The following is a 45,120-nucleotide window of genomic DNA, read 5'->3' on the forward strand; positions in this document are numbered from 1 at the left end:
ACTCTGGTTAAGCTTTTGTTACATACTGATAAATTTCCCCGCCGACTTACTTACACCGGGTTCGATCGCGTCATGCTCTCCCTAATTATGAATTTTACCCATTATGAATTGCTGCTCCTGCGGCTTGACTGTAGTAAGTAACCATTTTATTCTTAAAGTCCGAATGATAATTTTTTCAAAAAGTGATGGGTTCTTTACAGGTTGTCCCAGAAGTATAGAAGGTGCAAGGTACTCCGCCAAGTGAGCGGCGGAGCCTGAAAAGCACTTTGTCATGTTGAGCGTAGCGATAGCGAAGCGGAATATCTGAGTATACCAAATCCAAACAGAGATTCTTCGTGACGTTTTACTGCACTGGAATGACAAAATGGACTTTTGGGATGTCCTCTTAGCTCGAGGAGACAAAAAATTGAGGTAAGAATTAGGAAAAACGAGAAAAAATCGGTTAGTGTTGCAGCTAGCGAGTCGAGAAAGTCGCGATCGCCCCTTAAAACAAGCTGATATGAAAACTGTTATCAAAATATCTCTAATTGCTTTGCTATGGATAATAGCAGTCAGCCCAGGAACGATTTATGGAGATACATTAATCAGACTGGAAATGGCTCATGCTTGGCGGACGGGGAGAGAAGAAGTTACACTGACACCGGATAATAAACCCAAGTCTCGATTAGACAGCCCTGGAGTCTCAGGCGTGGGGGGCAAGCGTTATACGACCTATGATGCGGGGCAATCTTTATTAATGCTTCCTGGCGATTGGTTGGGTAGTCAACTCCATCGCCTCTTGTCTCAACAAGATGAAAACTTTTTGCGCCGCTTGGTCGTTAGTTTTCTGATTTTTATCCCGCTCAATTTGGCAGCGGTCTTGACTTGTTTTTGGCTGCTGAGACTGTTTGACTTTAATGAGAGAATCGCTGGTTTGGCAAGTCTAACCTGGCTGTTGAGCACTACCGTCTTAACCTATGTCCAAAACCCTCAACAGAACAATCAAATCTTACTATTCGTCACTATTGGTTATGCTGCTGCTCTCGCCTGCGTTCGACACGGCAAGCTTCATTTTGCTTTTCTGAGTGGCTTGGCGCTGGGTGCCGTCATTTTGATTCGCTCTAGCAGTATCATTCATGTTTTGACCGTATTTCTGTTTTTAGTCGGCTGTCTCGTCTATCAAAACCGAGAAAAACTCAAGAGTATGCAAGCGGCGGGATTGTGGATAATCGGTTTGCTTCCTTTGAGTATGCTCGGACGAGTTATCGATTACCTTCGCTTTGGCAGTTTTTGGACTACGGGACAGAATTTGTGGGCAAAGCAAGTGAAAACCGATCCAATTTTTGCGGGTTTGCCGCCACTGCCTGCTGATTATCCTTTTATTAATCCCCCCCAGTTCGGGATTTGGGGGGTATTATTCTCGCCTGCTAAAAGTATTTTTATCTACGACCCCTTATTGTTACCTTGCTTGCTGCTGGGCGCGTTCTTGTGGAAAAAACTCTCGCCTTACATGCAGTGGTATTTGCTGTGCGGAATTTTCAATCTTGCCTTACATATAGCTTTGACCAGCAAACTTGATTTTTGGCATGGAGATGCTGCTTGGGGAGCCAGGTATCACGTCACCTCGGTTCATCTGTTGCTGATTCCTTTGATAGCGCTTTTGATAGAGCGTCTTCTATCGGTCAAAGGGTTGAGCCGTTGGCTGATACAAAGTCTTTTAGTACTCGCGATTATGATGCAGATGACTTCAGTTGTTCTGCGACCCGTTGCCGAAGGAAATCAGATTTATTTTGCTAACCCTCAAAGTTTTCTGGAATTTCGCTGGGGAGAGCGCATAACCAACATAGGTTGCTTAATCGATCGCTCTTTCTCCCCAGAGTGCCCTAGCAAGCTCAACTCAAATTTGAGCAATAAACTATCGCTCCTTCCTTTTAATTTTACTAGAGGTCGAAATTTTATCTTTATCGTCTGGGGATTAATATTAATTGTGGCGATTGCAAGTACTGTGCGATTCTGTTTTCAAGGCTGATAGCTAGACATGACTCTGCCAAAACTCCACAATTTTTGAGAATAAGATCGACTGACTTCGTCTCCTTCTCCTGAAAGGCGATCGATCGCAATGCCATTGCGTCCTATTTCTTTGCCCGAACTGTGAATGTAATATCCATCTCCCAGATAAAGGGCGACGTGATCGACTTTTTGGATGCCGAAGAAAATTAAATCTCCCGCCAGAAGTTCCTCTAAGGCAATTCTTTTCGTAAAGGCTTCTTGTTGGTAGGAATCTCGTGGCAACCAAATCCCCGAAGCGGCAAAAGCTGCTTGCATCAGTCCCGAACAATCATAGTTGGGCGCTAGCGTTCCTCCCCAAAGATAATAGTTAGGCACTTCCATTGCAGCTTTGGTAAAGGCGATAATCTCTCGGAGACGGGATTCAATATAAGATCGGGAACGCGCGATCGCAACATAAACTGTCTTAGCAGGTTCCATTTCAGTCAATTTATCTACAGGCAACCAAGCCACATAACCGTCCTCGCACAAGCGGACTTTTATAGCGCCATTAGCAGAGCAATTGGATAATATCTTTAAATGTCTTCCCGCAGCCGCTTGGGTAGCTAAGCGATCGCAATTAGAAGAATCGTAAAGATCGAGATCGCTCCGACAGCAATATTCTCCGGTAGGCGATTGAAGTAATTGTTCGAGGGAAGTCATCTGATTTTGAATTGTCGATGCAGATTTTATTTTCTCATTGACCGAAAAAGTTAGGGCGATCGCAATTTAGCAATTCTCCAACTCAAGAAAATTACGGGAATAATCCCCACTAAAACGATTGCCAACGCAGGCGCAGAAGCTTCCACCAGTCTTTCGTCGGAGGCATACTGGTAAACGCGCACTGCTAAGGTATCGAAGTTAAACGGACGAATCACCAAAGTCGCGGATAATTCCTTCATCACGTCCACAAATACCAATATCGCCGCCGTTAACATTCCTCCCGACATCAAGGGAACGTGAATTTTAACTAGCGTGCTAGTGGCATCGTAACCCAGACTGCGAGCGGCATCGTCTAAAGATGGCTTAATTTTATTGAGGCTAGCCTCGACTGCGCCCAAGGCAACCGCTAAAAAACGCACCAGATAAGCATATATCAGAGCAACGATGGTTCCGCTCAACAGTAAACCCGTAGAGATCCCAAACAGAGAACGCATCCAGCTATCGAGAGCATTATCAAAGTGTCCCATAGGAATGAGTACGCCAACGGCAATCACGGAACCTGGTATGGCGTATCCCATCGAGGCAATTCGGATCGCCAAACGCATTCCCAAATTGGGTTGCAAACGCTCTCCGTAAGCCATTAACAGAGAAAACACCATTCCTATAGCAGCACTGAGAATTGCCAAAATAAAACTGTGGGTAGCAAGCTCAAAAAAACTATCGTTGAGAGTTTCCTCGGCATTGCTGACAGTCATATGTAGTAAGTAGATTCCGGGAATGAGAAAGCCTAATGCGCAGGGAAGAAAACAAGCTACCCAAGCTAAGAATCCTCGCCCTAAACCCAGTTGATACTTGGGCAATCGATGTTGATGGCTAATAGTTTGGTAATAACGGGCTTGACGGCGCGACCATTTTTCTAGCAGGATTAACGCGAGAATAAAGAGCATCAAACAAGCTGCCAACTGAGCTGCCGCTATCCGTTCTCCCATGCCAAACCAGGTGCTGTAAATGCCCGTGGTAAAGGTATTCACGCCAAAATACTGGACGGTTCCAAAGTCGTTGAGGGTTTCCATCTCTGCCAGTGCTAGCCCTGCGACAATTGCGGGTCGAGCTAAAGGCAATGCAATAGTGAAAAAACTACTCCAGGGATTGCAACCGAGAGAGCGACTGGCTTCTAAGGTACAAATCGACTGCTCCAGAAAGGCAACCCGCGCCAGTAAATAGACGTAGGGATACAATACTAGGATGAACATGGCGATCGCACCCCACAGGGTACGAATGCTAGGGAACCAATAATCCCCCGCACTACTCCAACCAAAAAGCCTTCTCAGCCATGTCTGCACGGGACCGTAAAATTCCAGCATATCGGTATAAGTATAGGCGAGCAGATAGGCTGGAGCTGCCAGAGGCAATAGTAATGCCCATTCAAACAGCCGACTTCCCCAAAAGCGGCACATAGTAACTAACCACGCCGTCCCTACGCCGATGACCACAACCCCGATGCCAACGCCAATCATCAGCCAAAGCGAGTTGAGGATGTAGTCGCCTAAAACCGTAGAGGCTAACTGCTGCCAGATTTGCCCGGAGGGATAAAAAACGCTGCCCAGCACGAAGAGAACGGGCGTAGCAATGAGAGCTGCGATCGCGATTACCAATACCGTCCAGCCATTAAAGTATAGGCGGTTGAAAAGTCGGCGGTCTTTCAATTTGGCTGAGTTAGTTTCTGTCATTTGTCTACGAGCGGGCGATGAGCAAACCTAGTACCTATTTAGTTTAGGACTTACAAACAACTCATAAAATTAGATATCTTATTTTTATTTTTTGTAATAACTTTCTATGAGAGCTTCGATCGCGCCGACTAACCGTTCGTTTATCCAATTTTGGTAAAGATAAGCCGCGATCGCGCATCCTCCCGCACCGACTCCTTCTTTAACATAGCCGCGTTCGTATGCCTGTAACTGCGGATAGGAAGAATTGGCAAAGCTCAATTGAGTCGCTAGGAGAGGAACATTAGCGATCGCAACTGCCAAACCCACTGTATCTCCCGTGGGATCTTCTGCCACCCAGCGAGTCGTCCCGACGACGATTTGTTCGAGATTAGCAGGTTTGTCTAAATGTTGGATAATTGCCTGCATTAGGGCATAAACCGCCAGCATTTGCGTTCCTCCCGCTAGCATGACTCCTACTTGACGACTAGCTGCGATCGCCATTCCTGCGATCGCAATTTGCATGGGATCGCCGATAGCAGCAACTAAAGTAAAAGGATCGATCCTACTAGAGCATCTTGCTTTCTCCAATCCTTCTCGCACAACCGACCATTTTTGAGCGTGGTTGCACTGGGGATGACTGCTATTGACTTTACCTGCTGCTTCGATTCCCAATCCCGTTAAAATCGCTAAAGCCGTTGTCGTTCCTCCTACCACGCATTCGCCGAGAATGAGATAACTGTCAGGTGCCTCTGTTGCTAGTTTCTCTCCCCATTTCATCCCTTGAGCAAACAAATGTCGGACAGTTTCCAATGGTAATGCTTTGCCGGAAGTGAGGCAGTTGGCAGGAATTCCGCCTAGATCGATAAAGGGAACGGCTGGTGGATAGGGTAAACCAGCATTAAATAAATAAACGGGAATATTCAGGGTTTCTACGACAGCACGAGAAATGAAGACAGGAGACGCGCCAACCGTTAGAGACGGTAAAGGATATTTGGGAGGAAATTGAGAACCGTTAATTAAAAATTCTGCATCTGCGATCGCAGTATATTTGCGATCGTTTGGCGTTGCTCCTGCCGCAGAAATCCCCGATATCAGTCCCGTTTCCGTAAATCCCAACACGCAAGCAAAGACTGGACGACATTTCTGATATTTCTCTACCCATTTCTGTCCGCGTTCTATTTCTGTATAAATTTGAATCATTCAACTATTTTGCTAGATCGCCTATTAGTATTTTCATACTTTGGCTAACGGCGGATTTTTGTAGCGATCTCGCTTGCCCAATATTTAGTACTTTTGTATTATATTCAAACGAGCAAAATACCCAATGCCTCCATCAAACCTACAGCGGTTTTTGCCCCTAGCCCCCAAGGAAGGGGGAACAAGCGTCAAAGTCCCCCAATATTGGGGAGGCACTCTATGTGCGGACGCAGGTTCCGCACATAGAGTGCCGTGGATTTAGGGAGCATACCCTGTAGTCTACCCAATTGAAAATTGCTGTAAGTAGCGCGATCGCGATCGCAGATAACGTACCGTACAATGACATTAGTCAAAACTAATGCGAGCGATCGCTTTCGCCTCTCAACGTCTTCTCCAACAATTTGACGCTAGCGTAGATAGCATCGATGTATGGGGTAGGCGTTTGGGTGAGTCGCCCCAGTTCGGCGACGGCTCCGACGATCGCGTCTACTTCTGTGGGACGATGTGCTTCAATATCCTGCAACATCGAGGTTTTGTGCGCTCCCACTCGTTCGGCTCCCGCGATGCGCTTTTCTAGTGAAATACCGAAGTCTACGCCCAGTTTTTCCGCGATCGCTTGCGCTTCTAACATCATATTTCGTGCCAGTTCGCGAGTGAGAGGATACTGGCAAATTTGCGCCAATGTGGCGCGAGTGAGAGCGCTGATAGGATTAAACGCCAAATTTCCCCACAATTTCACCCACAGTTCGTTGCGGATTTGGTTGCGAACGCGAGATGTTAGTCCGGCACGATTAAAAAGTTGTGAGAGTTTTTGAATGCGCTCGGTTTTAGCGCCATCTAGTTCGCCCAAGGAAAAGCGATCGCCCTCGATGTGCCGTATGATACCGGGAGCAACGATTTCTGCCGCCGGATACACGACGCAACCGATAACGCGATCGACGGGAATATTGGCTTCCACGATGCCATCGCGATCGACGGCTTGAATGCGGTAGTCGGCGTAGGGACTATCTAACTTGCGGAAGTACCACCAAGGAATGCCGTTTTGAGCCGTCACGACCATCGTTTCCTCTTTGTACAAAGCAGGTAGCGAGGGAGCCACAGAGGGAACGCTTTGGGCTTTCAGTGCCACGATGACTACATCCTGCACGCCTGCCACCTTTATGTCCTGGGTGGCAACGACATCTTGTACCCAATCTTCCCTGCCGTCTGCCAACCTCAAGCACAGACCTTTTTCCTGAATCGCTTGCAGATGTGCGCCTCTAGCGATTAACGTTACTTGAGCGCCTGCCTGAGCTAATTTTACCCCCATATAGCCGCCGATCGCACCCGCACCGACAATACAAACCTTCATTGGATGAAAGGATTTTAGATTTTGGATTGAAGTTTAACAGTTACCAAAAATCAACAACCAATAACTAATAACTAGCGATTCGCTTAGTCTATCAAGTTTAACAGTTTTGCCATGTTTAATCGCTGCAATTTACCCGTTGCGCCTCTGGGCAGTTCGTCTAGGATATGAAACTGACGCGGTACTTTAAATTCTGCCAATAGCGCCGAGCAATGCGCTCTTAATTCTTGCTCGCTTACGGATTTATCTTTTAGAACCAGGGCAGCATGGATATCTTCACCTAACATTTTATGGGGAACGGCAAACGCGATCGCTTCGGCAACGGCCCGATGGCGCAACAATACATCGTCCACCTCCAGCGGAGAAATCTTCTCGCCGCCTCGATTAATGAGTTCCTTCAATCGTCCCGTCAGGCGCAGGTAGCCATCTTCATCGAGCATCCCTTGGTCGCCAGTGCGGAACCAACCATTCGTAAATGCTTTTGCATTGGCTTGGGGGTTATTTTCATATCCATCGACTACGTTAGCACCTTTGACGACAACTTCGCCTAAGTGTCCTTTTTCGAGCAAGTTTCCAGCTTCGTCCATAATGCCAACGTCTACGCCGAAGCCGTAGCCAACCGTTCCCGGTTTCCGTACCTTGGGCGGCAGGGGATTGGTCGTCATTAAGTGGGCCGCTTCCGTCATGCTATAGGATTCCAGCACCGGAGAATTCATGGCTGCTTCCATTTGTTCGATGATGACTGGCGGCAGAGGGGCGCTACTAGAGCGAATGAAGCGGAAGGAATGGGATTCAACGATTTCTTGGTTGCGGGATGCGCGAGCCAGGATTGCTTGATGCATCGTCGGTGCAGCCGAATACCAAGTCGGTTTGTAGGCGGCTACCAGCTTCCAGAATTCTAGAGCGTTGAACCCGTTGGGACAAACTAGCGTTCCTCCCGATGCAAAGGTAGATAGCATCGCTCCTACCAGTCCGTGGATGTGGAACAGGGGCATCAAGCAGAGGGTTGTATCGACTGGCGACAATTGGTATGCCTCGATAATATTTCCAACAGAAGCCGTAAGATTGCGATGGCGAATCGGCACGCGTTTGGGACGGCTAGTCGTACCGCTCGTGTGGAGAATCATGGCAATATCGTCCGTTTCTGCAAGTTCTTGGGGACGGGGAGGGCGATCTGCTCCTCCGATTTTCTCAAACGTTAGCGTCCCATCGGCATTGGAAGTTGCCCGGAGGAGTGTCATATTGGGCGTTGCAGCTGCTAGGGCTGCTTCGATGCCTTCGTCTAGAACGATTAAAGCCGCTGCATTGGTGTCTTCAAAGTAGAATGAGAATTCTTCTTGCTTGTACTTGGGGTTGAGGGGAGCTGCTGTCGCACAGGTTACTGATGCTAAAAAGGTAATTACCATTTCGGGACTGTTAGGAATAGCGATGGAAATACGATCCGCAAAGCGCTCCCGTAGGGAATCGCCTCGTCCGATCCCAAAACCGTTCAGCTTGGCAGCGAGTTCGATAACGTTCTGTCGCAGTTGCTTGTAAGTTAAGGTCGGTTTATCGGGAGCAACAAGGGCTGGACGGTGATCTTCTCCAGCTAATAAATCTAGTACTGTACCTTTGTTCTTTGTCATTTGTCCTTTGTTTTCGGAGTTCATAAACTTGGTATCACATTAAATTTTGGATAAAAAATGAGCGCTAGGATATAGCGCTCGTGAATCTTGCTTAGAAGTATTTAGGAAGTCACAGGAGGCTCCGTCGTTGCACGGCGGAGTATCTCTGAGTTGGTTACTTAGTTTCTGAGAATTCAGCATCGATGACATCATCGCCGCCAGTCGAAGAACCCGACCCCGTACCAGCAGAGCTGCCGCTACCATCGGTGCTGTAGCCGCCGCCCGTTGCACCGCCACCAGCTTGCTGATAAACGCTAGTACCAATGCTATAGAGGGTTTGTTGCAACTCAGGCATTAGAGTCTTGATCTTATCGTCATTGTCCTGAGCGATCGCCTCTTTAAGTTCTGCGATCAGTCCTTCAGCCTTACTCTTATCGGCAGCAGCAACTTTGTCGCCGAGTTCTTTAAGTTGCTTATCGGCTTGGTAGACTAAGGAGTCGGCTTGGTTCTTGCGATCGATTCTCTCGCGACGCTCTCTGTCGGCTGCCGCATTCGCTTCGGCTTCCTTAACCATGCGATCGACTTCATCGCTAGGCAGGGTAGAAGCACCCGTAATACTGATAGACTGTTCCTTGCCCGTGCCTTTATCCTTAGCAGTAACGTTGAGGATCCCGTTAGCGTCGATATCAAAGGTCACTTCGATTTGGGGCACGCCGCGAGGAGCAGGAGGAATTCCGTCGAGGCGGAAGGTTCCCAGACTCTTGTTATCTTTTGCCATTTGGCGCTCACCCTGGAGAACGTGGATTTCTACGTTGGTTTGACCGTCAACGGCAGTTGAGAAGACCTCCGACTTCTTGGTGGGAATGGTTGTATTGCGGGGAATAATCGGAGTCATTACGCCGCCCAAAGTTTCCACGCCGAGAGACAGAGGAGTCACGTCTAACAGCAGGATATCTTTAACTTCTCCCTTGAGAACGCCACCTTGAATCGCCGCACCAACGGCAACGACTTCGTCTGGGTTAACGCCCTGGTTAGGATCTTTGCCCAGAAGTTTTTTAACCAATTCTTGAACGGCAGGGATGCGGGTAGAACCTCCTACCAGGACGACTTCGTCGATCGCATCTCTACCGATTTTGGCGTCGCGCAGCGCATTTTCTACGGGAATGCGACAGCGATCGATGAGATCGGCGCACAGTTCTTCAAATTTCGCCCTAGTTAGAGTCATATCTAAGTGCTTGGGACCTTCTTGGGTTGCTGTGATAAAGGGCAGGTTGATTTCCGTCTGAGTAACGCTAGAAAGTTCGATTTTTGCTTTTTCTGCCGCTTCGGTCAAGCGCTGTAACGCTTGCTTGTCTTGACGCAGGTCGATGCCTTCAACTTTCTTAAACTCTCCTGCTAAATAATCAACGATCTTCTTGTCGAAGTCGTCGCCACCCAAGTGGGTGTCGCCAGAAGTTGCTAGTACTTCAAAAACGCCGTCGCCCACTTCCAGAATCGAAACGTCGAACGTACCGCCGCCCAAGTCAAAAACAATGATCGTTTCGTTGCTCTTTTTGTCTAAACCGTAGGCAAGCGATGCTGCCGTTGGCTCGTTAATAATCCGCAACACTTCCAAACCGGCGATTTTTCCAGCATCTTTAGTTGCTTGACGCTGGGAGTCGTTAAAATACGCAGGTACGGTAATGACTGCCTGAGTGACGGGTTCGCCGAGATATTTGCTGGCATCTTCTACCAACTTTCGCAGCACTTGGGCAGAAATTTCTTCGGGGGCAAATTGTTTGCCTAGAGCCGGACAGTCTAGCTTAACGTTACCAGTACTATCTCTCAAGACTTTGTAAGAAACTTCTGTAGCTTCATTGGTGATCTCGTCATATTTCCGTCCGATGAAGCGCTTGACGGAGTAAAAAGTATTTTGCGGGTTCATCACCGCCTGACGCTTAGCAATTTGCCCCACCAAGCGATCGCCATTTTTGGCATAAGCAACCACAGAAGGCGTTGTCCGAAATCCTTCGGCGTTGGCGATGACGGTTGGTTTTCCCCCTTCCATTACTGCGATACAAGAGTTTGTTGTTCCTAAGTCAATTCCAACAACTTTTCCCATGAGAGTGCTGCTCCGGTATTACTACTATAAGGACTACTAGAGGCTGAACTATATGCAGACCGATTTCTATATCAATTTATGGCGCAGTCACTTTAGTTCAGTTGCTCATTATTCATTCAATTTCTATGGTGCCGGAGCCAGTATATTTACGGTAGTGTAGTTTTCCGAACCTTTTTGGACGGGTGTTGGTAAGGAAGGAGGAATAAGGACAGAGGAAAAAGGATAAAAGAAAATAAAGATAAATATTGTAAGGAGTAAAGATTATTCTGATTTGTGTCTGGTGTTTTTGACGCAAGTGACTAAAATTGCAGTAAGTTCCTGAGCTTCGCGTATAAGAGAATTCAATTTTTCTGCTGAAACCATCCTAGATTCAATCAAAAGCTCTAACCAATAGACGGTTTCTTCCAGTTCTTGTAGTCCTACTTCAATTTTGCTAATGTAATCTGCATCAGAACGATTTCGGTAGGCTTCTCGACAATGTGCTCCTACAGAAGTTCCAGAACACAGTAATTGCTTTCCAATCACTTGCGCTTCAGTTGATTGGGGCAAAGCCAAATAAAGCTTAATAATTCGTAAAGCAACTGTTTTGTCCTTTTCCTCGAATCTTGTCTCAACTTTCCTCCTCCGTCCTCCGCCCTCCGACCTCATCCCTTCTAATTACCATCTCCAACTGCCAGCGCTACCTTTAAAAGGTCCTACAATATCGCTTGTAATCCAACCGCCATAAAAATCTCCTGGTTGTGGTGTTACTTGCTCTCCATCAACGTAACAAGCATCCATGCGACTGGGATAGAAGGCAACATAGTCTTTCAGAGACGCAAAAGCGGGCGTAGGATCGGGATAATACCAAGCAACATCAACTGCCTGTTTGTCACCAACAACGATGGTGTAATACCTAGCCACTCCCTTCCACTCGCAAAAAGACTGTTGGTTAGTCGCCACCAGATATTCCATTTTGATATCTTTGGGCGGGATGTAGTAAACGGGAGGATGACTGGTTTCGAGTACTCGTTGGCTACGCTGACTATCGGCGATCGTTACACCGTTGAAGACGACTTGAATTCGTTTTGAGGAAGGTTCGAGACGTGGCGGACGAGGATAGTCCCAGACCGATTCTTGACCGGGTTTTGGTTCGATTCGTTTGGGTCGAAACATAATACTCACTTAGCAGTAAATAGTAATGAGTTATCAGTGCAGCTCATTCAAAGGGAAAAACTGCATAAGTTAAGGATTGTAGCAATTTTTTGGCGTTTTACCTTGCCAAGCTAACGATAACTAATTAAACAGATTCGATCTTAATTATTTTCCCGATCGCGATCGTGACAGAAAAATATATTAGTGAGAGGATTCGGGCAATACTTGAGATTTGCGTTCTTCCAGTATCTTCTGAACGGGAAAATCACTCTTAGCTGTAGGTTGAATTCGTTGCTGCCAATCAATCTCTCCGGCTGTAATAATTGTTTCTAAGTCAGCAATCCGTCCTTCTAACTCTTTGATTTTGTTAGAGACTTCAAGGCTATTGGCGGATTTTTTGTCAGAGGATTTCCAAACTGAAGCTGTGCCTACAGCAGCCCCAGCAACTACTGCAATGGGAATAATAGGTCCGCTATCAGTAGCGGCTGAAAGAGGAATGCAAATTGCTAACATTCCCGTGGCAAAAGCCCAAATTTTTGAGGTAACTTTCTGGCGAATATCTTTAGATTTTTCTAATGAATTCTCGTATGGCTGTGTCATGAGTTTTTCTTTTAACAGCACTTCCTACCATCTAGGTTAATTCTTTCATTTCCTAAATCAAATGCAGTGACGCAGCCATGAAATGATTTTTAACCTCCGTTCAGTAGGGGCAGTTCCCGAACTGCCCCTACTCCTGTATTCTCTATTCTTGGGTGACTTGCATCAATCTTTCTTTGTCTTGTCTGCGTTTTTTGGCATAAAGCTGAATCGAGGCTGCCATTGCTATTACTAGCGCAACTATCAGCCAGGTAGTAGCATCCAAAGGAAGGTTGTTTTTGAAGACAGCAAGTAGGACAATAATTACTAACAAAACGGTAGGGGCTTCATTGAGGGCGCGAAACTGTTGCCCCGTCCACCTGCATTCATCCTTTTCTAGCTGCTTCATAATCCGCTTGCAGTAGTGATGATAAACGAGTAGAAGCCCGACAAAAGCCAGCTTAATATGTAGCCAACCCGATTTTAAAACTTCTGGCTCTGTCCAAATAAGCCCGATCGCCATTGCTACCGTTACCAACATACCAGGCGTGGTAATAATATTGTAAAGGCGCTTCTCCATGATTTGATACTGATTTTTAAGAATGGTGCGGGCAGGTTCTGACATCTCCGATGCTTCTGCGTGATAGACGAACAAACGCACTAGATAGAATAACCCCGCAAACCAAACGACAACGCCAATCAGGTGAAACGCTTTGAACCAGTAATAACTCATAAAATTTGTTTTCTAAAGTTGCTAGCCACTTTTAGTGAGTTTAAGGGGTCGATGGGAATTGCATCTCGCCCCTAAATAAAAGTTTAAATAACCTTTGCCCTTAGTCATTGGTTTGCTAGTCACTCTTTAAGACAAATAACGAATAACAAAGTAGTAAAATAGCCTCTGCGTGAGATTAAAACAATAAATTTATAGAACTATCCAATGCATAAAATTCCCGTTACTATCATTACTGGCTTCCTTGGTTCTGGCAAAACCACTCTCATTCGCCACTTACTGCAAAACAATCAAGGACGACGCATTGCTGTATTGGTCAATGAATTTGGCGAAGTGGGAATTGATGGGGAATTATTGCGAGACTGTCAAATTTGCGACGAACAAGACAATCCCACAGATAACATCGTCGAACTGACTAACGGTTGCTTATGCTGTACGGTACAAGAAGAATTCTACCCGACGATGCAGCAATTGCTCGAACGACGCGATCGCATCGATTGTATGTTAATTGAAACCTCTGGTTTAGCGCTTCCCAAACCATTAGTACAGGCGTTTCGATGGCAAGAAATTCGTAACGGTGCCACAGTCGATGGAGTGATAACGGTAGTCGATTGTCAGGCTGTGGCTGCTGGAAGGTTAGTTGGGGATCTGAAGGCACTAGAAGCGCAACGACAAGCCGATCCTAACTTGGAACACGAAACCCCGATTGAAGAATTATTTGAAGATCAATTAGCCTGCGCGGATCTCGTCTTGCTGACGAAAACCGATTTAGTCGATGAACCAACTTTATCTAAGGTACAAGCTTGGTTGCACAAAGAATTGCGATCGGGGGTAAAAGTTGTTGCTTGTCAAGAAGGAAAAATTAAGCCAGATGTTTTGTTAGGTTTTAATGCGGCAGTTGAAGATAATTTAGCAAGTCGTCCCAGCCATCACGACTCTGAAGAAGAACACGACCATGACGATGAGATTAATTCAATTCAATTAATTAGCGATCGCGCTTTCGAGCCAATCTGGCTCATTAAAAAGTTAAAAACTATCGTCGAAACAGAAGAAATTTATCGAATTAAAGGCTTTGTCAATGTTGCCAATAAACCCATGCGAATGGTATTACAAGGAGTTGGCGATCGCTTTGATTCTTTTTACGATCGCCCTTGGAAAAGCGACGAATTCCGCCAGACTAAATTAGTATTTATCGGTCGTTCTCTCAAACAAGAGCAACTCGAAGCAGCTATTTATAGTTAATCTTCTGCGATCGTAAGATCGACTTATTTTGCCTAATAAATTTTTAATTAAATAACGCCAGTTCAATGTGAACCCGATTAGCAGCACTGGCAGAGTGCTGATATCGCTCGCTAAGGAGGTCGCTTTGAGTTTAAGATTAAATTCAAAATTTTCAATCGATTGCTCATAAGATCTATATTTATTTAGTACTGATGTTCTAGAATAGACACAGCTCGGCTAAGAAAATCTACTGAAGCTAACTGTAATTTCGGAACTTATCGGTTTGGTATTGTCTTATGGAACCTCTCACACAAGCTCAACAAGAACTTTATGACTGGCTAGTAGAATACATTACTAGCACCCAACATGCTCCTTCAATTCGACAAATGATGCGGGCGATGAATTTGCGATCGCCTGCCCCAATTCAAAGCCGTTTAGAGCGTTTGCGTACCAAAGGCTATATTGATTGGACGGAAGGAAAAGCTCGCACGATTCGCATTCTTCATCGCCCCTCTCAAGGTATACCCATACTAGGCGCGATCGCTGCTGGAGGATTAGTAGAACCTTTCACTGAAGTGCAAGAAAAATTGGATTTATCTAGCGTATTTGGGCATCCCAATTGTTTTGCTTTGCGGGTTGTTGGAGACAGTATGATTGAAGATTCAATCGTCGAAGGAGATCTGGCGATTATGCGTTCTGTTTCTCCTCATGAAACTATCAAAAATGGGGAAATTGTTGCGGCTAGAGTTGAAGGAGTTGGCACGACTTTGAAGCGTTTTTATCGACAGAAAGAAAAAATTATCCTTAAACCTTCTAATCGTAAATATTCGCCAATCCAAGTTTCAGCCGATCGAGTAGACATCCAGGGAATTTTGATCGGTGTTTGGAGGGGATACTAATCGGTTGTTAGCGATCGGTATTTCGATCGCTGCTGACTGAATTTCTGGCAATTAGCAATTGCCAATTGGTTTAACTCCTTGCTAATACAATTCATACTTTAGTAACGTGCAGGGCAGGGAGCCATTATAGACAGGAATGCGCCGGGATGCTCTCAGTCCTATTTGTTTTGCCAATTCTTTATTCCCTGTCAAAACATATGCCGTCCATCCTTTAAAACGCTGTTTGAATATATCTCCCAATAATTTGTAAAATCCTCCCAATTCTTGAATATCTCCTATTCGCTTTCCATAGGGAGGATTACAAATAATCATTCCACTCTTTGCTGGTGCTTCAATTTCAGACAAGTCTTTTTGAGTCAATTGAATATGTTTTTCTATGCCACAAGATTGGGTATTAATGCAGGCTTGTTGTAAAATATCGGAATCGCGATCGCTCCCTAAAATTGGGGCTAAAAGTTCAGATAATTGGCTTTCTTTCGCTTCTGTTAAAATTTTCTCCCAAAGAGCGCGATCGAAATCTTTCCAAGTCTGAAATCCAAACTGCTTTCGATACAATCCAGGAGCAATATTCAAACTTTTTAATGCTGCTTCGATTGGTAAAATTCCCGAACCACATAAAGGATCTAAAAAGGGAATATTCGGTTTCCATTCCGCTATTTCTAATATGGCAGCCGCTAATGTTTCTTTTAAGGGAGCTATTCCCATTGCTGGGCGATAGCTGCGACGATGTAAACTCGAACCCGAACTATCTAAACTTAGAATACAGCGATTGCCTTCGATATGAGCGTTAATTAATACATCAGGATTTTCTAGATTAATATTAGAACGCTTTCCTATTTTTTTGCGCTGGCGATCGACGATAGCATTTTTAATTTGAAGTGCGGTAAAATGAGTGTGATTGAGATTTTTATTTCCTCCAGTACAGACAACTGCAAAAGTGTCTTGAGTCTGAAGGTATTCTTCCCAATCTAGCTTGTATACATTTCTATATAATTGCTCTGCATTATAGCTTTTTATCTCATAAATAGGCATCAAGACTCGAAAAATAACTCTCGACCAAAGATTAACTCTGTAGAGTAGAGCTTTATCTCCTTTAAAATGTACGCCAGTAAAATCAGTACGAATGTCTATTGCTCCCAGTTTCTCTAATTCTTTTGCAGCAATGTCTTCTAATCCACGAGCAACTGTGGCAAAGTAATTCTTAGTCATTAGTTATTCTTGATTGGCAAACGGAAATTCTTTACTTATCTCCCAATATTTCCCATTATGAATTAGTAAAGTTAACTGAGGAATGAGAAATTCAAAATGTACTTTTTGTTGCTTATATTCATCCCAAGCTTTATAAAAATTTGGCTTAGTCAGATCGCGATAAGCGACTGTTAGATGCGGAGCAAAGGGACGATTTTTAGACTTCTCATCAACAATTCCTAGCGACGATTCTAGATAGTCCATTAAAGCTTTTTGTACTGCCAGAAGTTCTGGCGTTTTCAAGACATTAATAAAAATCACGCGAGGTTTAAATGCCGCAAAACCATCGAGAATCATTGGAATGGGAGCTTGGTTTCGGGCAAATTCTGTTAATATTTGTTCTAATTTTGGAAAATCTTCTATTTCCCACTCAAAAGGAGGTTGTAAGGTAATATGCGGTGGCGATTTCTGTGCGGCGCGGCTATTGTAAACTTCTGCAAAGTGCTGCTGAATTTTTCTGGCATATTGTTGTGCTTCATGCGGAGGTAGCAAGGCAATAAAAAATCGTCGTTTGGATTGAACCATACAAAAACTCCTAGTAATAAATTGAACCTCTGCATGTTCTTTTTAATCCTTTAATAGAGAAATATTTATAGCTCACTGATTATTAGCAATTGCGATCGTTCCGGTCATTCCTGCCTCGGCGTGTCCGGGGATAGAACAATAGAGTTTATAAGTTCCCGGTTTTTCGGGAACTAATACCCATTCCGCTTCTGCGCCCGGTTTTAATTCTAGTTCGTGAATGGCTCCCTTGATTTCTACTTTGCCTGCTTCTACTTTTTGCGTCCAACTCGCATCGGCAAAATCTTTAGCAGTGAAATAATGTTTTGTAGGGCTGGGGTTGTCTAAGACGAGTTTATATTTTTGTCCCGCCATAAATTTGAGATCGCTGGGGAAAAACTTTAATTCGCCCGCACTATTTCCCAAACTAACCTTGACTTCAGTAATCGATCGCGCAGCTAAAGCTGGTGCGGTCACAATCGTCGTCCAGCAGAGAATTACCCCCAAAGTAACGGCGAAAAATCGCCCCAAGAAACCAAGTTTTTTAAACGGCATCATGACTTCACCTACAAATATTTCTGTAACAATAATGATAATTTTTCTTTCGTCGGCGCTGGCACTTTGTCGAGAGGGGTAAGAATGGCATACTTAAGGGCAGAATGTGCCGCAGAGGTTGGCAGATTTTCGCTCAAACGCCTTACCGTTTCTTGGATGACTTTTTGGGCATTGATAGCATTGCGATGTAAATTGCCGATGACCATCTCTACCGTCACATGGTCGTGGTCTGGATGCCAACAATCGTAATCAGTGACTAAGGCTAGAGTAGCATAGGCAATTTCTGCTTCTCTGGCGAGTTTGGCTTCCTGCAAATTGGTCATTCCAATAATCGTCGCGCCCCAGCTACGATATAGATTAGATTCGGCTTTGGTAGAAAAGGCGGGTCCTTCCATGCATAGGTAAGTTCCGCCGCGATGGAGGGCAACATCTGGCAAATTCAAACTTTCTACTGCATCCGCTAAGACTTTGGCTAGATTAGGGCACACGGGGTCGCCAAAAGCAATATGAGCGACAATTCCATCGCCAAAAAAGGTAGAAACTCGGTTTTTCGTGCGATCGATGAATTGATCGGGAACCACCAGATCTAATGGTTTGACTTCTTCTTTGAGAGAACCGACGGCTGAAGCAGAGATAATATATTCTACCCCCAGCTTTTTCATGGCATAAATATTCGCCCGAAAAGGCAATTCTGTCGGCAACAGGTGATGATTGCGTCCATGACGCGCCAGAAAAGCAACGGTTGTTCCTTCTAAGTTGCCAACGATAAACGCATCCGAAGGCGAACCAAAAGGAGTGGAGACGGTCACTTCTTTTACATCTTTAAGGGCATCCATTTTATAAAGACCGCTACCGCCGATGATGCCAATTTTTACCTGTGTCATAATATTACGTTCAGATTTGGTTTAGTGCGATGCATAGTTATTGTATCGATAAATTTACGCTTCGATTTTTCTAATTTTTCTTAATTGTTGCTCGATCGAGTAATATAATCTTCTATTCCTTAAGTGTTTTTTCTTTCACATATCGATCGCGTTAGTGATTTTACTATTCATTTTTCTGGGAATTTAACGATTAAACTTCTCGTTAATCCGTCGTCTTGACATTGATTTTTATGATTGAGAATCATAGCATTATTTCTACCCCAAAACCATGGGGCTATTTTCTAATTCAGATCGCCCTAGAGTTTGGAAAAATAATTTATTCAGTTTTGCCTCGGTGATTTTGTAAAAAACTGAGAAGAAAACTATCAGGATAAAAATCAATCATGCGATCGCAACTCCTGCCTATAGGTTCTATGTTTTAATATAAATTCAAAGAACACTTTTTTTAAAACAATATCTGCTGTAGTCGCAGGCAGAGGAGAACCCTTTTAATTATGCTGGATACTAAATCGGTTTTAGAAGTATTACGCCCCGTACAAGACCCCGAACTGCGAAAAAGTTTGGTAGAGTTGAATATGATCCGCAATGTTCAAATCGACGGGGGAAAGGTCAGTTTTACGCTCGTTTTAACTACTCCTGCCTGTCCATTGCGAGAGTTTATTGTCGAAGATTGTCAAAAAGCTGTCAAGCAGCTACCTGGGGTTAAAGACGTAAAAGTAGAAGTCACCGCAGAAACGCCCCAACAGAAATCGTTGCCAGATCGCCAGACCGTCCCCGGCATAAAAAATATTATCGCCATCTCTAGTGGTAAAGGCGGCGTTGGCAAAAGCACAGTAGCAGTAAACGTAGCCGTTGCCCTCGCCCAAGCAGGCGCAAAAGTCGGTCTTTTGGATGCAGATATTTACGGGCCAAACGCGCCCACCATGTTAGGGCTAGCTAACGCGCAAGTGATGGTACAGAAAGGTTCCCAAGGAGACGTATTAGAACCTGCCTTTAACTACGGCGTGAAGATGGTATCCATGGGCTTTTTGATCGACCCCGATCAGCCTGTCATTTGGCGGGGGCCCATGCTCAACGGCATTATCCGCCAGTTTCTCTACCAGGTAGACTGGGGCGATCTCGATTATCTGATTGTCGATATGCCACCAGGAACGGGAGATGCCCAGCTAACGCTCGTTCAAGCCGTGCCCATGGCGGGAGCAGTTATCGTCACGACTCCCCAAACCGTCTCTCTACTAGATGCTCGTCGGGGTTTAAAAATGTTCCAGCAGTTGGGCGTAAACGTTCTGGGAATTGTCGAAAATATGAGCTACTTCATCCCGCCAGACATGCCCGATCGCAGCTACGATCTATTTGGCTCTGGCGGCGGAGAAAAAGCCGCGAAAGAATTAAGCGTGCCCCTATTGGGTTGCATTCCCCTAGAAATTGCCTTGCGCGAAGGAGGCGATACGGGCGTTCCCATCGTTATGGAAGCTCCCGACTCGGCTTCTGCTAAAGCGCTAACCGCGATCGCCCAACAAATTGCAGCTAAAGTCTCTATGGCAGCTTTTGCTTAAAATAAAGGAAAAAGGTAAAAGTAAAAAATATTTTTTGCCTTTTACCTTTTTCCCTTTTACTTTTTTGGCAATGTTACAAAAATCCTCAGCCAAAATTAACTGGAAGCTATGGTTTGCCTCCTGGTCGCAGATTGACTGGCTGCTATTAATCTTGGCAGTCGGTTTAACGGTCTTGGGAGGACTGGCGATCCAAACGACCCAAGTCCGCGAGGGAGCGGTAGACTGGTGGCAACACTGGCTGATAGGCGCGTTGGGGTTGAGCTTTACCCCGATCCTTGCCCGCTTGCGGTACGAAGGTTTGATCCAGTGGCATTGGGTAACTTATGCTATCACCAATCTCTCGCTATTAGCCGTAATTTTCATGGGCGTAGCGGCGAATGGAGCGCAGAGTTGGATTAATATTGGCAGTTTTAACGTACAACCCTCAGAATTTGCCAAAGTTGGCTTGATTATTACCCTAGCAGCCTTGCTGCACGAGCGCCCTGCCTCAACGCTGCCCGCCCTATTTCGCGCTCTGGCAGCCACCGCATTGCCTTGGGGATTAATTATGCTGCAACCGGACTTGGGAACGGGTTTGGTTTTTGGGGCGATTACTCTGGGAATGCTCTATTGGGCAGATGCCAATCCGGGCTGGCTGGTTTTGATGATGTCTCCCTTGGTGTCTGCGATTCTCTACAACGTCTTTTTCCCTGGCTGGTTAATCTGGGCGCTGGCAATGGGAATCATCGCCTGGTTGACGCTTCCGCTTAGATTCGTTGTAACGATTGGCGCGATCGCAGGCAATTTTGCGGCGGGAAAATTAAGCGGCATTCTCTGGGGACTGTTGAAAGAGTATCAAAAAGACAGGCTGACGCTCTTTCTGCACCCGGAGAAAAACCCTTTGGGCGGCGGTTACCAACTAATCCAATCTCGAATCGCGATCGGTTCGGGAGAATTTTGGGGACGAGGACTCTACCAGGGAACGCAAACGCAACTGAATTTCATTCCCGAACAGCATACTGACTTTATTTTTTCAGCGATTGGAGAACAATTGGGATTTATTGGTTGTATCGGTGTCCTCATTGCCTTTTGGTTAATCTGCTTTCGCTTACTATACATCGCTTGCAATGCCAAAGAAAATTTTGGCTCTTTGCTGGCAATTGGAATGCTGTCAATGATTGCTTTCCAAGTCATTATCAATATCAGTATGACTGTAGGGCTTGCCCCAATTACTGGCATTCCTCTCCCTTGGCTGAGTTACGGGCGATCGGCCCTCTTAACTAACTTTATTGCTTTGGGACTGGTAGAATCGGTGGCAAATTATCGACCGCGAAAGCGATTTTAAGCTATCTGCTAAAAGCTGTAGTCAAACAGGGGTAGGCATTGGATATTCGCTTATTGGTTCTTGATATTGATGGGACGATCTCCGGTCGCTCTAACGAGATTAGCGAACCTGTCAAACAGGCAATTCAAGCCGTTCAAGCTCAAGGAATTCAGGTGGCACTTGCTACTGGTCGGATGTTTCGCTCGGCAATGCGATTTCATCGTTGCATTGGCTCCCAATTACCGCTACTTGCCTACAATGGCGCTTGGATTCAAGATCCGTTTACGGGAGAGATGCATCAACATTTACCCGTTGCGCCAGCCCTAGCACAGCAGTTGTTAGACGATTTAGAGCTACCCGAACTGATAGACCGCCTTGGCATTCATTTTTACATTGGCGATCGCCTTTACGTCCGGCAAATTACTGCTATCACAGAAAATTATGCCCAACGATCTGGGATCGAGCCAATTGCCGTTGGCGATCTCCGCTCCATTGTAGACAAACATCCTACTAAAGTTTTGGCACTCAGTCGCGAAGTTTCCTTAATCGAAAAACTTTTGAGCCATTTACAACAGCGTTATGCGGCTAGTGAACTTTATCTAACCCAATCGACGATAAATTTTTTGGAAGCAACCCATCCCCATGCTAATAAAGGATCTGCCGTTCGTTATCTGAGCGAACAGATTTTAGGTTTGGAGGCAAAAAATGTTATGGCAGTTGGGGATAATTTTAATGACGCTCAAATGCTGCAATATGCTGGCACGAGCATAGCGATGGGAAACGCTCCCACAGCTTTACAGGAATTGGCGGATTGGGTTGCGCCTAGCGTAGAAGAAGATGGCGTAGCGGTTGCGATTGAAAAATTTCTTCTCTAGATTACAAAGTACCGATCTAGGTTAATCTGGGTTTTGAATCGATTTGTAAATGCGAAGGAGAGAACCGTGGAGCGCACATTCGTAATGGTCAAACCCGATGGCGTACAGCGCAATTTAGTTGGGGAAGTGATCCGGCGTTTTGAAGCTAAAGGCTTTACCCTAGTCGGACTAAAAATGATGAAAGTTTCGCGGGAACTTGCCGAACAACACTATGATGTACACAGAGAAAGACCCTTTTTCGGCAGCTTAGTCGAGTTTATCTGTTCTGCCCCCGTAGTTGCCATGGTCTGGGAAGGTGATGGTGTTGTCGCTTCTGCTAGAAAACTGATTGGGGCAACGAATCCGCTAACGTCCGAACCGGGAACGATTCGCGGCGATTTTGGAGTCAGTATCGGACGCAACCTGATTCATGGTTCTGACGCGATTGAAACGGCACAGCGCGAAATCAGTCTCTGGTTTGCTCCAGAAGAATTGGTTAGCTGGGAACCTGCCAATAAGTCTTGGCTCTATGAATAATAGCAAGTTGGCGAGCAAGTAACTGACATAGAGACGCGATGCGATCGCGTCTTTACTAGCTACCAAAGATAGCGAGCAAAACTTTTAACGAAATCTTTAATTTGAACTAAATATTGTTGGTTATGAGGTAAAACAGCGATCGAGAAATAATTTCTCGATGTTTCGGCGTAGCTGCTGGAAGGATTCTACATACCAAGGAGTTTGCCATGTTTTCGCCAATGCAATGGTCGCCTAACTTTCATTTTCCTTTCAGCGGTTCGGTTACTCAAGACATTTCTCCCCGTACAGATTGGTTCAGCAGAGAAATTGAACCTGATGCTGGAGATCCTGAGATCGAACGAGAAGTTTTCCATGAGGTTGCTTCCTATGGCAAACAACTGGGAATTCTCACTGATTCCTTACTCGCAGTAGTCCGTGAATTGAAGCCAGAAGCATTGGAAGACATCCGAGCGTTAGAACAACTCAAGGAAATCCAAAGGCAAGTAGAACAAATCAAAAGCGATCGCAAAGAACAAACTCGCGAACGAGCCAAGCAAATTTTAGATAAACTTTCGCAAAGCGATCCTGAGTTTTTAGTAGAGTTGCTTGAAAGCTATCCCAGAAAAGCAAACGCCAATTCAATGGGTCTTTAGACTGAATTCCGCTATTGACAGATAAGTCTTAAGAGCTTATGATTTAATGTCGATTCGTAAAAATTATATCAAATCCGGTTATAGAGTCATAATATGTAGTGCGTTCATCGTAGCGTGTCCGTTAGGACATAAGTCTCGCTCGCGAGTAATATCATTTTTCATTCATTAATGACAGAGATAGTCGATCGCCCTCACCCCCCAACCCCTCTCCCAAATAGGGAGAGGGGAGAAGAATGTATATCGGAAAACCTGAAAATTGGTATAAGACGCGAAGCGTCCTGAGCGTAAGCGAAAGATCTTTCGCATTACTCGGTATTGAAATTGTTCAACCAGATTTAATATTACGATAAAACAACGGCTAGAAGAGCTAACCCAGCATTAATTAGATAAAAAGCTCCCACAATCTGAGTTTCCGACCAGCCGCTCAGTTCTAAATGATGGTGCAGGGGTGCCATTTTTAATAACCGTTTGCCTTTGCCATCGGGTCCTTTGGTAGCCTTGTAATAGCTCACCTGAGCAATGACGGAGAGGGATTCGACGAAGAAAATCCCACTGACAACAAATAGCCCCCACAGTTTGCCGCCGAGAATGCCGACAGCAGCGATTGCAGCACCGAGAGCGAGGGAACCCGTATCTCCCATGAAAACGGTAGCGGGATTGCGGTTGTGGACGACAAACCCCAAACAGCCTCCACTCATGCAGGCGCAGAAAATCGTTAATTCCGGCGAAGTTGGTGCCACTAAAGCCGCCAGTCCCAAAAACGCGATCGCGACCGTTCCAGCAGCCAGTCCATCGACTCCATCGGTGAGATTGGTAGCATTGCTTTCGGCAACCAGGACAAATCCGGCTAAAGCCCAAAAAAGAACTCCCAATGGCAACACGAGATTTCCAGGGAGAGTAATGTCAGTAATCCTCTCTGGTTGACTCCAGAGCGTCCACAGACAAAAAAGAACCGCTACGAGAATTTGTAGCGCTAGCTTCATGGGCGGGGAAATCCCTTTATTAGACTTTTGGCGAAGGATTTGCCAATCGTCAAACCAACCAATACCCAGATAAGCGAGGGTGAGTACAGAAGTGGCGATCGCATTGGGCGCAAATCCCGACCAAACCGTAGCAACGATAACGGCTACTGGCACAAAAAACACGCCTCCCATAGTTGGCGTTCCTGCTTTTTTGAGGTGAGTTTGCGGACCGTCTTCTTGGATGACTTGACCGGTTTTGAGCCTTCGCAGTACGGGGACAACGCCATAGCCGAGTCCGGCACTGATGAGAGCGCTGATGCCCATGGGAATGAGGATCTCAAAGCTGGCTTCGGGAAACCGACCTGCCATGCAAGCAAAAAGGCTTGCAAGCAGGAGCGAGAGAAGGATCAGGAGAATTAACAAGCTGGTTCCTGAAGGCTTTTTTAGGCTTGTCGATAAAGATAATTTTGCGTCCACAACTGACTCACACAACAATTAATAGAGTAAGAGTTGTCATTCGTCCTTTGTCCTTTGTACTAATGACTAATGACGCTCTGACCAATGACAAAGCACCCGCCGCACCTCGTCGTTACCTGCATTAGACGAAACAGCGAGACGAAATTTAATCTTCATCAATATCGAGTTCGATCTCGTCGTCATCGTCGTCGTAAATACTGTCATCGACATCGATGAAATCTTCAATTCCGATCTCGTCTTCTATCGGAGGCACTTCTGTATCTTCAACGGTTTCGCGTTCGATCAGGCGACCCGTGGCTTTTAGCCAATCGATCAAAGAAGAGTCTTTCTTGAGAGGAATGACGGATGCGGGTTCGTAACGAGGTTCTTGGCGCAATGAAGGATTGTGCATGATTAACCGAGATATTTGAGTCTAGACATTTAGAGTTTAGCAGTCAAAACCTCCTCCTCGATAGACGAAAAAAAGGTAAAGAAGTTCGTTTGCCAAGAACTTTAAAAAACTTATCGAACGAGGGTCAGGTTTAAAGTTATTAAAGACGTAAGTAGTAGCGATAGGGAAAAACCGATGAACGAGAAGGCTAAATTACTAGAAGCGATCGCCGGGAAAAATCGCGGTTTGCTAGCTACTGAAAGGGACAAAGTCAAAGTTCTCTCAGCTATAGAGCAACTCGAAGATCGCAATCCCACTCCCAAACCAGTCGAGGCAAAAAATTTACTCGAAGGAGACTGGCGCTTGCTCTATACTACCAGTCGCGGAATTCTGGGACTCAATCGAATTCCTGTCTTGCAACTCGGTCAAGTTTATCAATGCATTCGCACCGAGCAAGCCAAACTCTACAATATTGCCGAGATTATTGGCGTGCCTTTTTTTGAAGGGATCGTCAGCGTCGCAGCTCGCTTTGAACCCGTCAGCGATCGCCGAGTCAATGTCAAATTCGAGCGATCGATTCTTGGCTTGCAACGCTTGATAGGGTATATTTCTCCCGATCGCCTGATTCAGGAAATAGAGTTAGGCAAGAAATTTCTCCCTCTTGACTTTAGCATCGAAAGCCGCGAGCAGCAGGGTTGGCTGGAGATTACCTATTTGGATGAAGATTTGCGCGTCGGACGGGGAAATGAGGGAAACGTTTTCGTTTTGGCTAAGGAAAAGGGATAGCCAGAGTTCGGAATTCGGAATTCAAGCATAACAACTCCGAACTCCGAACTCACACAGGCTGCTATTGTCCGAATCGGCGATCGATGTCGTCTGCCGTCGAACCGCCACCACGACGGTTGATTCGCAATGACATTCCATCGCTAGACAAACTGTAGCTCAAGGGGTTTCCTGTAAGCCTCGTCTTTCCTTCTTGCGCTAGGGTTTGAGCGGGATATTGCGTCATTAACGCTTTAATCTGCTCGACACGTTTGGGAACGGATGGATGCGATGTATCAAATTCTGCTCCTGGCGTTCGTCCCAAAACATCCATGACTCGCAAGCAGCCTTCTGGATCGAAGCCCGCTCTAGTCATGTACGTGTAGCCGACCTCGTCGGCTTCAGATTCTTGTCTGCGGAAGGTTTCTGCCATTTCTTGTTCTTTTTGCTTGACAATTTCCTGTACCCGCTCCTCGGCATCGGCAACGCGCTGGCGACTAGCACCTTCTAGAGCCGATTGACCGACGTTACTCGCTGCACCGACCGCACCGCCTAAGATCCCACCAACCGTACCGAGAATGGCTCCGCCAACGGCATTTCCTTCAACATCATCCCGAGCATCTTCTGCTTCTGCCATCACTTCTGCTTCTGCCTCTTTTCGGATTCTATCTTTTTCGGCTTCACCGACGGCAATATGGCGCTTGACGTGGTGTCCCATTTCGTGGGCGATTACGCAGGCAAGGGCTGAGGAATCTCCGGCTAGCTGATCCATGATGCCGCTATAGATAGCGATGAGGTTAACGTCTGTCGCGAAGGCATTGGTTTGATATTCGGGGACAACTACTACGCGCCAAGGGGAGGTATCCTGTCCGTTGGCTCTAGCAATTCTCTCGGTTATGCGATAAACGACATACCATTCTTCTGGTAACTCAGCTTTGGCTTTTTTATAGACGGCTTCTGCATTTTTTGTTTGAGTTGGCTGAGTGGGTCTAGCCTGGGCTGGCAGCGACGTTTGCAGCAAGAGGGTACTAAGGGCAGTAAAAATAGCGAATTTCGCAGTAGTTTTGAGCATATTAAATCCTGACTTGAATTTAAGCTAAATATCGATACTCAATAATTTAGCGCGAACTACTGCGATCGCATAACATACTTATCCAAAACTTAAGGTAGTTGATTTTCTCCCTCGCTTACTTTACTTTTCACTGGTTGCCGAACCAATCCGCTGTCCCCCATTAAAGGTGGATGGAAACGGGATTGCCTCAGAAAGTTGACCCGTCAGCAGCCATTCGTCCATTTCTGGCGTTTTTTGGACGCGCTTGAGCCGCTCTTTCAATTCTTCTCCCTCTAGAATTTCTTTTTCTAGCAAGGCTTGCGCTGTCTCTTCTAACAAGTCCCGATTCTTATCTAAAATAGCTAAGGCAATGCGATGCGCTCCCTCGACGATTTCTTTAACTTCGCGATCGATTTCTTCGGCAATTTTAGGACTGACGGCGCGACGAGGGTTAGTTAATCCTTCGAGGAATTGTTGTTGTGCTTTCTCGAAAGCAATCGGACCCAATTTATCGCTCATGCCGTAGAGCGTCACAAACCGTTCGGCGAGATCGGTGGCTTTTTGAATATCGTCGCTCGCGCCGGTCGATACTCTACCAAAGACTAATTCTTCGGCAGACCGTCCGCCTAAAAGGGTAACGATGCGACCGCGAATTTCATCTTCGAGCATCAGGAAGCGGTCTTCTTCTGGCAATTGCAACGTATAGCCCAACGCTCCGATGCCGCGAGGCACGATTGAGATTTTTTCCACTGCCCCCGCGCCGGGCATATTCGCCCCGATGATGGCGTGACCGACTTCGTGATAGGCAACGGTTTTTTTCTCAATTTCATTGAGAACGCGAGATTTTTTCTCCAATCCCGTCAAGACTCGCTCGATCGCTTCGTTAAAATCTTCCATCGTCACTGCATTGCGATTTTTGCGAGCGGCAAGCAAGGCGGCTTCGTTGACCAAGTTCGCCAAATCTGCTCCGGCAAATCCCGGCGTTCGCGCTGCCAGTTTATCTAATTCTACGTCTGGAGCGAGGGTCACATTTTTGGCATGAACCCTCAGAATGGCTTCTCGTCCGATTTTATCGGGTCTGTCTACTAGGATCTGGCGATCGAAACGTCCGGGACGCAATAGGGCGGGATCTAACACCTCCGGGCGGTTGGTTGCGGCGAGGAGAATGACCCCCGTATTTGTATCGAAGCCATCCATCTCGGCGAGTAATTGATTGAGGGTTTGTTCGCGTTCGTCATTGCCGCCCAGAATTCCACCCGCATTTGCCCTCGATTTGCCGAGCGCATCTAATTCGTCGATAAACACGATGCAGGGCGCTTGTCTTTTCGCCTGCTCGAATAAATCCCGCACCCGCGATGCACCGATGCCGACGAATAACTCGATAAATTCCGAGCCGGAGATACTAAAGAAAGGCACTCCAGCTTCTCCAGCGATCGCTTTTGCCAATAGAGTCTTCCCCGTTCCCGGCGGTCCGACCAAAAGAACGCCTTTAGGAATTTTTGCCCCTAAACGGGTATATTTACCTGCATTTGCTAGAAAATCGACGATTTCTTGCAATTCTGCTTTGGCTTCATCAACTCCTGCTACGTCATCGAAAGTTACGCCTGTATTACCTTCTGAATAGATGCGAGCTTTACTCTTTCCTACCGTGAGGGCAGTCGCTCCATTGGCTTGAGAGCGAGCCATCAGCCATCCCCAAAGTCCGACAAAGATCAGGGGTGGAACAACCCAACTTAGCAGCGTTCCAATCCAGCCAGCATTGCTAGGAGGCAGTGCGGAAAATTCGACATCATGCTCGCGCAGCAGTTTGGGCAGGTCGGAATCGCCTGCAACCGGAATAGTTATTAACTCCTGCGATTTTTGGGTTTGAGCGTTTTTGCCTTCGGGTTTAAGAACGTATATGATTCGATCGGAACCAATTTTGGCGCTGGCAACTTTACCGGCTTCTACTTGGTCGATAAATTGACTGTAGGATACGGTTGACTCCTGCGTCCCTCGCAGGACAAATAAATTGATGAAGACCAGCCACATCAGCAGGATAATTAGGCTGCGACCCAATCCGCTCGGTTCTGGGGTTTTTTGTTTGCTATCGCGATCGATGGGCATAATTTCAGTAATCAGTAATCAGTTATTAATGGTACAGATGCGCTCTTATTCAGAAGCGGATATTTATTGTCTGTACATTAGTTTTTAGGGAGCCGATCGCTGCTGAGGTAGCGATCGAACCATTGACTGGCTAGTCGGGCTACCTCTTCTAAGGTGCCTGGTTCTTCAAAGAGATGGGTGGCGCCAGGAATAATTTCCAGTTTTTTTTCTGTCTGGAGATGCTTCATCGCTTCTCGGTTCATGTCGATGACTAACAGATCTTTTCCACCAACGATGAGTAAGGTTGGGGCTTTGACGCGCGCTAGCGCCACACCTGCCAAGTCCGGTCGTCCGCCGCGAGAAACGATCGCGCTCGTCAGTTCGGGACGTTCTGCCGCTGCAACGAGAGCTGCACCAGCTCCCGTACTAGCGCCAAAATAACCGATTTTTAGATGTCGGGCGATCGGATTTTGAACCAGCCATTCCGCAGCTCCAATCACTCGTTTGGCAAGCAAGTCGATGTCAAAGCGGATTTGTCGGGTTTGGCGGTCGATCGCTTCTTCTGTTTGCGTCAGCAGGTCGATCAGCAGCGTTGCCAGCCCCGCTTGGCGCAACACTCGCGCCACATATTGGTTGCGCGGGCTGTGTCGGCTGCTGCCGCTGCCATGAGCGAACAACACGATTCCTTTGGCGTTTTTGGGAATGCCCAGCGTTCCTTTGAGAAAGACTTCGCCCGCCGTGACGGAAACTGCGCATTCTCGGCAGTCGATTGTGGATTTTTCGTTCATTTTTAACTTTGTGTTTTTATCGTTAGTTGTTGATAAGCTCTTGGCGATCGCTAGGTAACTGGTCGCGGTTATTTCATTACCATGAGTTCGCGTTCTGCTCTCTCTAGTAAATCGCGTACTTCTTCGTCGGTGGTTTGGGAAAAATCCTCGTACCAGAGGCTAATAGAATGGAGGGGTTCTGGTTTTCTGAGGCAAATTAGTTTGTCTACTTCGGTTCTTAACTCTTGACAAACCGATGGGGCAGCAACGGGGACGGCGACGACGATTTCTTTGGGGTGCTGCTGTCGCAAGGCGGCGATCGCCGCTCGCATGGTTGCTCCCGTAGCAATGCCATCATCGACGAGGATAACGGTGCGATCGCGAATTTCCGGATAGGGGCGATTGCCTCGATAGGCGCGATCGCGTCGTGCTAATTCCTTTTTTTCCTGCTCGGCAACTTGCTCGATGGTTTCGGGCGAAATGTGCAGCCAGTTGACGACATCGCGGTTGACGATCGTTACGTCATTGGGAGCGATCGCTCCCATTGCCAGCTCTTTGTGTCCCGGCACGCCTAACTTGCGTACCAAGCACACGTCTAACGGAAGCCGCAATTTTCTAGCAATCTCGAAGGCAACGGGAACCCCACCGCGAGGTAGCGCCAAGACGATTCCATCCGGGCAATTGGCATAACCTGTTAGCCTGGATGCAAGCAGTTGACCCGCTTCAATTCTATTGTGTAATAGTGTAGTCATGATTTTTCCCTTATCCGAATTCTCGATTTAAAATTCGGAATTTATACTTCAGTACGCCATCGTTTCTATCCAATAAAGTAGTCCTAAGGCTTCCCTGACGTTTTCTGCAAGTTTTTTCGCCTGCTCTTTCCCCAGCTTCAGCCAATCTTGCAATAGGAGTTCGATCGAGTTGATTTTAGGACTCGGTAGTTGTAAAGCTGTTGGATTTCCTCCCGCACTAATTAAGGGGTGCAACTCTATAGCAGGTTGCCACGCTTGAGCCGATTCGTTTTCCAACTCAGGGTTTGGTAATTCCCAAGGATCGGGAATGAGTTGTAAATTGTTTTTTGATGTCGAGCGACTGATTGGCTCTCTCGATCTTTCTTTTAACATAGCTACTGCCTCCTTAATTTTTGCTTGTAGCGTTAATAAAAGTTCGGCAACTGTAGCGATGAAGCCCCACTCTTTATCTAATACTAGATTAACAATTTTTTTAAACTCTCTATGTTAAAAAATACGATCGAGATTTCTGGCGAGCAAACTCAATGAAATTTCCTAATTTTAGTTTTAGGGTTTCTTTTTTCTTCTTCTTTCTCCATTCGTTAATTTCAAACAACTTTTAAAATATCCAACAGGCAATTTGATTGGCTAAGATGAATAGAGACTCCAAACTATTTAAAACTAACCAAAATTTTATAAAATGAAAGATAAAAGCGACCTAACTGCAACAGAAGGGTTTGAAGAGATCGAACATACGGCTGATTGGGCATATCGAGTTTGGGGAAAAAGCCTAGAAGCCTTATTTATCCAAGCAGCCAAAGGACTTTATCACCTAGCAGGCGCTCGACTGAGCGATCGCCCAGAGACGATCCGAGAAATTCGCTTGCAGGGAATCGACAGCGAAAGTTTACTTATTGCCTGGTTAAACGAACTGCTTCACCTTCACGAAAGTGAAAATCTCGGCTGCGATCGCATAGAAATCCTACAGCTCGACGAGCGCAATTTACAGGCAACCGTCACTGGTTTGCCCGTCCAACAATGGCTCAAAGATATCAAAGCAGCCACTTACCACAACCTAGCAATTCGTTCTACAGAAACGGGTTTTGAGGCGACGATAGTCTTAGACGTATAATACAAGCTGTAGTATATTGAGTATAGGGCAAGCAATACTCTCCTGGAGTTGTTACCCTCACAAAACATCCATTTTAAGCATTACCCGTCAAAACTTTTAGCGTTAATTACTTGTATTCGCTGATAGAAAAAACTAAATTAATACGAGGATTTATGATGATTACTAAACAGGATTTTCGTCGAATTAACGATTACATTTGGGAAATTCCTACCTCCTTTCATCCACAAATGAAAGTTCCCGTTTGGGTGTTCGCCGATGAGGAACTTCTAGAGGATGCCTTGGGGGATTTATCCATTACCCAAGCAGTCAATGTTGCCTGCCTGCCCGGTTTAGTCGGTCATGTTGCCATTATGCCCGACGTACACCAGGGCTACGGCATGCCGATTGGCGGCGTGATGGCCTCTCTTGTACCCGGAGGTATTATTTCTCCTGGAGCAGTTGGATACGATATCAACTGCGGCGTTCGCGTTTTAGCCTCGCCCATCGACTATCAAAGCGCCAAACCCTATTTAAGCGACTTAGCAAGCACTCTCTACCGAAACTGCCCCAGCGGGGTTGGCGAAAAGGGAAGCATCCCTCTTACGACAGAAGAATTAGACAATGTATGTCGAAAGGGCGCTCGCTGGGCGCTAGAGCATGGCTATGCCCTTGAAGAAGACTTACCGCGCACCGAGGAATTTGGCTGCTTAGAAGGAGCAGATCCTAGCAAGGCGAGCAAACGCGCCAAAGAACGCGGTAGAGGTCAATTAGGTACGCTGGGAGCGGGCAATCACTTTCTAGAAGTCGATGTCATCGAGGAAATCTACGATCGCGAAGCGGCTGAAATCATGGGATTGCAGGAAGGATGTCTCGCCTTGCAAATTCACTGCGGTTCTCGCGGTTTCGGACACCAAATTTGTACCGATTACGTCCAAGACTTTCAATGGGCAGTCATCAACTACGGCATCCAACTACCCGATCGCGAATTGGTCTGCGCGCCCATCGATTCAACCGAAGGACAAGCCTATCTAGCGGCAATGAAAGCAGCTGCCAATTATGCGTTTGCCAACCGTCAAACGTTGGCATATCACGCGCGGCGCAGTTTCAAAGAGATATTCGGTTCGCAAGCCGGAGAAAATCCCCTACGCCAAGTCTACGATATTGCCCATAATATGGCGAAGATAGAAAAACACCGCATTGAAGGGAAAGATATGACCGTCTGCGTCCACCGCAAGGGGGCAACGCGGGCGTTTGGTCCCGGATTTGCAGGGCTGCCAAGTGAGTATCGCCCGATCGGTCAACCCGTTCTCGTACCCGGTTCGATGGGAACGGAGAGTTGGATTTTGCTGGGAACGAACACTAATGAAGAATTGTCTTTCGGTTCTACCTGTCACGGTGCGGGACGGGTGATGAGCCGCCATAAAGCGAAAAGGGAAATTCGGGGCGATCTCTTACGGCAGGAGTTAGAAAATGAAGGAATTAGCGTTCGTGCGGGTTCGATGCCGGGACTTGCCGAAGAAGCGCCCAAAGCATACAAAGATGTCAGCCGCGTTGTGGAAGCAGTGAGCAAAGCTGGCATCGCTCATAAAGTAGCTCGTCTGCATCCCATTGCCGTAGTAAAAGGATAATTGATTGAGACAAGCGATCGCTTCAATAGGGAATGGTGGGTCAATGACGCACCATCCATCCTGGTTGACTGACAAATCTTTGTCCCCTCACCCCTAAATCCCTTCTCCCACAAAGGGCGAAGGAACCTCAGTCCAAAGTCTTAAGTTGAGAGCCACTCTCCCGCTCTGGGAGAGGGGTTGGGGTGAGGGCGATAGCCATCCATCCCCTATTTTTTATAAATAGGCTCCGTATCCGTATAAGTCTATAGATAGAGTCTTACAAGGCTAAAATTCTATCCAAAGAATAGGGTTCAACTTAGCTATTTCCCTCCTGAAATAGATCGAGAATTAGTTAGATTTCTGCTAGGCTGCTAAAAGACAAATTCTCTTAATAGTAAAGTCGTGGTTATTGACCATAAATAACTGTAAAAACCCAACTAAATTTGATTGTTGATTAGGAGGAAAAATGCAATTTTTGCATTTCATCAAGAATTGGCTAAGTGTAGGGATAATCGCAATGACAAGCCTGTCTTTGAATCCCAATTTACCTGCTAAGGCTGCTAATTGTAAGGCTTTACCAGTTGTTGGCGGAGAAGGAGCAAGCGTTCAAAAAACCGTTAGTCCTCCAGGGGCTTCTGTTATATATAGAAATAACTGGAACACCGATTTTGCCGTAGAACCGACAGCTTCTTATAACCGTTATATTGCAACAATAAGAGCCAAAGATCCAGGAGAATATACAATTAGAATGAATCTCAAATACAGTGACGATACATCTGGAGAGGTTTATAATCAAACAGTTTCTCTTAAAGAAGGAGAATCAATAAGTATTACAGGAAATCCTCGCAGAGGAGTTATTCCGTATCAAGTTAATCTCTATGTTGGCGAACTTAATGCAATTGGCAAAACTTACAGAGCTTCGGTAGTAGGATGCCGCTAAAGTCTTCCTTAAATCCGCTTAACCGTTTCCGAGTTTTTTACGGCAAATGATAAAGAATAATTTTAGGAGCTTGACTTTTGAGGAACTTTTGTTAATTTGAGCATATCTCGGACTTAGAGGAACTCAAATTTATCGAGCTTCGCTGAGTGTGCGTGTGAGGGGTATTCTACCGTGCTGGGTTCGGAAACGCTGCGTTCTATTCCTGAAAGTCGTCACAGTTATCAATTGTCTGAAATTATTCGCCATCGAGCTTGGGTAGAAATCGATCGCGCTGCTTTGGCACATAATGTCAGGCAGATTAAACAAGTTTTGTCGCCGCAAACCCAATTGATGGCAGTAGTCAAAGCGGATGCCTACGGTCATGGGGCGGTAAGAGTTGCCCAAGCAGCATTGCAAGCGGGCGCGAGTTGGCTGGCAACTGCGACGTTGGGCGAAGGAATCGAACTGAGGGAAGCGGGAATTGTTGCTCCGATTCTGCTTTTAGGCGCTATCAATACCCCACAAGAAGTCGCCGCGATCGCCAACTGGAAATTACAACCGACTCTGTGCAATCCCCAGCAAGCCTTAATCTTTTCGGAAACAATGGTAGAATTGAATAAGGTTATCCCCGTGCATTTGAAGTTAGACACGGGGATGTCTCGTTTGGGAATGCGCTGGGAACAGGCGTTAGAGTTCGTGCAATTAGTCCAGCAGTTGCCCGGTTTGAAAATAGCCAGTATTTATTCCCATTTTGCTACGGCTGACGATCCCGATCCCACTACCATGCAGCTACAGCACCAACGGTTTCAAGAAGCGATCGGACAACTCAAAGCAGCCGGAATCGTACCGCCGCGCCTGCACTTGTCTAATTCTGCCGCTACTCTGAGCGATCGCAACCTACACTACGATCTAGTGCGAGTTGGTTTGGCACTCTATGGACTTTATCCTGCCCCTCATTTGCGATCGCGAGTCGATCTCCAACCCGTTTTGCAAGTTAAAGCGAGAATTACCCAAGTGAAAACCATTCCCCCAGGAACGGGAGTGAGTTACGGACATCAATTTATTAGCGATCGCGAAATGCGTATAGCCGTCGTGGGAATCGGTTATGCCGATGGCGTACCACGCAATCTGTCTAATCGCATGCAGGTGCTAATTCGAGGGCAACGAGTCCCACAAATTGGCGCGATTACGATGGATCAATTAATGCTAGACGTAAGCAGCATTCCCGACTTACAAGTGGGAGAGGTTGTGACTTTAATTGGTAAAGATGGCGATCGAGAAATATCTGCCGATGATTGGGCAGATATTTTAGGAACGATTTCTTGGGAAATTCTCTGCGGTTTTAAGCATCGACTGCCGCGAGTTAGCAGCAATCGACATCGGGAACAGTTAACCCAAACAATTCTGTAGATGCTTCCCCAGCTTGCTATAAATTTTGATTTAAGGAGGCTGAAGATTATGACTTCAGTGAGAGAATTTGATGCTAAAACATTTGTTAAAGTCCGTGCTTCTCTTGAACCTAGCGAACAATCATGGCTGACTTGGAGTGGTTCGCTCTATGCTCTTGTTCCCGGACAGAAACGGAAACGCCTCTTTAATATAGTTGGAATGAGCGTGAGTCGCTGCATTCCTTCCAAAGATGGAGGCTGGGAGTTTACATCAAGAGAATTAACCTACTACCTCGATCCGAGTACGAATGGAGTTTTGCAACAATGGGAAAATCCCTGGACGGGAGAAGCTGTTCCGGTCATGCATGTTGCCAACAACCCAGTACAAAGTTATTTCGAGGGACAATTTCCAGCTTATGTAGATCGCGACTTTGCTACCTTTGTTTTTGACATTTTTCCCACCTACCCAAATCCCTTAGCTGAAGACGAAAGGTTTGTCGGCTACAGTCCCAACCCAACCTATCAAGCTGTCGAATTATTTAAGCTGACCGTACCCCTAGCAGACTTATTAAATCCCGCTATTAACTCAGTTTCTCAGTTGTATCTCTGTTGGGACAGAATCGGTCCTTGGTTGCCTTGGATGAAAATGGGCGATCGCCCCGGTCATCTTATTTATAGCGCTTGGGGCAGCAAAGTAAGCGACTTCACTCAATTGCCACAACTCCTTCAGGATGAAATTAACACCAGAGTCCCCCTCTATCGCAATGCACCCCAATCTCTCTTAGACCGGGAAGATATGACCTCTTGGCGCTATTTCCAACAACACTTTGACGCTTATCTAACTGGAGAAATCTTTCCGCTTCCGGACCTAGAGAGTCAGGAATCCGGAAACGATTAAGATAGAAGTAGTTTATTCATTTGACAACTGCTCTAAAATTTCCTGCAACTGCTCCTGATAGCGTCCGTACTCAGCCCAATTTCCTTGCTTCAATGCCTCTTGTGCCTTTTGATAAGTTTCTAGGGCAGATCGAGCTAATCGGGAACTCTCTCCCTCTCTTGCTTTTGGCAATTCTTCGCCGCCAAAAATTGCCGCTAGAGATTTTGAGAGGGAATCTTCCATCACAACGGCTTGGTCATAGACGACGATCGCGCGTTTGAGTTGAGGCAATTCGCCTTGTTCTGCGCGCAAATAAACGGGTTCGACGTAGAGCAAGGATTGCTCGATAGGAATTATTAACAGATCGCCGCGTATGACCCTAGATCCTGCCTGATTCCAAAGACTAAACTGTTGGGATATTTGCGGTTCTTGGTCGATGCGGGCTTCAATTTGTCGGGGACCATACACTAATTTTTGTTTGGGAAACTCGTACAGCAGCAGTTTGCCGTAGTCTTTGCCGTTGGAACGCGCCGCCATCAGGGCGATCGCGTTGTCTTTGTTGGCAGGAGTGAAGGGCAAAATGAGCAGGAATTCAGCTTCTTCCCGTCCCGGCAGGCGCACGAGAACGTAATAGGGTTCCATGCGAACTGGATTGCCCTCGTAGATTTGCATCGGGAAATTCCAAAGGTCTTCGCGATTGTAAAATACCTCTGGATTGCTCATGTGATAGGACAGATACATCCGTGCCTGGATGACGAACAAGTCTTGCGGATAGCGAAAATGGGCTTTAACTGCTTCAGGAATTGCCGTCCTCGCCTCAAACAAGTTAGGAAAGATTTTGCGGTAGGTTGCGAGTAACGGATCGCTTTCATCGATAGCAAAAAATCTCAAAGTGCCGTCATAGGCATCCACTAAAACTTTAACCGAATTGCGGATGTAGTTGACGCGATCGCGCAGAATATCTGACGGTTGTCCCTCGTCTTGACTGTGGCTAACGGGTTCGGAATAGGGATAGCGATCGCTAACCGTATAAGCATCCAAAATCCACTGCAATCTGCCGTCGATAACCACTAAATAGGGATCGCTGTCATAGCGCAAAAACGGCGCGATGTGGCTGACTCGTTCCTGAATCTGTCGATAGTAGTGGATGCGGCTTTGGTTGGTAAAGTAATTAGAAATCAAAATTTGCAAGCTGCCCAGGTCGTAGGCATAAGCTAGCCTGTGCCAGAATGAGGGAATGGCTACACCGCCTTGCCCCCGATAGCGAGTCAAGGCATTGCTATCGCCTTGGGGATAGTCAAACTCATCGGTCGTCGTCCCTGTAAAGATATAATTATCAGTCTGTTCGCCATAATAAATCGCGGGCTGGCTTACCTTTAAATCGATTTGAGAGACGGGCGGAATATCTTTGATATAGAGTTCGGGCAAGCCATCGGCAGTCGCACGATCGACCGGACTCATGACTAACCCGTAGCCGTGGGTGTATTTCAGCCGTTGGTTAACCCAGGTTCGGGCTTCCTGGGGGATCTGATTAAAGGCGAGTTCTCTTGCCGAAAGCATGACTTGTTGGTAATTGCCGTTGATACGATAGCGATCGACATCGACATCCTTAAATTCGTAGTAAAGCCGAATCTCCTGAAGCTGGCGGTAGGTACTAAGTAGGGGACGATAATCCCACAGGCGAATGTTGCGGATGGTGGTTTGATTATTTTGTAAAACCCGACGGTTTAGTCTCGCCTCGGCAGCATAACTTTCTCTCTGCACGTCGTCGAGGCGATAAGCAGCTTGGGTAAATTTGATATTGTGTGCGATGTAAGGCTTTTCTTTGACGAGTTCGTTGGGGTTGACGATGAATTGCTGGACAAACCAAGGAGAGATAACGCCGAGTAGTACCCAGGCGATCGCGACAATTCCCAGTCCGCGCAGGGGAAGTAGAAAATTTCGCCGCCCAATCGAAAGCAGGAATATTATGGCGATTCCCAACGCCAGAAGCGCCATGACCTTGTAAGCCAACAACCGGACGTTAACATCGGTATAGCCAGCCCCAAAGACGATTCCAGAGCTAGTGTAGAGCAAACGATAGCGTGCGAGCCAGAAAATCCAAGCAAGCGGGAGGGCGATCGCAGCGAAAAGGCAGCTTAAATGAGTTTTAGCTTGTCCTGCTAGGCTAATGCTCCAACCTCGTCCCGGCGCGATTTCGCCTTTGAGAACGTAGGTTAGTCCCGACAGGAGGACTCCTGCCAACAAAAGTCCTAAAAGCCAGTAGCAGATGCCTTCATAGAAGGGCAGTTTGAAGATGTAAAAGCTGATGTTCTGCCTGAAAATGGGATCGCGGTTGCCAAATTCAGTGGGATGCAGGAACTTGAGAACGGTTTCCCAGGCTGGGAGGCTGACAATGGCTGCAACTAAAGCTGCTAGTGCGATCGCCGCGAACGCGATGAAATTGGCGCTTGTCTCGGCAGAGGCTAACCAGTTGTCTCCCTCAAAAAAGCGGAAGGCACGATGGCGCGTCCGGTGCATGGCAAATCGGTAGTTTCCCCACAAAAATAGGAAATATACAGCAAACGTGCCTACCCAGACGAAAATTTGCCAAGTCAGTCTCGTCCAAAAAACCCCAGAAAAACCAACAGAGTCAAACCACCACGCCTCCGTAAGAAGATGGGTCAGGGTTTTAGACAACAAAAGACCCGCGATCGCAACTATGAGAATAGGTTTGAAAAGTCTCCCACCGTTCATTACACAAAATTTATTAGTTGTTTTTGGCGCTTCCGCGTCCTGTCAACGATTGACTTTTACGCGTCCGCTACGAATGCCCCGATCGCGGTGTCTAAACTGCTCTCTCGATGGAGAAAGGTCCTTAGGCAGTTGCGTTTTGAGAGATTTAGGATAATGTTGCTGGCGATTCCGTTTCATAAAGCTGCCTCCTAACATAGAGGCTACATTTTTATTGTCGCTTGTTTGGAAGGTAGATAATACTTCGTTTTAAAAAGTTTACCGATCTCAACATACAAGAGCTTGCCCGAAATATAGATATCAATCAAGCTCATAATTATCTATAAAGGAGGCAAGATCTTTCGTCATGCCAGCGAGAACAGTTGCTGGAATTAGCAGTTGACTTTCAGCGAACGATCGCGGTTCGAGCAATCGTTCAGTCTAATCGCAATCATAAGCGACTAAAAACTCACAAATTCCTCAAAATCTTTAGATAAATTCTGTTTTATAGAAAAAACAAAGGTCTAGATCGCAACGATGAAGCACTGTTAGGAGCAAGAAAATGTGCTTTTCGGCATCAGTTAGTTTTATCCTAAGTGCTGTATTAATTCCAACAGGAATTTATTGTGTCAAAACAGCCATTGCTAAAGATATCGAGTACTTGTCAATGGCGTGTTCTCCATTGGCCTTTGGAATACAACAGGGATTGGAAGGGATTTTGTGGCTGGGAATCGACGCGGGCAACCCCAATTTCATCGCGCTTGGTTCTCTAGGGTTTCTCTTCTTCTCTCATTGGTTTTGGCTTTTTTGGATTCCTTTTTTAGCCTTTGTTTTAGAACGCGATCGCGTTCTAAAAGATATTAGTTTGCTATTTGTCATTGTAGGGCTTCTCTATGGCGCATCGCTATACTTCCCGCTGTTAATCCACGAGAACTGGTTATCTATTCAAACAATTCATCACTCGATTGATTATCAAACGAGATTAATCTTCAATCCTTTTGTGTCAAGGGAATTGGTTTGCCTACTTTATGCCTCCCTCATTTTGTTGCCTTTACTAATTTCTTCTCACCAAAGCGTTAAAGTTTTTGGTTTTCTGATTTTGCTTTCAGTAATTGTTGCTGTCCTAACGTTTTACTATGCCTTTATTTCAGTGTGGTGTTTTTTTGCTGCACTGTTGTCCCTCTATCTCGCCTACGTTATGTACCGAATAGACGCTATCGCCATGAGTAGTTGCTATAAAGCTAGTGAATTAAACCTGTAAGTCTTTCGCACTCATATCAGTGATTTTTTCCTCAAGATTCTCGGAGGCAGCTATGACTATTTATGTTACTCGTCAGGGAACTAAGTTTAACGCTGACTCAGCGACTGAGTTAGTAGAACAACTTCAGCACCAAGAGTCAATTTCTTCAAACAGTCTCCAAGACTTTATGAACCAGATGGCAAAGCGTTGTCAAACTGAAGATGGCGTTGCTATCAGAACTCTAGATCCGGAAATCTTCATTGCCGATCTAATTCAAAACGATTATCTTTCTGTCATTGATGTTATTGACGGTTAAAAAAAACTGCTACCGTCTAAAAAATAGTAGTTCGCCGAACTACTGCAAGTCCTTCAACCAATCTGCCAACCCGTTGAGGATGAACTGAACGCCCACCGCCATGGTAATGAATCCCAGAATACGGCTAGATGCCATAATACCCGTTTCTCCGAAGAAATTCAGCAGCCAGCATGAAGCCCTCAGAAAAAGGCAGATCGTACCCCCTAGCAACGCAATCGCCAACAGCGTTGCCAAAAGGTTGAGCAAGGTCGCTAATGTCAAGGTTCGCCCCGCCTGGGCAGCAAGTCCGAGGATAGTAGCGATCGCTCCAGGACCCGCCAGCATTGGCATTGTCATGGGAGTGAAGGCAATATCCTCATACTGCTCGTTTTGATGCCGATGGATCGCTTTCTCATTTTCCCGTTTGCTGAGGCGAGACCTAGCACCCATCATCTGCCAAGCCGAATGAACTACCACCATTCCTCCAGCAATCCGAATTACCTCTAGGGAGATCCCAAAAAAGCGCAGAATCCCACTCCCTACCAGGAGAAACAACACCAAGACCAAGACGGTGTACACAGCAATGCGATCGGCAGTCTGTTGACGGAGACGCGGGGGGTCTTTCGCCGTCAGCACCAGAAAAATCGGCACGCTCCCGAGGGGATCGACGATCGGGAACAGAGACGCAAAACTCCCGATGGCAAATTCGACAAACTGCTGGAGGTTCATTAGTTCATTTATAAGTCTTATCAATCGTCAAGAGAATTTATTCTCTGGCTACTAGAATGAGATAGCCTCGTGCTTGACCGCTGACAACTGCTCGTTTAGCAATTCGCGTACTTCTTCATCGGTTGTCTGAGCAAAGTTCTCGTACCAAAGACCGATCGCGTAGAACGGTTCTGGTGTCATGAGACACACTACCTCGTCTACTTCAGCACTTAAAGTTTTGCAGGTGTCTGGTGGTGCCACTGGAACGGCAACGACAATTGACTTGGGCTGTTGTTCTTTCAGTACAGCAACCGCCGCCCGCATGGTAGAGCCAGTTGCTAGGCCATCATCGACTAGGATGATGGTGCGATCGCGCGCGTCGGCTGGGGGACGATCGCCTCGATAAGCGCGATCGCGTCGCTGCAATTCTCGTAGTTCTTTTTGAGCTACCTTGTCAATCGTCTTTCCGGAAATGTTTAACCAACTCACGACATCGTAATTGAGTACCCGAACGCCACCCGATGCGATTGCTCCCATTGCCAGTTCTTTATGTCCCGGTACGCCAAGCTTACGCACCAAGCAGATATCCAATGGGGCATTCAATGCCTTTGCCACCTCATAAGCAACGGGAACTCCTCCACGAGGAAGTCCTAACACTAGCACATCTTCGCGATTGGCGTAGGCAGTTAGTTTTTTTGCCAGTAGCTGTCCGGCTTCCGTTCGATTGCGAAATCTTGTCGTCATAACGCTTACCTTTTGCCAGCGATCTGTTTCCAAGCAGAATCGAGAGCAGATTTTGCCCGATTGCTTGCGCGACTGATGCTTTGTTGTAAATGTTGCCATTGTTCTTGCAAAAAGTCCGTGGCTTCTTGCAAGGCATGGCGATCGTGTTCGTCAGAGTTGGCAAGTTCGTCACTCACTGTCTCGATCTTGACGCGCACCACTTCGGGTTTGTCGTGGGGAGAAATGAGATCGTGAAGGCGATCGCTAATTATTTTAACGAGGTGTCTTACTCGATCGGATTTCTCGCTCAAGAAACCTTTTAGCCCTTCTGCTTCGCTCTTGAGTCGATCTTTGGCTCCTTCTCGGATAACAATTCTTTCGCCAACAATCTCTAGTACATCTTCGGGATAGAGGACTGCTCTTCCCCCGAAAGATTCGGCAATATCTCCAGCCAGAATATAAGCCACGATCTCGCCAGTATGCCAATCGAAGAGGAAATCTTCTATCCAGCCCAACGGTTCGTCTAGGGTCGATCGCACTACCAGCCGATGTAGGCGACGGAGATTCACTGGCGCGGCGCGGTCATAAATACGTCCATAGATCGATATGGCAGTAGTTCCCACTCCAGAAACTTGCTCTAATGACAGATATCCTTGCGTGCTTGACAAATAGGCAATTCGTCCCAATTCGTCGAGCCAAACTTCTTCTACTTCGCCCAAACGCGAGGCAGTAGAGCTATCTACCGCTATCAGACCGATAATTTGACTGTAACGCACAACGCTAAACATTAGCTTTATTCCTCTTTTGGTCTACTTTTAGCTGCGATCGTAGCCGAGCAATTATCAATTCACAATTCGCAATTACTGGTTTAACCTAGCAGATGGTGTTTGCCAATTAGTCTGACAGTACTGGTTTGGAGACCTTTGTTGCCTTCCTCTTCGATGAAACGAAAGTCTTGGTTTCGTGCCGCGGAAGGCAAGCATAATCTTGCAGTTTGCACTTTGCCGCATCAAAGGCATCCCAAATTACTACAGAGATATTTTCGTGAGTTTGATGCTCAGGTGGATCGCGTTTCACAACCAATTCCCCATTGGGCGCGGTCAGGTCAATTCGCACGCGATCGGGTCTGCCCTTGTAGTGATGTCGATGCGGAGACTCCGCGACAACCGGACAGCTCATGATTCGGTCATAGAAACACTCTAGTTTAGCAGCATCCTTGCGAATTCTCGCCTCAATTGCCTCAAATGGCTGGATGTGGCGAAAGGTGATTGACGCTGGCAATTGCATAATCTTTCCTTCAAAATCACAGTGCGATCGCGCTCAAAAACTCTTTCAACCTTTGCACAATAATGGAATTAATTCCTAATTGATTCCTAGGAATCAACTCAGGAGCTAGGAGAGGAAATTTTTTTTAATCTATATTATTTAAATTCTAAAATCCAAATGTGAGGAATTTGTAGATTTACTAGGAATTTTTCGGAAAGTAGCAAAACTCTAAAAAATCTCTTCTATAGCCACCCCGATCGCTGGAAATAAATTATGAAGCCGATCGTTCGCCCTTTGACTGCGATGCCCATTGAATTACAGCCAGTAGAAATTGTCGAGCGCAAGGGATTGGGACACCCAGATACGATTTGCGATGCGCTAGCCGAGCAGGTCAGTATTGCCTTGTGCAAATTCTATTACGAACGCTTTGGCTGCCTTTTGCATCACAACGTAGATAAGGCTCTCCTCTGGGGCGGGAGCGCTTGCCCAGCTTTTGGCGGCGGACGGGTGCTAGCACCAAGCGAAATCTTTCTAGCTGGAAGGGCAACCCAAGAATTCAAGGGAGTTAAGGTTCCTGTAGAAGAGTTGGCGATCGCAAGCTGTCGGGATTGGCTACGCCAAAACTTCCACGCCCTCGATCCCGAACGACACGTCAAGATTCACTGTCTCGTCCGCCCTGGTTCGGTGGATCTCGCCGAGTTGTACGATCGCGCTTCGGCAACGGGAAACTGGCTAGCAAACGATACATCCTGCGGGGTTGGCTATGCACCGCTAAGTCCTCTCGAACAAGTTGTCTATCGAATCGAAAAATCTCTCAACGCTCCAAAATTTAAGCACTCTTGCCCAGAAATCGGCGAAGACATTAAGGTGATGGGAATCAGACAGGGAAAAGAAATCCAACTGACCGTCGCTTGTGCTTTTGTCGATCGCTATGTTCGCGACCTCGACGACTACTGCTGCAAAAAAGCCCGTCTCCAGGAAATCGTTCGAGATCTCGTCCGGCAAGTGACCGATCTACCCGTCACTGTCGAGATTAATACAGGGGATGATGTGAAGCGCTTAAGCGCTTACTTGACAGTAACCGGAACTTCGGCTGAAGCGGGAGATGACGGTCAGGTTGGTCGAGGCAACCGGACTAACGGATTGATTGCGCCGTGTCGTCCCATGACTCTGGAGGCGGCTGCCGGAAAGAATCCAGTTACCCACGTAGGTAAGCTTTACAATGTAGTTGCCAGTCAAATCGCCGCCGCTATTGTCGAGGAAATTCCCGATATAACCACTGCCTACTGCTACCTCGTCAGCCAGATTGGCAAACCGATTAGTAAGCCGCAACTGATTGACGTGCAGATCCAAACCCGACAAGTTATGCTAGTTGAGGGGTTTCGCGATCGCGTCGAAGAGATCGTCCGCGATCGCTTATTGCAGATAGGTACCCTTTGGCAAGCGTTGATTCGGGGAGAGATCCCTGTTTATTAATTTGTAAATCTCACATCCCCCAAAGTCGCGCGATCGCTTCTTTCCTAGTACAATTGTCCTCTTCACTGCGCTAAAATAGTAGTAAGAGAGTGTCGAGGGAGCACCAAGACACGCCGAACCTAGACAAATTAATAGTTTAAAAGCCAATCGAACATCCAATCCTCGTTAAAAGCATTGATTTTTTGGGAACCCCCCAAGACATCAAAACAATTTGAGGATTCCGGAACAGTTAGTTCTCGGAGCCACAAACTCTAATCACAACATGGAGAGTTTGATCCTGGCTCAGGATGAACGCTGGCGGCGTGCCTAACACATG

Annotated in this window: 44 protein-coding genes; 18 read left to right on the forward strand and 26 right to left on the reverse strand. The window is 46.4% G+C overall.

The window, feature by feature from the left end; all coding sequences use genetic code 11:
• Positions 1-445: 445 nt before the first annotated feature.
• Positions 446-2,008: a glycosyltransferase family 39 protein gene (locus NIES593_RS20045; RefSeq protein ID WP_217651984.1), complete on the forward strand. Its 1,563-nt coding sequence runs from the start codon at positions 446-448 to the stop codon at positions 2,006-2,008.
• Here NIES593_RS20045 and NIES593_RS20050 read toward each other — a convergent pair.
• From NIES593_RS20050 to cobT, 3 genes are all read right to left on the reverse strand, one after another.
• Positions 1,999-2,688, reverse strand: a complete 690-nt coding sequence (locus NIES593_RS20050) for a C40 family peptidase (protein ID WP_073601268.1) — start codon at positions 2,686-2,688, stop codon at positions 1,999-2,001. The two genes, NIES593_RS20045 and NIES593_RS20050, sit on opposite strands and share 10 nt — an antisense overlap.
• 50 nt (positions 2,689-2,738) lie before the next feature.
• Entirely contained in the window at positions 2,739-4,418 is a 1,680-nt protein-coding gene (locus NIES593_RS20055) for an ABC transporter permease (RefSeq protein WP_073601269.1), read from the reverse strand.
• An 84-nt stretch (positions 4,419-4,502) separates the two neighbouring features.
• Positions 4,503-5,597 carry a nicotinate mononucleotide-dependent phosphoribosyltransferase CobT gene (gene cobT, locus NIES593_RS20060; RefSeq protein ID WP_073601270.1) on the reverse strand — a complete coding sequence of 365 codons (1,095 nt, stop codon included), beginning with the start codon at positions 5,595-5,597 and terminating at the stop codon, positions 4,503-4,505.
• Positions 5,598-5,721: 124 nt separating this feature from the next.
• Here cobT and NIES593_RS25315 point away from each other — a divergent pair, with 124 nt between their 5' ends.
• Entirely contained in the window at positions 5,722-5,856 is a 135-nt protein-coding gene (locus tag NIES593_RS25315) for a hypothetical protein (protein WP_281250769.1), read from the forward strand.
• Between the two features lie 93 nt (positions 5,857-5,949).
• On the opposite strand, the gene NIES593_RS20065 is transcribed toward NIES593_RS25315, so the two are convergent.
• From NIES593_RS20065 to hemJ, 7 genes are all read right to left on the reverse strand, one after another.
• Complete coding sequence (locus NIES593_RS20065) at positions 5,950-6,945, reverse strand: 2-dehydropantoate 2-reductase (protein ID WP_073601271.1); 996 nt, start codon at positions 6,943-6,945, stop codon at positions 5,950-5,952.
• 83 nt (positions 6,946-7,028) lie between these two features.
• The gene (locus NIES593_RS20070) at positions 7,029-8,567 is read right to left on the reverse strand and encodes an acyl--CoA ligase (protein WP_073601305.1); all 1,539 of its coding nucleotides are present in this window, start codon (positions 8,565-8,567) and stop codon (positions 7,029-7,031) included.
• Between the two features lie 154 nt (positions 8,568-8,721).
• A complete protein-coding gene (gene dnaK / locus NIES593_RS20075; RefSeq protein ID WP_073601272.1) occupies positions 8,722-10,647 on the reverse strand; it encodes a molecular chaperone DnaK in 1,926 nt (641 codons plus the stop codon).
• Positions 10,648-10,908: 261 nt separating this feature from the next.
• Positions 10,909-11,196: a four helix bundle protein gene (locus NIES593_RS20080; RefSeq protein WP_245817663.1), complete on the reverse strand. Its 288-nt coding sequence runs from the start codon at positions 11,194-11,196 to the stop codon at positions 10,909-10,911.
• A gap of 108 nt (positions 11,197-11,304) precedes the next feature.
• Positions 11,305-11,802: a DUF427 domain-containing protein gene (locus NIES593_RS20085; RefSeq protein ID WP_073601274.1), complete on the reverse strand. Its 498-nt coding sequence runs from the start codon at positions 11,800-11,802 to the stop codon at positions 11,305-11,307.
• Positions 11,803-11,982: 180 nt separating this feature from the next.
• Entirely contained in the window at positions 11,983-12,381 is a 399-nt protein-coding gene (locus tag NIES593_RS20090; protein ID WP_073601275.1) for a hypothetical protein, read from the reverse strand.
• A gap of 142 nt (positions 12,382-12,523) precedes the next feature.
• A complete protein-coding gene (hemJ, locus tag NIES593_RS20095; RefSeq protein ID WP_073601276.1) occupies positions 12,524-13,090 on the reverse strand; it encodes a protoporphyrinogen oxidase HemJ in 567 nt (188 codons plus the stop codon).
• Positions 13,091-13,294: 204 nt separating this feature from the next.
• Here hemJ and cobW point away from each other — a divergent pair, with 204 nt between their 5' ends.
• Positions 13,295-14,329 carry a cobalamin biosynthesis protein CobW gene (gene cobW / locus NIES593_RS20100; RefSeq protein ID WP_073601277.1) on the forward strand — a complete coding sequence of 345 codons (1,035 nt, stop codon included), beginning with the start codon at positions 13,295-13,297 and terminating at the stop codon, positions 14,327-14,329.
• Positions 14,330-14,604: 275 nt separating this feature from the next.
• Positions 14,605-15,207, forward strand: coding sequence for a transcriptional repressor LexA (gene lexA, locus NIES593_RS20105; RefSeq protein WP_073601278.1), 603 nt, complete (start codon positions 14,605-14,607; stop codon positions 15,205-15,207).
• Between the two features lie 81 nt (positions 15,208-15,288).
• Here the strand turns inward: lexA and NIES593_RS20110 are convergent, their stop codons facing one another.
• The 4 genes from NIES593_RS20110 to NIES593_RS20125 form a co-directional block, all read right to left on the reverse strand.
• A complete protein-coding gene (locus NIES593_RS20110) occupies positions 15,289-16,416 on the reverse strand; it encodes a THUMP domain-containing class I SAM-dependent RNA methyltransferase (protein ID WP_073601279.1) in 1,128 nt (375 codons plus the stop codon).
• 3 nt (positions 16,417-16,419) lie between these two features.
• A complete protein-coding gene (locus NIES593_RS20115; RefSeq protein ID WP_073601280.1) occupies positions 16,420-16,980 on the reverse strand; it encodes a 2'-5' RNA ligase family protein in 561 nt (186 codons plus the stop codon).
• A 72-nt stretch (positions 16,981-17,052) separates the two neighbouring features.
• The gene (locus tag NIES593_RS20120; protein ID WP_073601281.1) at positions 17,053-17,514 is read right to left on the reverse strand and encodes a cupredoxin domain-containing protein; all 462 of its coding nucleotides are present in this window, start codon (positions 17,512-17,514) and stop codon (positions 17,053-17,055) included.
• A gap of 8 nt (positions 17,515-17,522) precedes the next feature.
• Positions 17,523-18,395, reverse strand: coding sequence for an S-methyl-5'-thioadenosine phosphorylase (locus NIES593_RS20125; RefSeq protein WP_073601282.1), 873 nt, complete (start codon positions 18,393-18,395; stop codon positions 17,523-17,525).
• Positions 18,396-18,889: 494 nt separating this feature from the next.
• Here NIES593_RS20125 and NIES593_RS20130 point away from each other — a divergent pair, with 494 nt between their 5' ends.
• The 5 genes from NIES593_RS20130 (at position 18,890) to NIES593_RS20150 (ending at position 23,277) form a co-directional block, all read left to right on the forward strand.
• Positions 18,890-19,951, forward strand: coding sequence for an Mrp/NBP35 family ATP-binding protein (locus NIES593_RS20130; RefSeq protein ID WP_073601283.1), 1,062 nt, complete (start codon positions 18,890-18,892; stop codon positions 19,949-19,951).
• A 70-nt stretch (positions 19,952-20,021) separates the two neighbouring features.
• Positions 20,022-21,275 (forward strand): rod shape-determining protein RodA, encoded by a 1,254-nt coding sequence (gene rodA, locus NIES593_RS20135; RefSeq protein WP_073601306.1) that lies wholly within the window; start codon positions 20,022-20,024, stop codon positions 21,273-21,275.
• A 53-nt stretch (positions 21,276-21,328) separates the two neighbouring features.
• Positions 21,329-22,129: a Cof-type HAD-IIB family hydrolase gene (locus NIES593_RS20140; RefSeq protein WP_245817664.1), complete on the forward strand. Its 801-nt coding sequence runs from the start codon at positions 21,329-21,331 to the stop codon at positions 22,127-22,129.
• A 66-nt stretch (positions 22,130-22,195) separates the two neighbouring features.
• Positions 22,196-22,645: a nucleoside-diphosphate kinase gene (ndk, locus tag NIES593_RS20145; protein WP_073601285.1), complete on the forward strand. Its 450-nt coding sequence runs from the start codon at positions 22,196-22,198 to the stop codon at positions 22,643-22,645.
• 206 nt (positions 22,646-22,851) lie between these two features.
• Positions 22,852-23,277, forward strand: coding sequence for a BAR domain-containing protein (locus tag NIES593_RS20150; protein WP_073601286.1), 426 nt, complete (start codon positions 22,852-22,854; stop codon positions 23,275-23,277).
• A 341-nt stretch (positions 23,278-23,618) separates the two neighbouring features.
• On the opposite strand, the gene mraY is transcribed toward NIES593_RS20150, so the two are convergent.
• Together mraY and NIES593_RS20160 are read right to left on the reverse strand one after the other, a co-directional pair.
• Entirely contained in the window at positions 23,619-24,716 is a 1,098-nt protein-coding gene (gene mraY / locus NIES593_RS20155; protein ID WP_073601287.1) for a phospho-N-acetylmuramoyl-pentapeptide-transferase, read from the reverse strand.
• Between the two features lie 145 nt (positions 24,717-24,861).
• A complete protein-coding gene (locus NIES593_RS20160; protein WP_073601288.1) occupies positions 24,862-25,107 on the reverse strand; it encodes a DUF3134 domain-containing protein in 246 nt (81 codons plus the stop codon).
• A gap of 174 nt (positions 25,108-25,281) precedes the next feature.
• On the opposite strand from NIES593_RS20160, the gene NIES593_RS20165 reads away from it, so the two are divergent.
• Positions 25,282-25,872, forward strand: a complete 591-nt coding sequence (locus NIES593_RS20165) for a PAP/fibrillin family protein (protein WP_073601289.1) — start codon at positions 25,282-25,284, stop codon at positions 25,870-25,872.
• A gap of 61 nt (positions 25,873-25,933) precedes the next feature.
• On the opposite strand, the gene NIES593_RS20170 is transcribed toward NIES593_RS20165, so the two are convergent.
• The 5 genes from NIES593_RS20170 to NIES593_RS20190 form a co-directional block, all read right to left on the reverse strand.
• Positions 25,934-26,920 (reverse strand): M48 family metalloprotease, encoded by a 987-nt coding sequence (locus tag NIES593_RS20170; RefSeq protein ID WP_073601290.1) that lies wholly within the window; start codon positions 26,918-26,920, stop codon positions 25,934-25,936.
• 120 nt (positions 26,921-27,040) lie between these two features.
• Positions 27,041-29,005, reverse strand: a complete 1,965-nt coding sequence (ftsH, locus tag NIES593_RS20175) for an ATP-dependent zinc metalloprotease FtsH (RefSeq protein WP_073601291.1) — start codon at positions 29,003-29,005, stop codon at positions 27,041-27,043.
• Between the two features lie 77 nt (positions 29,006-29,082).
• Positions 29,083-29,772: a dienelactone hydrolase family protein gene (locus tag NIES593_RS20180; RefSeq protein WP_073601292.1), complete on the reverse strand. Its 690-nt coding sequence runs from the start codon at positions 29,770-29,772 to the stop codon at positions 29,083-29,085.
• A gap of 68 nt (positions 29,773-29,840) precedes the next feature.
• A complete protein-coding gene (locus NIES593_RS20185) occupies positions 29,841-30,503 on the reverse strand; it encodes a phosphoribosyltransferase (protein WP_073601293.1) in 663 nt (220 codons plus the stop codon).
• Between the two features lie 48 nt (positions 30,504-30,551).
• Entirely contained in the window at positions 30,552-30,875 is a 324-nt protein-coding gene (locus tag NIES593_RS20190; RefSeq protein ID WP_015142154.1) for a hypothetical protein, read from the reverse strand.
• A 307-nt stretch (positions 30,876-31,182) separates the two neighbouring features.
• Between NIES593_RS20190 and NIES593_RS20195 the strand changes: the two genes are divergently transcribed.
• From NIES593_RS20195 to NIES593_RS20215, 5 genes are all read left to right on the forward strand, one after another.
• Entirely contained in the window at positions 31,183-31,614 is a 432-nt protein-coding gene (locus NIES593_RS20195; RefSeq protein ID WP_073601294.1) for an archease, read from the forward strand.
• Positions 31,615-31,769: 155 nt separating this feature from the next.
• Entirely contained in the window at positions 31,770-33,221 is a 1,452-nt protein-coding gene (locus NIES593_RS20200; protein WP_073601307.1) for an RtcB family protein, read from the forward strand.
• Positions 33,222-33,717: 496 nt separating this feature from the next.
• Complete coding sequence (locus NIES593_RS20205; protein ID WP_245817666.1) at positions 33,718-34,140, forward strand: hypothetical protein; 423 nt, start codon at positions 33,718-33,720, stop codon at positions 34,138-34,140.
• A gap of 171 nt (positions 34,141-34,311) precedes the next feature.
• Positions 34,312-35,529, forward strand: a complete 1,218-nt coding sequence (gene alr / locus NIES593_RS20210) for an alanine racemase (RefSeq protein WP_073601296.1) — start codon at positions 34,312-34,314, stop codon at positions 35,527-35,529.
• A 48-nt stretch (positions 35,530-35,577) separates the two neighbouring features.
• Positions 35,578-36,405, forward strand: coding sequence for a DUF1838 domain-containing protein (locus NIES593_RS20215; protein ID WP_217651985.1), 828 nt, complete (start codon positions 35,578-35,580; stop codon positions 36,403-36,405).
• A gap of 12 nt (positions 36,406-36,417) precedes the next feature.
• On the opposite strand, the gene NIES593_RS20220 is transcribed toward NIES593_RS20215, so the two are convergent.
• Positions 36,418-39,120, reverse strand: a complete 2,703-nt coding sequence (locus tag NIES593_RS20220) for a UPF0182 family membrane protein (protein ID WP_073601297.1) — start codon at positions 39,118-39,120, stop codon at positions 36,418-36,420.
• Positions 39,121-39,658: 538 nt separating this feature from the next.
• On the opposite strand from NIES593_RS20220, the gene NIES593_RS20225 reads away from it, so the two are divergent.
• Positions 39,659-40,357, forward strand: coding sequence for a DUF6629 family protein (locus NIES593_RS20225; protein ID WP_073601298.1), 699 nt, complete (start codon positions 39,659-39,661; stop codon positions 40,355-40,357).
• 52 nt (positions 40,358-40,409) lie between these two features.
• Positions 40,410-40,652 (forward strand): hypothetical protein, encoded by a 243-nt coding sequence (locus tag NIES593_RS20230; RefSeq protein WP_073601299.1) that lies wholly within the window; start codon positions 40,410-40,412, stop codon positions 40,650-40,652.
• Between the two features lie 39 nt (positions 40,653-40,691).
• Here the strand turns inward: NIES593_RS20230 and NIES593_RS20235 are convergent, their stop codons facing one another.
• From NIES593_RS20235 to NIES593_RS20250, 4 genes are all read right to left on the reverse strand, one after another.
• A complete protein-coding gene (locus NIES593_RS20235; protein WP_073601300.1) occupies positions 40,692-41,360 on the reverse strand; it encodes a MarC family protein in 669 nt (222 codons plus the stop codon).
• 51 nt (positions 41,361-41,411) lie between these two features.
• Positions 41,412-42,083, reverse strand: a complete 672-nt coding sequence (locus NIES593_RS20240; RefSeq protein ID WP_073601301.1) for a phosphoribosyltransferase — start codon at positions 42,081-42,083, stop codon at positions 41,412-41,414.
• 5 nt (positions 42,084-42,088) lie between these two features.
• A complete protein-coding gene (locus NIES593_RS20245; RefSeq protein ID WP_073601302.1) occupies positions 42,089-42,850 on the reverse strand; it encodes a PRC-barrel domain-containing protein in 762 nt (253 codons plus the stop codon).
• 106 nt (positions 42,851-42,956) lie between these two features.
• Complete coding sequence (locus NIES593_RS20250) at positions 42,957-43,343, reverse strand: HPF/RaiA family ribosome-associated protein (protein WP_217651986.1); 387 nt, start codon at positions 43,341-43,343, stop codon at positions 42,957-42,959.
• A 258-nt stretch (positions 43,344-43,601) separates the two neighbouring features.
• Between NIES593_RS20250 and NIES593_RS20255 the strand changes: the two genes are divergently transcribed.
• A complete protein-coding gene (locus NIES593_RS20255) occupies positions 43,602-44,804 on the forward strand; it encodes a methionine adenosyltransferase (RefSeq protein ID WP_073601303.1) in 1,203 nt (400 codons plus the stop codon).
• Positions 44,805-45,120 lie beyond the last annotated feature (316 nt).

The organism is Hydrococcus rivularis NIES-593 (genome assembly GCF_001904635.1).
Classification (GTDB): Bacteria; Cyanobacteriota; Cyanobacteriia; order Cyanobacteriales; family Microcystaceae; genus Hydrococcus; species Hydrococcus rivularis.

Excerpts from the sequence above, each read along its gene's own strand:
- NIES593_RS20120 (WP_073601281.1), bottom strand. The coding sequence starts at position 17,514 with ATGATGCCGTTTAAAAAACTTGGTTTCTTGGGGCGATTTTTCGCCGTT.
- lexA (WP_073601278.1), top strand. The coding sequence starts at position 14,605 with ATGGAACCTCTCACACAAGCTCAACAAGAACTTTATGACTGGCTAGTA.
- rodA (WP_073601306.1), top strand. The coding sequence starts at position 20,022 with ATGTTACAAAAATCCTCAGCCAAAATTAACTGGAAGCTATGGTTTGCC.
- NIES593_RS20200 (WP_073601307.1), top strand. The coding sequence starts at position 31,770 with ATGATTACTAAACAGGATTTTCGTCGAATTAACGATTACATTTGGGAA.
- NIES593_RS20180 (WP_073601292.1), bottom strand. The coding sequence starts at position 29,772 with ATGAACGAAAAATCCACAATCGACTGCCGAGAATGCGCAGTTTCCGTC.
- hemJ (WP_073601276.1), bottom strand. The coding sequence starts at position 13,090 with ATGAGTTATTACTGGTTCAAAGCGTTTCACCTGATTGGCGTTGTCGTT.
- NIES593_RS20165 (WP_073601289.1), top strand. The coding sequence starts at position 25,282 with ATGAACGAGAAGGCTAAATTACTAGAAGCGATCGCCGGGAAAAATCGC.
- NIES593_RS20160 (WP_073601288.1), bottom strand. The coding sequence starts at position 25,107 with ATGCACAATCCTTCATTGCGCCAAGAACCTCGTTACGAACCCGCATCC.
- NIES593_RS20065 (WP_073601271.1), bottom strand. The coding sequence starts at position 6,945 with ATGAAGGTTTGTATTGTCGGTGCGGGTGCGATCGGCGGCTATATGGGG.
- NIES593_RS20115 (WP_073601280.1), bottom strand. The coding sequence starts at position 16,980 with ATGGTTCAATCCAAACGACGATTTTTTATTGCCTTGCTACCTCCGCAT.
- NIES593_RS25315 (WP_281250769.1), top strand. The coding sequence starts at position 5,722 with ATGCCTCCATCAAACCTACAGCGGTTTTTGCCCCTAGCCCCCAAGGAA.
- NIES593_RS20190 (WP_015142154.1), bottom strand. The coding sequence starts at position 30,875 with ATGTTAAAAGAAAGATCGAGAGAGCCAATCAGTCGCTCGACATCAAAA.
- NIES593_RS20110 (WP_073601279.1), bottom strand. The coding sequence starts at position 16,416 with ATGACTAAGAATTACTTTGCCACAGTTGCTCGTGGATTAGAAGACATT.
- NIES593_RS20245 (WP_073601302.1), bottom strand. The coding sequence starts at position 42,850 with ATGTTTAGCGTTGTGCGTTACAGTCAAATTATCGGTCTGATAGCGGTA.
- cobW (WP_073601277.1), top strand. The coding sequence starts at position 13,295 with ATGCATAAAATTCCCGTTACTATCATTACTGGCTTCCTTGGTTCTGGC.
- NIES593_RS20085 (WP_073601274.1), bottom strand. The coding sequence starts at position 11,802 with ATGTTTCGACCCAAACGAATCGAACCAAAACCCGGTCAAGAATCGGTC.
- cobT (WP_073601270.1), bottom strand. The coding sequence starts at position 5,597 with ATGATTCAAATTTATACAGAAATAGAACGCGGACAGAAATGGGTAGAG.
- NIES593_RS20205 (WP_245817666.1), top strand. The coding sequence starts at position 33,718 with ATGACAAGCCTGTCTTTGAATCCCAATTTACCTGCTAAGGCTGCTAAT.
- NIES593_RS20050 (WP_073601268.1), bottom strand. The coding sequence starts at position 2,688 with ATGACTTCCCTCGAACAATTACTTCAATCGCCTACCGGAGAATATTGC.
- NIES593_RS20215 (WP_217651985.1), top strand. The coding sequence starts at position 35,578 with ATGACTTCAGTGAGAGAATTTGATGCTAAAACATTTGTTAAAGTCCGT.
- NIES593_RS20090 (WP_073601275.1), bottom strand. The coding sequence starts at position 12,381 with ATGACACAGCCATACGAGAATTCATTAGAAAAATCTAAAGATATTCGC.
- NIES593_RS20150 (WP_073601286.1), top strand. The coding sequence starts at position 22,852 with ATGTTTTCGCCAATGCAATGGTCGCCTAACTTTCATTTTCCTTTCAGC.
- dnaK (WP_073601272.1), bottom strand. The coding sequence starts at position 10,647 with ATGGGAAAAGTTGTTGGAATTGACTTAGGAACAACAAACTCTTGTATC.
- NIES593_RS20235 (WP_073601300.1), bottom strand. The coding sequence starts at position 41,360 with ATGAACCTCCAGCAGTTTGTCGAATTTGCCATCGGGAGTTTTGCGTCT.
- NIES593_RS20125 (WP_073601282.1), bottom strand. The coding sequence starts at position 18,395 with ATGACACAGGTAAAAATTGGCATCATCGGCGGTAGCGGTCTTTATAAA.
- NIES593_RS20170 (WP_073601290.1), bottom strand. The coding sequence starts at position 26,920 with ATGCTCAAAACTACTGCGAAATTCGCTATTTTTACTGCCCTTAGTACC.
- NIES593_RS20055 (WP_073601269.1), bottom strand. The coding sequence starts at position 4,418 with ATGACAGAAACTAACTCAGCCAAATTGAAAGACCGCCGACTTTTCAAC.
- NIES593_RS20130 (WP_073601283.1), top strand. The coding sequence starts at position 18,890 with ATGCTGGATACTAAATCGGTTTTAGAAGTATTACGCCCCGTACAAGAC.
- NIES593_RS20220 (WP_073601297.1), bottom strand. The coding sequence starts at position 39,120 with ATGAACGGTGGGAGACTTTTCAAACCTATTCTCATAGTTGCGATCGCG.
- NIES593_RS20240 (WP_073601301.1), bottom strand. The coding sequence starts at position 42,083 with ATGACGACAAGATTTCGCAATCGAACGGAAGCCGGACAGCTACTGGCA.
- ftsH (WP_073601291.1), bottom strand. The coding sequence starts at position 29,005 with ATGCCCATCGATCGCGATAGCAAACAAAAAACCCCAGAACCGAGCGGA.
- NIES593_RS20230 (WP_073601299.1), top strand. The coding sequence starts at position 40,410 with ATGACTATTTATGTTACTCGTCAGGGAACTAAGTTTAACGCTGACTCA.
- NIES593_RS20070 (WP_073601305.1), bottom strand. The coding sequence starts at position 8,567 with ATGACAAAGAACAAAGGTACAGTACTAGATTTATTAGCTGGAGAAGAT.
- NIES593_RS20195 (WP_073601294.1), top strand. The coding sequence starts at position 31,183 with ATGAAAGATAAAAGCGACCTAACTGCAACAGAAGGGTTTGAAGAGATC.
- NIES593_RS20185 (WP_073601293.1), bottom strand. The coding sequence starts at position 30,503 with ATGACTACACTATTACACAATAGAATTGAAGCGGGTCAACTGCTTGCA.
- NIES593_RS20225 (WP_073601298.1), top strand. The coding sequence starts at position 39,659 with ATGTGCTTTTCGGCATCAGTTAGTTTTATCCTAAGTGCTGTATTAATT.
- NIES593_RS20255 (WP_073601303.1), top strand. The coding sequence starts at position 43,602 with ATGAAGCCGATCGTTCGCCCTTTGACTGCGATGCCCATTGAATTACAG.